Annotated in this window: 55 protein-coding genes (2 of these 55 cut by a window edge); 38 read left to right on the top strand and 17 right to left on the bottom strand. The window is 69.5% G+C overall.

What is annotated here, in order from left to right; genetic code table 11:
- The 17 genes from dnaE to lpxB form a co-directional block, all read left to right on the top strand.
- Window positions 1-920, top strand: partial view of a DNA polymerase III subunit alpha gene (dnaE, locus tag ABS78_RS08955; RefSeq protein ID WP_293377796.1) — the 3' portion only. The gene continues 2536 nt to the left of window position 1, outside the view; only the last 920 of its 3456 coding nucleotides appear in the window; its start codon lies beyond the left edge, outside the window; its stop codon occupies window positions 918-920.
- Between the two features lie 56 nt (window positions 921-976).
- A complete protein-coding gene (locus ABS78_RS08960; RefSeq protein ID WP_293377348.1) occupies window positions 977-1273 on the top strand; it encodes a hypothetical protein in 297 nt (98 codons plus the stop codon).
- Window positions 1274-1455: 182 nt separating this feature from the next.
- Complete coding sequence (gene rpsB, locus ABS78_RS08965) at window positions 1456-2331, top strand: 30S ribosomal protein S2 (protein WP_293377351.1); 876 nt, start codon at window positions 1456-1458, stop codon at window positions 2329-2331.
- Between the two features lie 104 nt (window positions 2332-2435).
- Window positions 2436-3380, top strand: a complete 945-nt coding sequence (tsf, locus tag ABS78_RS08970) for a translation elongation factor Ts (RefSeq protein ID WP_293377354.1) — start codon at window positions 2436-2438, stop codon at window positions 3378-3380.
- A 188-nt stretch (window positions 3381-3568) separates the two neighbouring features.
- Window positions 3569-4288, top strand: a complete 720-nt coding sequence (gene pyrH, locus ABS78_RS08975) for a UMP kinase (RefSeq protein ID WP_293377357.1) — start codon at window positions 3569-3571, stop codon at window positions 4286-4288.
- Window positions 4289-4331: 43 nt separating this feature from the next.
- On the top strand, window positions 4332-4898 hold the full coding sequence (gene frr, locus ABS78_RS08980; RefSeq protein ID WP_293377360.1) for a ribosome recycling factor: 567 nt from the start codon (window positions 4332-4334) through the stop codon (window positions 4896-4898).
- A 27-nt stretch (window positions 4899-4925) separates the two neighbouring features.
- Window positions 4926-5717 (top strand): polyprenyl diphosphate synthase, encoded by a 792-nt coding sequence (uppS, locus tag ABS78_RS08985; RefSeq protein WP_293377363.1) that lies wholly within the window; start codon window positions 4926-4928, stop codon window positions 5715-5717.
- On the top strand, window positions 5695-6522 hold the full coding sequence (locus ABS78_RS08990) for a phosphatidate cytidylyltransferase (RefSeq protein WP_293377366.1): 828 nt from the start codon (window positions 5695-5697) through the stop codon (window positions 6520-6522). The genes uppS and ABS78_RS08990 overlap by 23 nt, the downstream gene beginning before the upstream one ends.
- Window positions 6510-7706 carry a 1-deoxy-D-xylulose-5-phosphate reductoisomerase gene (gene dxr, locus ABS78_RS08995; protein ID WP_293377369.1) on the top strand — a complete coding sequence of 399 codons (1197 nt, stop codon included), beginning with the start codon at window positions 6510-6512 and terminating at the stop codon, window positions 7704-7706. Before ABS78_RS08990 ends, dxr begins: the two co-directional genes overlap by 13 nt.
- A gap of 16 nt (window positions 7707-7722) precedes the next feature.
- Window positions 7723-8940: an RIP metalloprotease RseP gene (gene rseP / locus ABS78_RS09000; RefSeq protein WP_293377372.1), complete on the top strand. Its 1218-nt coding sequence runs from the start codon at window positions 7723-7725 to the stop codon at window positions 8938-8940.
- Window positions 8941-8969: 29 nt separating this feature from the next.
- Window positions 8970-11423, top strand: a complete 2454-nt coding sequence (bamA, locus tag ABS78_RS09005; RefSeq protein WP_293377376.1) for an outer membrane protein assembly factor BamA — start codon at window positions 8970-8972, stop codon at window positions 11421-11423.
- Between the two features lie 7 nt (window positions 11424-11430).
- Window positions 11431-12069 (top strand): OmpH family outer membrane protein, encoded by a 639-nt coding sequence (locus tag ABS78_RS09010; protein ID WP_293377379.1) that lies wholly within the window; start codon window positions 11431-11433, stop codon window positions 12067-12069.
- 52 nt (window positions 12070-12121) lie between these two features.
- On the top strand, window positions 12122-13138 hold the full coding sequence (gene lpxD, locus ABS78_RS09015) for a UDP-3-O-(3-hydroxymyristoyl)glucosamine N-acyltransferase (RefSeq protein WP_293377382.1): 1017 nt from the start codon (window positions 12122-12124) through the stop codon (window positions 13136-13138).
- Window positions 13135-13605 (top strand): 3-hydroxyacyl-ACP dehydratase FabZ, encoded by a 471-nt coding sequence (gene fabZ, locus ABS78_RS09020; protein ID WP_293377385.1) that lies wholly within the window; start codon window positions 13135-13137, stop codon window positions 13603-13605. Before lpxD ends, fabZ begins: the two co-directional genes overlap by 4 nt.
- Window positions 13606-13609: 4 nt before the next feature.
- Entirely contained in the window at window positions 13610-14407 is a 798-nt protein-coding gene (gene lpxA, locus ABS78_RS09025; RefSeq protein WP_293377388.1) for an acyl-ACP--UDP-N-acetylglucosamine O-acyltransferase, read from the top strand.
- Complete coding sequence (gene lpxI / locus ABS78_RS09030) at window positions 14407-15264, top strand: UDP-2,3-diacylglucosamine diphosphatase LpxI (protein ID WP_293377391.1); 858 nt, start codon at window positions 14407-14409, stop codon at window positions 15262-15264. The genes lpxA and lpxI overlap by 1 nt, the downstream gene beginning before the upstream one ends.
- Window positions 15261-16430, top strand: coding sequence for a lipid-A-disaccharide synthase (gene lpxB / locus ABS78_RS09035; RefSeq protein ID WP_293377394.1), 1170 nt, complete (start codon window positions 15261-15263; stop codon window positions 16428-16430). Before lpxI ends, lpxB begins: the two co-directional genes overlap by 4 nt.
- Window positions 16431-16478: 48 nt before the next feature.
- Here the strand turns inward: lpxB and gltA are convergent, their stop codons facing one another.
- Both gltA and gltX read right to left on the bottom strand, forming a co-directional pair.
- Window positions 16479-17759 (bottom strand): citrate synthase, encoded by a 1281-nt coding sequence (gene gltA / locus ABS78_RS09040; RefSeq protein ID WP_293377397.1) that lies wholly within the window; start codon window positions 17757-17759, stop codon window positions 16479-16481.
- Between the two features lie 52 nt (window positions 17760-17811).
- Window positions 17812-19233, bottom strand: a complete 1422-nt coding sequence (gltX, locus tag ABS78_RS09045) for a glutamate--tRNA ligase (protein ID WP_293377400.1) — start codon at window positions 19231-19233, stop codon at window positions 17812-17814.
- A gap of 204 nt (window positions 19234-19437) precedes the next feature.
- Between gltX and ABS78_RS09050 the strand changes: the two genes are divergently transcribed.
- The gene (locus ABS78_RS09050; RefSeq protein ID WP_293377403.1) at window positions 19438-21597 is read left to right on the top strand and encodes a ComEC/Rec2 family competence protein; all 2160 of its coding nucleotides are present in this window, start codon (window positions 19438-19440) and stop codon (window positions 21595-21597) included.
- Complete coding sequence (locus ABS78_RS09055) at window positions 21594-21905, top strand: ASCH domain-containing protein (protein WP_293377406.1); 312 nt, start codon at window positions 21594-21596, stop codon at window positions 21903-21905. The genes ABS78_RS09050 and ABS78_RS09055 overlap by 4 nt, the downstream gene beginning before the upstream one ends.
- On the opposite strand, the gene lexA is transcribed toward ABS78_RS09055, so the two are convergent.
- The 7 genes from lexA to ABS78_RS09090 all read right to left on the bottom strand — a co-directional run bounded on the left by lexA (window position 21886) and on the right by ABS78_RS09090 (window position 29559).
- Window positions 21886-22575 (bottom strand): transcriptional repressor LexA, encoded by a 690-nt coding sequence (gene lexA / locus ABS78_RS09060; RefSeq protein WP_293377409.1) that lies wholly within the window; start codon window positions 22573-22575, stop codon window positions 21886-21888. The genes ABS78_RS09055 and lexA overlap by 20 nt on opposite strands.
- Before the next feature lie 120 nt (window positions 22576-22695).
- Window positions 22696-23472: an indole-3-glycerol phosphate synthase TrpC gene (trpC, locus tag ABS78_RS09065; protein WP_293377412.1), complete on the bottom strand. Its 777-nt coding sequence runs from the start codon at window positions 23470-23472 to the stop codon at window positions 22696-22698.
- Window positions 23469-24497, bottom strand: coding sequence for an anthranilate phosphoribosyltransferase (gene trpD, locus ABS78_RS09070; protein ID WP_293377416.1), 1029 nt, complete (start codon window positions 24495-24497; stop codon window positions 23469-23471). The genes trpC and trpD overlap by 4 nt, the downstream gene beginning before the upstream one ends.
- A gap of 27 nt (window positions 24498-24524) precedes the next feature.
- Window positions 24525-25115, bottom strand: a complete 591-nt coding sequence (locus ABS78_RS09075; protein ID WP_293377419.1) for an aminodeoxychorismate/anthranilate synthase component II — start codon at window positions 25113-25115, stop codon at window positions 24525-24527.
- A 261-nt stretch (window positions 25116-25376) separates the two neighbouring features.
- The gene (locus ABS78_RS09080; RefSeq protein WP_293377798.1) at window positions 25377-26084 is read right to left on the bottom strand and encodes an HAD family hydrolase; all 708 of its coding nucleotides are present in this window, start codon (window positions 26082-26084) and stop codon (window positions 25377-25379) included.
- Between the two features lie 5 nt (window positions 26085-26089).
- Window positions 26090-27622 carry an anthranilate synthase component I gene (trpE, locus tag ABS78_RS09085; RefSeq protein ID WP_293377422.1) on the bottom strand — a complete coding sequence of 511 codons (1533 nt, stop codon included), beginning with the start codon at window positions 27620-27622 and terminating at the stop codon, window positions 26090-26092.
- On the bottom strand, window positions 27619-29559 hold the full coding sequence (locus ABS78_RS09090) for a peptidylprolyl isomerase (protein WP_293377425.1): 1941 nt from the start codon (window positions 29557-29559) through the stop codon (window positions 27619-27621). The genes trpE and ABS78_RS09090 overlap by 4 nt, the downstream gene beginning before the upstream one ends.
- 196 nt (window positions 29560-29755) lie before the next feature.
- Here ABS78_RS09090 and tpiA point away from each other — a divergent pair, with 196 nt between their 5' ends.
- Complete coding sequence (gene tpiA, locus ABS78_RS09095) at window positions 29756-30499, top strand: triose-phosphate isomerase (protein ID WP_293377428.1); 744 nt, start codon at window positions 29756-29758, stop codon at window positions 30497-30499.
- On the opposite strand, the gene ABS78_RS09100 is transcribed toward tpiA, so the two are convergent.
- Entirely contained in the window at window positions 30496-30927 is a 432-nt protein-coding gene (locus tag ABS78_RS09100) for a VOC family protein (protein WP_293377431.1), read from the bottom strand. The genes tpiA and ABS78_RS09100 overlap by 4 nt on opposite strands.
- A gap of 180 nt (window positions 30928-31107) precedes the next feature.
- On the opposite strand from ABS78_RS09100, the gene secG reads away from it, so the two are divergent.
- Window positions 31108-31527: a preprotein translocase subunit SecG gene (gene secG / locus ABS78_RS09105; protein WP_293377434.1), complete on the top strand. Its 420-nt coding sequence runs from the start codon at window positions 31108-31110 to the stop codon at window positions 31525-31527.
- Between the two features lie 78 nt (window positions 31528-31605).
- A complete protein-coding gene (locus tag ABS78_RS09110; RefSeq protein ID WP_293377437.1) occupies window positions 31606-33246 on the top strand; it encodes a CTP synthase in 1641 nt (546 codons plus the stop codon).
- A gap of 20 nt (window positions 33247-33266) precedes the next feature.
- On the opposite strand, the gene ABS78_RS09115 is transcribed toward ABS78_RS09110, so the two are convergent.
- The gene (locus ABS78_RS09115; RefSeq protein WP_293377440.1) at window positions 33267-33674 is read right to left on the bottom strand and encodes an MAPEG family protein; all 408 of its coding nucleotides are present in this window, start codon (window positions 33672-33674) and stop codon (window positions 33267-33269) included.
- 138 nt (window positions 33675-33812) lie between these two features.
- Between ABS78_RS09115 and rpmF the strand changes: the two genes are divergently transcribed.
- Together rpmF and ABS78_RS09125 are read left to right on the top strand one after the other, a co-directional pair.
- Window positions 33813-33995, top strand: a complete 183-nt coding sequence (gene rpmF, locus ABS78_RS09120; RefSeq protein WP_293359783.1) for a 50S ribosomal protein L32 — start codon at window positions 33813-33815, stop codon at window positions 33993-33995.
- Between the two features lie 130 nt (window positions 33996-34125).
- Window positions 34126-35562: an alkaline phosphatase PhoX gene (locus ABS78_RS09125; RefSeq protein ID WP_293377443.1), complete on the top strand. Its 1437-nt coding sequence runs from the start codon at window positions 34126-34128 to the stop codon at window positions 35560-35562.
- 48 nt (window positions 35563-35610) lie between these two features.
- On the opposite strand, the gene ABS78_RS09130 is transcribed toward ABS78_RS09125, so the two are convergent.
- Complete coding sequence (locus ABS78_RS09130) at window positions 35611-36384, bottom strand: enoyl-CoA hydratase (protein WP_293377446.1); 774 nt, start codon at window positions 36382-36384, stop codon at window positions 35611-35613.
- 173 nt (window positions 36385-36557) lie between these two features.
- Here ABS78_RS09130 and eno point away from each other — a divergent pair, with 173 nt between their 5' ends.
- Window positions 36558-37838: a phosphopyruvate hydratase gene (gene eno, locus ABS78_RS09135; RefSeq protein WP_293377449.1), complete on the top strand. Its 1281-nt coding sequence runs from the start codon at window positions 36558-36560 to the stop codon at window positions 37836-37838.
- Here the strand turns inward: eno and ABS78_RS09140 are convergent.
- A complete protein-coding gene (locus ABS78_RS09140; protein WP_293377452.1) occupies window positions 37835-38647 on the bottom strand; it encodes a hypothetical protein in 813 nt (270 codons plus the stop codon). The two genes, eno and ABS78_RS09140, sit on opposite strands and share 4 nt — an antisense overlap.
- 223 nt (window positions 38648-38870) lie before the next feature.
- On the opposite strand from ABS78_RS09140, the gene ABS78_RS09145 reads away from it, so the two are divergent.
- Genes ABS78_RS09145 through lpdA form a run of 8 tightly spaced genes read left to right on the top strand, consistent with a single transcriptional unit; the run spans window position 38871 to window position 45771 of the window.
- Complete coding sequence (locus ABS78_RS09145) at window positions 38871-39167, top strand: septum formation initiator family protein (RefSeq protein ID WP_293377801.1); 297 nt, start codon at window positions 38871-38873, stop codon at window positions 39165-39167.
- A gap of 51 nt (window positions 39168-39218) precedes the next feature.
- Window positions 39219-40280: a pyruvate dehydrogenase (acetyl-transferring) E1 component subunit alpha gene (gene pdhA, locus ABS78_RS09150; protein ID WP_293377455.1), complete on the top strand. Its 1062-nt coding sequence runs from the start codon at window positions 39219-39221 to the stop codon at window positions 40278-40280.
- Window positions 40277-41698: a pyruvate dehydrogenase complex E1 component subunit beta gene (locus ABS78_RS09155; RefSeq protein ID WP_293377458.1), complete on the top strand. Its 1422-nt coding sequence runs from the start codon at window positions 40277-40279 to the stop codon at window positions 41696-41698. The genes pdhA and ABS78_RS09155 overlap by 4 nt, the downstream gene beginning before the upstream one ends.
- 47 nt (window positions 41699-41745) lie before the next feature.
- A complete protein-coding gene (locus tag ABS78_RS09160; protein WP_293377461.1) occupies window positions 41746-42141 on the top strand; it encodes a hypothetical protein in 396 nt (131 codons plus the stop codon).
- Window positions 42138-42545, top strand: coding sequence for a GFA family protein (locus tag ABS78_RS09165; RefSeq protein WP_293377464.1), 408 nt, complete (start codon window positions 42138-42140; stop codon window positions 42543-42545). The genes ABS78_RS09160 and ABS78_RS09165 overlap by 4 nt, the downstream gene beginning before the upstream one ends.
- Window positions 42542-43891, top strand: a complete 1350-nt coding sequence (locus ABS78_RS09170) for a pyruvate dehydrogenase complex dihydrolipoamide acetyltransferase (protein WP_293377467.1) — start codon at window positions 42542-42544, stop codon at window positions 43889-43891. The genes ABS78_RS09165 and ABS78_RS09170 overlap by 4 nt, the downstream gene beginning before the upstream one ends.
- 9 nt (window positions 43892-43900) lie before the next feature.
- Complete coding sequence (locus ABS78_RS09175; protein ID WP_293377471.1) at window positions 43901-44380, top strand: glutathione peroxidase; 480 nt, start codon at window positions 43901-43903, stop codon at window positions 44378-44380.
- The gene (gene lpdA, locus ABS78_RS09180) at window positions 44380-45771 is read left to right on the top strand and encodes a dihydrolipoyl dehydrogenase (RefSeq protein ID WP_293377474.1); all 1392 of its coding nucleotides are present in this window, start codon (window positions 44380-44382) and stop codon (window positions 45769-45771) included. Before ABS78_RS09175 ends, lpdA begins: the two co-directional genes overlap by 1 nt.
- A gap of 57 nt (window positions 45772-45828) precedes the next feature.
- Here lpdA and ABS78_RS09185 read toward each other — a convergent pair whose 3' ends face one another.
- Together ABS78_RS09185 and ABS78_RS09190 are read right to left on the bottom strand one after the other, a co-directional pair.
- Window positions 45829-46218 (bottom strand): DoxX family protein, encoded by a 390-nt coding sequence (locus ABS78_RS09185; RefSeq protein ID WP_293377476.1) that lies wholly within the window; start codon window positions 46216-46218, stop codon window positions 45829-45831.
- Window positions 46219-46232: 14 nt separating this feature from the next.
- Window positions 46233-47786 (bottom strand): AMP-binding protein, encoded by a 1554-nt coding sequence (locus tag ABS78_RS09190; protein ID WP_293377478.1) that lies wholly within the window; start codon window positions 47784-47786, stop codon window positions 46233-46235.
- A 151-nt stretch (window positions 47787-47937) separates the two neighbouring features.
- On the opposite strand from ABS78_RS09190, the gene lipA reads away from it, so the two are divergent.
- A complete protein-coding gene (gene lipA / locus ABS78_RS09195; protein ID WP_293377481.1) occupies window positions 47938-48900 on the top strand; it encodes a lipoyl synthase in 963 nt (320 codons plus the stop codon).
- Window positions 48901-48910: 10 nt separating this feature from the next.
- Window positions 48911-49417 (top strand): SRPBCC family protein, encoded by a 507-nt coding sequence (locus tag ABS78_RS09200; RefSeq protein WP_293377484.1) that lies wholly within the window; start codon window positions 48911-48913, stop codon window positions 49415-49417.
- Here the strand turns inward: ABS78_RS09200 and ABS78_RS09205 are convergent.
- The gene (locus tag ABS78_RS09205; protein WP_293377487.1) at window positions 49397-49888 is read right to left on the bottom strand and encodes a CinA family protein; all 492 of its coding nucleotides are present in this window, start codon (window positions 49886-49888) and stop codon (window positions 49397-49399) included. The genes ABS78_RS09200 and ABS78_RS09205 overlap by 21 nt on opposite strands.
- A gap of 72 nt (window positions 49889-49960) precedes the next feature.
- On the opposite strand from ABS78_RS09205, the gene ABS78_RS09210 reads away from it, so the two are divergent.
- Entirely contained in the window at window positions 49961-52249 is a 2289-nt protein-coding gene (locus ABS78_RS09210) for a fused MFS/spermidine synthase (protein WP_293377490.1), read from the top strand.
- Here ABS78_RS09210 and ABS78_RS09215 read toward each other — a convergent pair.
- The gene (locus tag ABS78_RS09215) at window positions 52246-53394 is read right to left on the bottom strand and encodes a bifunctional 2-C-methyl-D-erythritol 4-phosphate cytidylyltransferase/2-C-methyl-D-erythritol 2,4-cyclodiphosphate synthase (protein ID WP_293377493.1); all 1149 of its coding nucleotides are present in this window, start codon (window positions 53392-53394) and stop codon (window positions 52246-52248) included. The genes ABS78_RS09210 and ABS78_RS09215 overlap by 4 nt on opposite strands.
- A 100-nt stretch (window positions 53395-53494) precedes the next feature.
- Here ABS78_RS09215 and dusB point away from each other — a divergent pair, with 100 nt between their 5' ends.
- Window positions 53495-54502 carry a tRNA dihydrouridine synthase DusB gene (gene dusB / locus ABS78_RS09220; RefSeq protein WP_293377496.1) on the top strand — a complete coding sequence of 336 codons (1008 nt, stop codon included), beginning with the start codon at window positions 53495-53497 and terminating at the stop codon, window positions 54500-54502.
- Window positions 54499-55415 carry the 5' portion of an ATP-binding protein gene (locus ABS78_RS09225; protein WP_293377499.1) on the top strand. The gene runs 217 nt beyond the window's last position, so 917 of the gene's 1134 nt are visible here — the first part of the coding sequence; the start codon lies at window positions 54499-54501; its stop codon lies beyond the right edge, outside the window. The genes dusB and ABS78_RS09225 overlap by 4 nt, the downstream gene beginning before the upstream one ends.

Below are 55415 nucleotides of genomic sequence, written 5' to 3' on the forward strand. Positions count from 1 at the left end.
CGATGCAGCATGTGGCCGAGGTGCGGCGCGAGGGCGGGCCGTTCCGCGACATCTTCGACTTCGTCGAGCGGGTCGATCCCAAGCAGGTGAACAAGCGCACCTTCGAGACCCTGGCCCGGGCCGGCGCGTTCGACACGATCCATCCCAACCGCGCCGAGCTGCTGGCCTCGGCCGAAGCGCTGGTCGGTCACGGCCAGGCGCTGGCCTCGGATCGCGCCGAGGGCAAGGTGAGCCTGTTCGGCGAGGACCTCTCGGGGGGGCACCGGCCGCGGCTGACGCGGGCCGAGCCGTGGACGCCGACCGAACGCCTGGACGAGGAGCTGGCGGCGGTGGGCTTCTACCTCTCGGGCCACCCGCTGGACGACATGGTCGAGGCGCTGCGGCGCAAGCGGACCGACCTGCTCACGGACGCGGTCGCGCGCGCCGCGGCCGGGGCCGAGGCGCTCAGGATGGCCGGCGTCGTGCGCCGCAAGCAGGAGCGGCCGTCGCGCTCGGGCGAGAAGTTCGCCTTCGTGACGTTCTCGGACCCGACCGGGGAGTACGAGGTGCTGTTCCCGCCGGAATCCCTGCGCAAGTGCCGCGACCTGCTGGAGCCGGGCAAGGCCGTCGTGCTGAAGGTGCGCGCCAAGGCCAGCGAGGGCGAGGTGCGCTTCTTCGGCGACGACGTGGAGCCGGTGGAGAAGGCGGTGGAGAACGTGGTCGCGGGTCTCAGGGTCCACGTCTCGGCCAGCGCCGAGATCGAGGCGATCAAGAAGCGCCTGGGCGTCTCGAACGGGCGGGGCGGGGAGGTGGTGCTGACCGCCCAGCTCGGCGGCGGCCGCGAGGTGGAGATGCGGCTGCCCGGCCGGTTCCCGCTGGACGGCGCGGTGCGCGGGGCGCTGAAAACCGCGCCGGGGGTGGTGTTCGTCGAGGAACTGTAGTGGCGCGTTGACGCTTTGCGTGCTTTCCTTGGCGCAACAACTTTGGAGGGCGAGGGATGCGAACGACGCCGATACTGGCCACGCTGACGGTCGTGCTCACCGTGGCCATGGCCGCCCCGGCGTTCGCGCAGGCCGCCTACGGCGGACGCCAGTCCTGGGCGCCGGTGGCCAAGCCGGCCGCCTCCCCGACGCCTTCCGCGCGGACGGCGCCGGCCGCTTCGGCGTTCAAGCCCTACAAGGGCGTATCCACCTATGAGCGGCCCCAGGGTCGTTCGCCCTATCAGGCCACGCCAAAGCCCAAGGCGCCGACGACCAGCCTCTTCGGACCGGATTCCAAGCGCAAGACGTGGTAGCCGCCCGGACGGGCGTCGGCTCTTCGTCTTGATTTCCGGCGCATTTCCCACTACATGCGCCGCTCCAATCCACACGCGGGTGTGCGGTCCTGGTCGGGGAGACATCCCGTCCGGTCCGTTCCGGTCCTCTTCGGAGGGTTTGCCCGCGGCGGTCCAACCGGAAGAAAGAGACGATACAGACGATGGCTCTGCCTGATTTCTCCATGCGCCAGCTCCTGGAAGCCGGCGCCCACTTCGGCCACCAGACGCACCGCTGGAACCCGAAGATGGACAAGTACATCTTCGGCTCGCGGTCCAACATCCACATCATCGACCTGTCGCAGTCGATTCCGCTGCTGCACCAGGCCCTGGTGAAGGTGCGCGAAGTCGCCGCCGGCGGCGGCCGCATCCTGTTCGTGGGCACCAAGCGCCAGGCGTCCGAGCCGATCGCCACGGCCGCGAAGCGTTGCGCCCAGTACTACGTGAACCACCGCTGGCTGGGCGGCACGCTCACCAACTGGCGCACGGTGTCGGGCTCGATCACCCGCCTGCGCGAGCTGGACGGCGTGGTGGGCGGCGAAGGCCAGGGTCGCTCCAAGAAGGAGCTGCTGCAACTCACCCGCGAGCGTGACAAGCTGGAGCTGTCGCTGGGCGGCATCAAGGACATGGGCGGCATCCCCGACCTGATGTTCGTGATCGACACCAACAAGGAATCGATCGCGATCCAGGAAGCCCGGAAGCTGAACATTCCGGTGATCGCCATCCTGGACACGAACTGCAACCCGGACGGCATCACCTATCCGATCCCCGGCAACGACGACGCCGCCCGTGCGATCCAGCTCTACTGCGACCTGCTCGCCGATGCGGTGCTCGACGGCCTGGCCGCCGGCCAGTCGGCCGCGGGCGTGGACCTCGGCGCCTCGGAAGCGCCGATCGAGCCGACGCTGGCCCGTGAGCTGACGCCGGAACCGGCGGCCGAACCCGAGGTCACCGCGCCGGAAGCTGCGGCCCTCGAAGCCGAGATGACCGGCGCCGAAGCCCCCGCGGCCGATGCGGCGGGCGAAGAACAGGCCGGCTGAGGCGCCTCCGGGCGCCTGGTCGGAGCACTGGCTGTCACAAAACCCTGACGACGGACCCTCACACGGGGGTCTGTCGTGATTCAAAGACCTTGAAGGAGCTGACCATGGCGGAAATCACCGCTGCGCTGGTCAAGGACCTGCGCGAAAAATCCGGCGCCGGCATGATGGACTGCAAGAAGGCGCTGCAGGAAACGGGCGGCGACGTCGAAGCCGCGATGGACTGGCTGCGGACGAAGGGCCTGGCCAAGGCGGCCAAGAAGGCCGACCGCGCCGCGGCCGAAGGCCTGGTGGCCGGCAAGATCTCGGACGACGGCAAGACCGGCGTGCTGGTCGAGCTGAACGCCGAAACCGATTTCGTGGCCAAGAACGACACGTTCCAGTCGGCCGCCCGCGAATTCGCGACCGTGGCGCTGGGCGTCGACGGCGACGTCGAGGCGATCCGCGCGGCCAAGACCGCGAAGGGCGAAGTGGTCCAGGACGCGGTCACCAACCTCATCGCCACCATCGGCGAGAACATGCAGCTGCGTCGTGCGGCCCGCCTGTCGGTGACGCAAGGCGCCGTGTCGCTCTACCTGCACAACAAGCAGGGCGACGACGTGGCCAAGCTGGCCGTTCTGGTGGCCCTGGAAGGCGCCGGCGACCAGGCCGCCCTGGGCGAAGTCGCGCGCCGCATCGCGCTGCACGTGGCCGGCACGCCGACCCCGCCGCTGGCGCTGACGTCCAGCGAGCTGGATCCGGCTGTCGTCGCCAAGGAGCGCGAAATCCAGGTCCAGATGGCGATCGAGTCGGGAAAGCCGAAGGAAATCGCCGAGAAGATGGTCGAAGGCCGGATCCGCAAGTGGCAGGAAGAGGTCGTGCTTCTGGCGCAGCCCTTCGTCATGAACCCGGACCAGACCATCGAGCAGCTGGTCGCCGACACCGCCAAGGAAACCGGTTCGCCGGTCGTGCTGAAGGGCTTCGTGCGCTTCGCCCTGGGTGAAGGCGTCGACAAGGGACCGGAAGGCCCCGACTTCGCGGCCGAAGTGGCCTCGATGACCGGCGGCGCCTGAGCCGCATCGCCTGAAATCGCCGGGGCGCGGCGCGTTCGGCGCACCGCGCCCGGCCCCCGTCCCGCAGAGAGACGGGGGCAGCGGCCCGCTGCCCGTGGCGCTGCTTCCAGACGCCGTGATGGCAACCTCTTCGGCTGGAGGCGGCGGCGCTGTATGTTCCCATCGACACGCGCCCAGGATTCTCCCGAATGCCCGCCGACAAGCCGCGCTACAAACGCATCCTCCTGAAACTCTCGGGGGAGGCGGGCGTCGGCGGCGACAAGTTCGGCATCGATCCGGAGACCCTGGGCGCCGTGGCGGACGAGATCGCCCAGGTGACCCGCGCGGGCATCCAGGTGGCCGTGGTGGTCGGCGGCGGCAACATCTTCCGCGGCGCCGCCCTGGCCGAGGCGGGCATGGAGCGGGCCAGCGCCGACTACATGGGCATGCTGGCCACCGTGATGAACGCTCTGGCGCTGCAGGCGGCGCTGGAGAAGCTGGGCGTCTTCACCCGCGTGCAGTCGGCTATCCCGATGGACGCGGTCTGCGAGCCGTACATCCGCCGGCGCGCCCTGCGCCACCTCGAGAAGGGCCGGGTGGTGATCTTCGCCGCCGGCGTCGGGGCGCCGTTCTTCACCACCGATTCCGGCGCGGCCCTGCGCGCGGCCGAGATGGGCGCCGAGGCGCTGTTCAAGGGCACCAGCGTGGACGGGGTCTACACCGCCGACCCCAAGGCCGACGCCACGGCCACGCGCTACGAGACCTTGAGCTATACCGACGTGCTGGCCAGGAACCTCAAGGTGATGGACGCCTCGGCCGTCAGCCTGATGCGCGACAACCAGATCCCGATCGTGGTGTTCAACATCCGCGAACGCGGCAACCTTCTGAAGGTCCTGAAGGGCGAAGGGGTCTTCACGACCATCGCCTGACCCGAGTATTCCCGGACAACGACAAAGAGACGGAGACGCCGACATGGCTGCGACCGAAAAGCCGGTGCTGTCGAAGTACAAGGACCGCATGGACAAGGCGGTCGCCGCCCTTAAGGAGGAATTCGGCTCGCTTCGGACGGGGCGCGCCTCGGCCAGCCTGCTCGACCAGATCCACGTCGAGGCCTATGGCTCGAGCACGCCCCTGAACCAGGTGGGCGCGATCAGCGTGCCCGAACCCCGCATGATCACGGTCAGCGTCTGGGACCGCGGCCTGGTGGTCTCGGTGGAGAAGGCGATCCGGGCCTCGGACCTGGGGCTGAACCCGGTCGTGGACGGCACCACCCTGCGCCTGCCGATCCCGCCCCTGACCGAGGAGCGCCGCAAGGAGATCGCCAAGATCGCCGGCAAGTACGCCGAGCAGCAGCGCATCGCCATCCGCAACGTACGACGCGACGCCAACGACGACTGCCGCAAGGCCCAGAAGGACGGCGTCATCAGCCAGGACGAAGAGAAACGCATGGAGGCGGAGGTGCAGAAGTTCACCGACGAAGCCATCAAGCGCGTGGACGAAGCCTTGAAAACCAAGGAACAAGAGATCATGCAGGTCTGATCTCCCGGACAGGATCGCACGCGCCTCATGGCCTCCGCCAATACGCCGCCGTTCGGGGACACCCCCGGCCACCCGCCCGGGAGCGAAGGCGAGGGCGTTCGGCCGCTGCACGTCGCGGTCGTGATGGACGGGAACGGACGCTGGGCGAAGCAGCGGGGCCTGCCGCGCTCCCTGGGACATCGCGCCGGCGTCGAAGCGTTGCGCCGCACGGTGTCGGCGGCGCCGAAACTGGGGATCGGCTGGCTCACCGTCTTCGGCTTTTCGACCGAGAACTGGAGCCGGCCGGCGGCCGAGGTGGCCGAGCTGATGGCCCTGCCAAAGCGCTATTTCGAGACCGACCTCGCGCGGCTGGAGCGGGAAGGCGTGCGGGTGCGCGCGCTGGGGCGTCGGGAAGGCCTCTCGAAGGAGCTGATCCGGCTGCTCGACCAGGCCCAGTCCCGGACCGCGGGCAACGACTCGTTCCATCTGAACATCGCGTTCAACTATGGCGGCCAGGCCGATATCGTCGACGCCGCCCGACGGTTCGCCGAACAGGTGGCGGCGGGAACGGCCAGTCCGGCGGACCTGGACGAGGCGCGCTTCACCGGCCTGCTGTCGTCGTCCGGCGCGCCGCCGCCCGATCTCATCGTGCGGCCTTCGGGCGAGCAGCGGCTGTCGAACTTCCTGCTGTGGGAGGCGGCCTACGCCGAGTTCGTGTTCCAGGACGTACTCTGGCCCGACTATGGCGAAGAACACCTGAGGGCGGCTTTGGCCGAATTCGCAGCCCGGGACCGGCGCTATGGCGCAATCGTTGCCGATGACGTCCTCGCCGCCGGCTAAGCGGTTCGACTGGTCCAACCTCGGCCTGCGCGTGGCGTCGGCCGTGGTGTTGGTCCCGGCGGCGATCGCGGCGGCGTGGTTCGGCGGCTGGCCGTATCTCGTGCTGATCGCCGTGGGCGTGGCGCTGCTGGCCATCGAGTGGGGCGGCATGAGCGCGCCGGTCGCGCCGACGCGCGTCGCCGCCGCCGTCGCCGCGGCCGTTCTCATAGCTGTTTTCGTGGGTTACCGGGGTGACTTCATCTGGGCGTGGGGTGCGATCCTGGTCACGGCGGCCGGGGCGGCGGTAATCGCCCGTGGCGTGGCCGAGCGGCCGGCGGACGCCGCATACGGCGTGCTCTACATCGCGCCCGCGGCGCTGTGCCTGGTCTGGCTTCGCTCCACGAACCAGGGCCACTGGTGGACGCTGATGCTGTTCGCGGCCACCTGGGCGGCCGATATCGGCGCCTTCGCCGTGGGCAGCGCGCTCAAGGGCCCCAAGCTCTGGCCGCGGTTTTCACCCAACAAGACCTGGTCCGGCTTCGTCGGCGGCCTGGCGGCGGCGACGGGCGTCGGCGCGCTGATGGCCACGCAGTCGGCCTTCGAACTCAACGTCTGGGCGGCGGCGGGGATCGGGCTGGCGGTGGGCCTCGCCACCATGGCCGGAGACCTCTGGGAATCGGCGCTGAAGCGGCGGTTCGGGGTCAAGGATTCCGGGGACCTCATTCCCGGGCATGGCGGCCTGCTCGACCGGGTGGACGGCCTGATGTTCGCCGTGGTCGTGATGGCGGCGCTCCGGCTGGCGAACCATTGGGGATGGGGACATTGAGCCTGCCGCGGAAGGTCAGCGTCCTGGGTTCGACGGGCTCGATCGGCGTTTCGACCCTGGATCTCTTCGAACAGGCCCAGGTCGAGGTCGACGTCGTGGCCCTGACAGCCGGGCGCAACGTCGCCCGCCTGGCCGAACAGGCTTTACGCTGGCGTCCGGCGCTTGCGGTGCTGGAGGACGAAAGCGGCCTGCCCGAACTGCGCGAACGGCTGAAGGGCTCGGGCATCGAGACCGCGGCGGGCGCCCGCGCCGTCAGCGACGCCGCGGCGGCCGACGCCCAGTGGGTGATGTCGGCCATCGTGGGGTTCGCCGGGCTGGCGCCCACCCTGGCGGCGGCGCGCGCCGGGGCGGTGATCGCGCTGGCCAACAAGGAGAGCCTGGTCTGCGCCGGACCCTCGCTGCTGCGTACGGCGAAACTGGCGGGCGGCGCCGTGGTGCCGGTGGACTCCGAACACTCGGCCATCTTCCAGGTGCTGGACCCGGCGATCGCCGATTCGGTCTCGCGCCTGATTCTCACCTCGTCGGGCGGGCCGTTCCGCGACGCGACCCCGGACGAAATGGCCGCCGCCACGCCCGAACGCGCCCTGGCGCATCCCAACTTCTCGATGGGCGCCAAGATTTCGATCGATTCCGCGACGATGATGAACAAGGGCCTGGAGGTGATCGAGGCCGCCTACCTGTTCTCCATGCCGCCCGATCGGATCGAAGTCCTGGTCCATCCCCAGCAGATCATCCACAGCCTGGTCGAATACGCCGACGGCTCCACCCTGGCGCAGCTCGGACCGCCCGACATGCGTCCGCCGATCGCATGCGCCTTCGCCTGGCCCGACCGGCTGCCCTGGCCGGCGCCGAAGCTGGACCTGGTGACGGCCGGTCCGCTGACCTTCCAGAATCCGGATTCCAGCCGGTTTCCGGCCCTGGCCATCGCCAAACAGGCCCTGGTGACGGGCGGCGAAGCCCCCGCTGCGATGAATGCGGCCAACGAGCGCGCCGTCGCGGCGTTCCTTGACCGGCGTATCGGCTTCCTCGATATCCCACGGGTGGTGGCCGAGACGCTGGAGCGTATGGATCGTTCCTCGGAGCTTTCCAGCCGTGACGGGGACGCCGTCGAACGCGCCCGCGGCACCGACGCGGCGGCCCGGCGGGTCGCCGACGCGGTCGTGAGCGGCCTCTGCGCCGCCTGATGGAGTAGACGCGCCCATGCTCTCGTTCATCCAGACCGCTCTGCTCTACGTGGTCCCGTTCCTGCTGGTGCTGGGCGTGGTGGTGACGGTCCACGAACTCGGTCACTTCCTGGCGGCCAAGGCGCTGGGGACCAAGATCGACCGTTTCTCCATCGGCTTCGGCCGCGCCATCGCAGCCTGGACGGACAAGGACGGGGTGGAATGGCGGGTGGGCTGGCTGCCCCTCGGCGGCTACGTCCGTTTCGCCGGCGACGACAACGCCGCCAGCATCCCCGACGCCGAGGATCTGGCGGACATGCGCCGCGACCTGGTCGCGCAGGGTCGGGGCCCCGAGATTTCGCGCTACTTCCATTTCAAGCCGATCTGGCAGCGGGCGATCATCGTGGCGGCGGGGCCGTTCATCAATTTCGCCCTGGCCATCGCGATCTTCGCCGGAATCCTCATGTCTTTGGGCGACATGACGCTTCCGTTCCGGGTCCAGTCGGTGACGCCCGACAGTCCCGCGGCCGCGGCGGGCTTTCGGCCGGGCGACCGGGTCGTCGCCGTCAACGGTCGCGAGATGACCGCCTATCAGGAGATCGTCCAGATCATCGAGGTGCGGGGCGGGGTCCCGATCCGGTTCACCGTGGACCGCGGCGGCGCTCGGCTGGACCTCACGGCGACGCCCGAGTGGCAGATGAAGGAAGACCGCATCGCGGGAAAACGTCGCGCGGGGGCCATCGGCATAACGCCCGCCCAGTCGCGCGAAGACTTCGTTCATGTCGAGTATGGTCCCCTGGAAGCCTTGCAGGGTGGCGTCGTGCGGACGTGGAGCATCCTCACCACCACGATCGACTACCTCGGCCGGATGATTTCCGGGCAAGTGAGCACCGACCAGCTTCGGGGTCCGCTGGGGATCGCGGACATCACCGGCAAGGTCACCGCGGTCAGCACCGAAGGGGCCCCCGATGTCGGCGCGATGCTCGGCGGCGCCGCGTTCGCGCTGGTCCAGCTCATCGCCGTCATCTCGGTGAGCATCGGCTTCATGAACCTGCTGCCCGTGCCGGTGCTGGATGGCGGCCACCTGATGTTCTACGCCTACGAAGCGGTCGCCCGGCGCCCTCTTGCCGCCAAGGTTCAAGCGGCAGGGTACCGCGTAGGCCTTGCGCTCGTTCTCGGTTTGATGTTGTTCGCCACTTGGAACGATTTGCAGCGCCTGCGTGTGTTCAATCTGTTCGGCGGCCTATTCTCCTAGGCCCGCTCGTCCCTCAAACGGCTGATTCGATGCTCAGAACCCGCGCCTCCAGCGCCGCGCTCGCCTCCGGCCTTGCCCTGCTTTTCGGCACGACCGCGCTCGTCGCGCCCGGCGTCGCCGTGGCCCAGCAGGAGCAGGGTGGAGTCATCCAGCGCATCCTCGTCCAGGGCAACGAACGGATCGAGGCCACCACGGTCATTTCGTACCTGCCGGTGGCCCCCGGCGAGACGGTCGACGCCCAGCGGATCGACCTGGCGCTGAAGGCGCTGTTCCGCACGGACCTGTTCTCGGACGTCTCGATCGACTTCCAGAACGGCGACCTGGTGGTCACCGTGGTCGAGAACCCGATCATCAACCGCGTCATCTTCGAGGGGAACTCGGGCCTCAAGGAGGATAAGCTCCGCGACGAGGTCACGGTGCGGCCGCGCGGCATCTTCACCCGCGCCAAGGCGCAGGGCGACGTTCAGCGGATCGTGGAGCTGTATCGGCGTTCGGGCCGGATCTCGGCCACCGTCACGCCCCAGATCATCGAACTGCCGCAGAAGCGGGTGGATCTCATCTTCAAGATCGACGAAGGGCCCAAGAGCGGCATCCTCTCGGTCAACTTCCTGGGCAACCGGGCGTTCTCGGACAACGATCTGCGCGACGTGGTCGTGACCGAGGAGAGCCGCTGGTACAAGTTCTTCTCCTCGTCCCAGGCGAACTACGATCCCGATCGCATGGAGTACGACAAGGAGCAGCTCCGGAAGCACTACCGTAATCGGGGCTACTACGACTTCCGCGTCTCGTCGGCCGTGGCCGAGCTGTCGCCCGACCGCAACGGCTTCGTGGTGACCTACACCGTCGACGAAGGCCCCCGGTACCGGTTCGGCAAGGTCGAGGTGCAGACCGAGCTGCAGAAGCTGGACAAGCGGGTCCTGGAAGCCCTGATCCCGATCCGCTCGGGCCAGGGGTATCAGGACGAGGCGATCGAGCAGGCGACCGACGCGCTCACCTTCGCCGCCGGCGCCGCCGGCTTCGCCTTCGTGGACGTCCGGCCCCGCTATACGCCCGACCGCGAGAAGGGCGTCGTGGACGTGACCTTCCAGGTCGCGGAGGGACCGCGGGTCTACGTCGACCGCATCGACATCGTGGGCAACACCCAGACCCTGGACTATGTCATCCGCCGCGAGATGAGCGTGGTGGAAGGCGACGCCTACAACCGCGCCCTGGTCGACCGCTCGAAGCGGCAGATCCGCGCGCTGGGGTACTTCAAGGAAGTCGAGATCGAAGAGGTCCAGGGGTCGGCCCCGGACCGCACCGCGCTCCAGGTGCGGGTCGAGGAGCAGCCCACGGGCGAGCTGTCGTTCAGCGCGGGCTATTCCTCGGTCGACCAGCTCGTGCTGGACCTGGGCGTGACCCAGCGCAACTTCCGTGGCCGGGGCCAGGACGTCCGCGCGCGGATCTCGGTGGGCTCGCTGCGCCAGCAACTGGACTTCTCGTTCACCGAGCCGCGCTTCCTGGGCCGCGACGTGGCGGCGGGGATCGATCTCTACGGCTATCGCTACGACCTGTCGGAGTTCTCGGCCTACGAGACCACCACCTACGGCACCACCTTCCGGGCGAACTTCCCGCTGAGCATCGATAGCCGTGGCGCGGTCCGCTACACGCTGCGCCAGGACGAGATCAAGATCGACGACTTCTTCTGCACGGCCACCACGAACGAGGACGGTTCGGTCAATCCGCCGGTCTATTCGGCCGTGCTGTGCGATCAGGTCGGCACTTTCATCACCTCGCTGGTCGGCTACGGCGCGCGCCTGGATCGCCGGAACGACTTCCTGAATCCGACCCGTGGCTTCTACATCGACTTCAACCAGGACGTGGCGGGCCTGGGCGGCGACGTGAACTTCATCCGCACCGACATCGAGGCGGCGTGGTTCTACGGCTTCACGAAGGACTTCATCTTCTCGATCACCGGGTCGGCCGGCTATGTGACCGGGTGGGGCGGCGATCCGGTGCGGATCAACGACCGTTACTACAAGGGCGGTCTGACGTTCCGCGGCTTCGAGACCGCCGGTATCGGGCCCCGTGACGTCGGCCTGCAGCGCACCGACGCCCTGGGCGGCAAGGCCTACGCCATCAGCACCGTGGAACTCACCGTTCCGACCTTCCTGCCCGAGCAGTACGGAATCAAGGCCGCGCTGTTCTCGGACTTCGGCACGCTGGGCAAGCTGGACAAGCGCGACCTGCTGTTCCGCGCCGGCGACGCGGGCTGCACCGTCCTCGATCCGAACGACCCGACGCAGACGATCACGACGCCGGCCGTCGTGGGCACGCGCAATCCCTGCATCCGCGACGACATTTCGCTTCGCGCATCGGCCGGCGTGAGCATCTTCTGGCGCTCGCCGATGGGGCCGATCCGCTTCGATTTCAGCCGCGTTTTGGCCAAGGAAGACTACGACAAGACCGAAACGTTCCGGTTCTCCACTTCAACCAGATTCTAGGAAAAGCATGACCCTCAAGACCCTCGCCGCGGCCGGCTGCGCCGCAGCCGTCGCGCTCAGCGGCGCGGCTCCCGCCTTCGCCCAGGTCCCGCCGCCCGCCACCACCACGGCGCCCCAGGTGACCCACGGCGCCGTTCCGCCCGGCCTCTGCATCGTGTCGGTCGAGGCCGCCATCGGAGGATCGGCGGTGGGCAAGTTCGTCCAGACGCGCCTTCAGCAGCTGGTCGGCCAGGTCAATGCGGAGCTGAACGGCGAGCGCACGACCATCGAGAACGAGGGCAAGACCCTCGAGAGCCAGCGCGCGACGATGGATCAGAACACGCTCGAGCAGCGGGCGGCCGCGCTCCAGGTCAAGGCCAACGCGCTGCAACGCAAGGCCCAGCAGCGCGAGCGCGAACTGCAGGTGACCGAGCAGAAGGCGTTCGGCCGCGTCGGCGAGGAGATGGAGCCGCTCATCCGCCAGGCCTACCAGGCCAAGGGCTGCTCGGTGCTCGTGAACCGCAACTCGGTCATCCTGGCCAATCCGGCGGCGGACATCACGCCCCAGGTGGTCACCGCGCTGAACGCCAAGATCACCCAGTTCACGTTCGATCGTGAACGCCTCGATCAGCAGGGCAACCCGGCCGGCGGCGCCGCGCCGCGCTGACGGAGCGAGGTGCGGGGCGACGTGCGGGCCGAGTCCGCCTAGAAAACTGGTCATGCCCGATCCGCGCTTCTTCGAAGACCTGGGCCCGGTCGCGCTCGGCGAGCTGGCCGGGCTGACCGGCGCCGCTCCGTTGGCCCCGGAGGGGGCCGGGCGACGCGTGAGTCGCGTGGCCGTGCTGGCGCACGCCGGTCCCGACAGCATCACGTTCCTGGCCGATCGCAAGTATGCGTCCGCCCTGGCCAGCGTACGGGCGGCCGCGTGCTTCCTGCCGACGGGATCCGAGGCGCTGGCGCCCGAAGGGTGCGTGGTGCTCTCGGTGGCCAACCCGCACGCGGCGTACGCGCTGGCCGCCCAGCGGCTGCACCGCCCGCGCGAGGGCGGCGGGGAGCGCGTCGCCGCCGACGCCCGGCTCGAAGCCGGTGTGGTCCTGGGCTCGGGCGCCGTCGTGGGGCCGGGGGCGCAGATCGGTCGCAACACCCGCATCGGCGCCAACGCGGTGATCGGGGCCGGCGTCGCCATCGGCCGCGACTGCGACATCGGCCCAAACGTCACCATCGGATTCGCCCTGGTCGGCGATCGGGTCAGGATTCTCGCCGGAGCCCGGATCGGCGAGCCCGGATTCGGGGCGACGGTCGGGCCAAAGGGGCTGATCGACATCCCTCAGCTCGGTCGGGTGATCATTCAGGACGCGGTGTCGATCGGGGCCAATACGACGGTGGACCGGGGCGCCTACGACGACACCGTCATCGGCGAGAACACCAAGATCGACAACCTGGTGCAGATCGCCCACAACGTCCGGGTCGGGCGGAATTGCGTCATGGCGGCGCACACGGGCATCTCGGGCAGCGTCGTCATCGGAGACGGCGCCCAGTTCGGTGGCCGCGCCGGAGTCGCCGACCATGTGAACATCGGGGCGGGGGCCCGCGTCGGCGCCGCGGCCGGCGTCATGAAGGACATTCCGGCGGGGGAGACGTGGGGCGGCATGCCGGCCCGGCCGATCCGGAACTGGTTGAAGGAGACGGCGTGGCTCGCCCGCATGGCGAACCGCCGAGGGGGGCAGACCGCATGACACGCAAGGCGCCGACGGGGGTCAGCCCCACGGACATCGACATCACCGAGGTCCTGCAGCGGATTCCGCACCGCTTTCCGATGCTGCTGGTGGATCGGTGCGAGTCGTACAAGCCGTCGGAATCCATCGTCGGCATCAAATGCGTGACGGTGAACGAGCCGTTCTTCCAAGGCCATTTCCCGGACTATCCCGTGATGCCCGGTGTGCTCCTCATCGAGGCGATGGCGCAGACGGGCGCCGTCCTGATGTCGAAGTCGCTGGAGGTGGACACCGCCGGCAAGGCGATCTTCTTCATGAGCGCCGACAATTGCCGGTTCCGCGCGCCGGTTCGGCCGGGCGACGTCATCCGGATGCCGGTCCGGGTGGTTCGCCACCGCGGGGACGTGTTCAAGTTCGCGGGCCAGGCGCTGGTCGGCGACAAGGTGGCCGCCGAGTGCGAGTTCGCAGCCATGGTGGTGGAGACCTGATTCCTTGGCTGCAAACGTTCATCCCACCGCCATTGTCGAAGACGGCGCCGTGGTGGCCGACGGCGCCAGCATCGGGCCGTTCTGCGTCATCGGCCCGCGGGTCCGCATCGGCGCCGGCACGCGGCTCACCTCCCATGTCGTGGTCGAGGGGCGCACCACGATCGGGGCGGGAAACACCATCGGGGCCTTCTCGGTCCTGGGCGGGCCGCCGCAGCATACGGCGTATCGCGGCGAGGACACGGCGCTGGAGATCGGCGACGACAACGTCATCCGCGAGCACGCCACCATGAATCTCGGCACGCCGAACGGCGGCGGGGTCACGCGCGTGGGGTCGCACGGCTTCTACATGATCGAATCCCACGTCGGGCACGACTGCCAGGTCGGCGATCACGTGATCCTGACGAAGCAGGCGACCCTGGGCGGACATTGCCAGATCGGCGACTATGTCATCGTAGGCGGCCTGGCGGCCGTGCATCAGTTCAGTCGGGTGGGGCGTCACGCGATGATCGGCGGCCTCGCCGCCGTGGTGAAGGACGTCATCCCCTACGGCTCGGTCTGGGGCAATCACGCGCATCTCGAGGGCCTGAACCTCGTGGGCCTGAAGCGCCGGGGGTTCGACCGCGACACCATCAACACCCTGCGCGCCGCCTATCGCCTGCTGTTCGCCAACGAGGGCACGTTCCAGGAGCGTCTGGAAGATACGGCCGAGACCTACGCCGGTTCGCCGGAGGTGATGGAGATCATCGACTTCATCCGCGCCGACGCCAGCCGCCCGCTCTGCCTGCCCGAACGCGAAGTGTGATGGACCGGCTGGGCCTCATCGCCGGGGGCGGGGGGCTGCCGGTGGAGATCGCCGAACACTGCCGGCGCTCGGGTCGTCCGATCTTCGTCGTGCGCCTGAAGGGGTTCGCCGGCGAGGATCTCGCCGGCTATCCGGGCGCGGAGGTGGGCCTGGCCGAACTGGGCAAGTGCATCAAGGCGCTGAAGGCCGCCGACTGCCGCGCCGTCTGCCTGGCCGGCAACGTGGCGCGCCCGGACTTCGCCAGCCTGGTCCCCGACCTGCGCGGTCTGGCGGTGCTCCCCCGCGCCGTTGCGGCGGCCAGAGCGGGCGACGACGCGCTCCTGCGGCTGCTCGTGGGCGAGTTCGAACGCGAGGGATTCCGGGTCGAGGGCGCGCACGAGGTGATGGCGGACCTTTCGCTCCCCAGAGGCGCGCTGGGGCGGCATCGTCCGGCGGACGAGGCGACGACGGCGGATGTCCTGCGCGCCCTGGACACCGCTCGCGCCATCGGCCGGCTGGACATCGGGCAGGCCGCGGTCGTCGCGCGGGGTCTGGTGCTGGCGGTGGAGGCCCAGGAGGGCACGGACGCCATGCTGGCCCGCATCGAGGGCCTGCCGCCGCATCTGCGTGGCGAGCCGGGCGCCGGGGTCGGCGTCCTGGCCAAGGCGCCGAAACCCATCCAGGAGACGCGGGTCGACCTCCCCACCATCGGCGTCGCCACCGTGGAGGGTGTCGCGCGGGCGGGCCTCGCGGGCATCGCCGGGGAGGCCGGTCGCCTGTTGGTGCTGGAGCGGGATGCGGTGATCGCGCGGGCCGACGAACTGGGCGTCTTCGTCGTCGGAGTCGAACCTCCGGCCGGCCCGTCCGGCGACGCATGAGCGAGCGCCCGCTCACGGTGATGCTGGTGGCGGCCGAGGCCTCGGGCGACGATCGCGGCGCGCATCTGGCCCGGGCGCTGAAGCGGCGGCTGGGCGAAGGCGTGCGGCTGGTCGGCGTCGGCGGCGCGCGGATGCGGGCCGAGGGGGTCGAGAGTCCCTTCGACATCTCCGAGTTGTCGATCCTGGGGCTGCTGGAGGGCCTGATGGCCTGGCGCAAGGTGGTGCGGCGCGCCGACGAGGCGGCGGACCTGGCCGAGCGCGAGCGGCCCGACATCGCGGTCCTGATCGACTCGTGGGGCTTCACTCTGCGCGTGGCGCAGCGGCTTCGACGACGATTCCCGGGCATGCCGGTGGTGAAGTATGTGGCCCCGCAGGTCTGGGCCTCGCGGCCCGGTCGGGCCAGGACGACCGCCGAGACCTTCGATCTCCTGCTCACCATCCATGTCTTCGACGCGCCGGCGTTTCAGCGCGAGGGCCTGGAGACGGTGTTCGTCGGGGATTCGACCCTGGCCCTCGATTTCGGCGCGGCCGATCCGGCGCGGATGCGCGAACGCATCGGCGCCGGCCCCCAGGAGCCGATCCTGCTCGTGGCCCCCGGAAGCCGCCCGTCCGAGATCCAGCGTGTGCTGCCGGCCTTCGAGGACGCCGTGCGCATCCTCAAGGCCGAGCGGCCCGGACTGCATGTGGTCGTCCTCGCTGCGCCGACGGTCGCCGCGACGGTGAAGGCGCGCGTGGCCGGGTGGCCGCGGGGATGCCATGTGGTGGAGGGCGAGGCCGCCAAACGCGACGCGATGACGGCCGCGACGGTGGCCCTGGCCTGTTCGGGCACCGTGACCACCGAACTGGCGCTGGCCGGTTGCCCCGTGGTGGTCGGCTATCGCCTGGGACCCGTGACCCACGCGATCCTGAAGCGCCTGATCCGGACGAAATACGTGACGCTGTTCAACATCGCCGCCCAGGACTTCGTGGCGCCGGAGCTTATCCAGGACGACTGCAACGGCCCGGCGCTGGCGCGCGAGGCGGCCCTCAGGATGGACGATGCGGATTTGCGCCGCCGTCAGGTGGAACAGCAGTCGGCGGCGTTGCTGAAGATGGGGCGTGGCGGACCCGATCCGGGGGATGTGGCGGCGGACGCCGTCCTCGACCTCGCTCGGCGTAGACGGTGAGGGCGTCGTCCCGGCCGCGCGATGCGCAGCCGGGACGACGGATCAACCTCAGCGCTTGTCGATCGCCGTGTAGCCGCGCAGCGGCGCGCCCGTGTAGATCTGGCGAGGACGACCGATTTTCTGCGACGGGTCCTCGATCATCTCCTTCCACTGGGAGATCCAGCCCACCGTACGGGCGAGGGCGAACAGAACCGTGAACATCTCGGGCGGGAAGCCCAGGGCGCGCAGCGTGATGCCCGAGTAGAAGTCGACGTTCGGATAGAGCTTGCGCTGGATGAAGAACTCGTCGCTGAGGGCGATCTTCTCGAGTTCCATCGCCACCTTCAGCAGCGGGTCGTTCTGGTGGCCCACGGCCGCGAGCACCTCGTGGCAGGTGGTCTGCATGACCTTCGCGCGCGGGTCGTAGTTCTTGTAGACCCGATGGCCGAAGCCCATCAGCAGGCGCTGGCGGTTCTTCACGCCCTCGACGAACTCCGGGATGTTCTCGACCGTCCCGATCTCCTTCAGCATGTTGAGCGCTTCTTCGTTCGCGCCGCCGTGCTTGGGGCCCCACAGCGAGGCGATGCCCGCGGCGATGCAGGCGAACGGATTGGCGCCCGACGAGCCGGCGAGGCGGACCGTCGAGGTGGACGCGTTCTGCTCGTGGTCGGCATGCAGGATGAAGATGCGGTCCATGGCGCGGGTCAGGACGGGATTGGGCGTCCAGTCCTCGGCCGGCACCGAGAAGCACATGCGCAGGAAGTTCTCGGCGTAGGAGAGGTCGTTGCGCGGATAGACGAACGGCTGACCGCGCGAATATTTGAAGGCCCGCGCCGCGATCGTCGGCATCTTGGCGATCAGGCGGTGCGCGGAGATCATCCGCTGCTCCGGATCGTCGATGTCGGTGCTGTCGTGGTAGAAGGCCGACATCGCGCCGACGGCGCCGCACATGATCGCCATCGGGTGGGCGTCGCGACGGAAGCCCTGGAAGAAGCGGTCGAACTGCTCGTGCACCATCGTGTGGTACGTGATGTTCTTGTCGAACTCGGCGAACTGGGTCGCCGACGGCAGTTCGCCGTGCAGCAGGAGGTAGCAGACCTCCAGGAAGCTCGACTGCTCGGCCAGTTCGTCGATGGGGTAGCCGCGGTGCAGCAGCACGCCCTTGTCGCCGTCGATGAAGGTGATCTTGCTTTCGCACGAGGCGGTCGACGTGAAACCCGGATCGTAGGTGAAGACGTCCGCCTCGCCGTAGAGCTTGCGGATGTCGACGACGGGCGGGCCGTCCGTGCCCCTCAGAACCGGCAGGTCGACCGACTTCCCATCGATCTCGAACTTCGCCGTATCGCCCATGGGACCCCCTTCGCGGTTGCGAGATAAAACGATTGTTTGCGCTTATAGCGCTTTACGCAGCGAGAGAAAGCGCGTCGTCGATCCGGCCCAGACTCTGGTCGCGGCCCAGCGCCGTCATGGCCCCGGCCAGATCGGGCGCCGGAGCGCCGCCCGACAGCATAGCGCGCAGTTGCGGTCCGAACTTGCCCAGCCCCACCCCTTCGGCTTCGGCGAAAGCGCGCAGCGCGGCCTCCAGGGGCGGAACCGACCAGTCGTCCACCCCGGCCAGGACGGCGCGCAGGCGGGCCATGCGGCCGGCCAGTTCGGGATCGGCCAACTGCGCGCGTGTCTTCTCCGGAAGTTCGAGCGGGCGGGCCTTCAGCGCGAAGACCACCGCGTCGGCCAGTTCCAGCGTGGTCTTCGCCCCATCGCGCACGAAGGGGATGACGCGCGCGATCAGCGCCTCGTCGTCCGGACGGAGCGCCACGTCGCGGCTCTTCAGGACCGCGACCACGAGGCCGGCCAGACGCAGGGGGTCGGCCTGGCGAATGTAGTGGTTGTTGAGGTGGTTCAGCTTGTCCCAGTCCAGGCGGGCCGGGGCGCTGACCACGTCCTTGATGTCGAACCACGCGATGGCCTGGGCGTCCGAGAAGATCTCGTCGTCGCCGTGTCCCCACCCGAGCTTGGCCAGGTAGTTCCGCATGGCCTCGGGCAGATAGCCCATGTCGTCGAACTCGCTCACGGCCTGGGAGCCGTGCCGCTTCGACAGCTTCTTGCCGTCGGGGCCGTTGATCATGGGCAGGTGCGCCCAGGCGGGGACCTCCCATCCCAGGCCCTGGTAGATGAGGGTCTGGCGTGCGGCGTTGTTGAGGTGATCGTCGCCGCGGATGACGTGCGTGATCCCCATGTCGTGATCGTCGACCACGACGGCGAGGTTGTAGGTCGGCGTGCCGTCGGTGCGCAGCAGGATCAGGTCGTCCAGCGTGCGGTTCTCGAAACGGATGGGCCCCTTCACCTGGTCGTGGACGATCGTCTCGCCGTCCTGGGGCGCCTTCAGGCGTACGACGAAGGGCCGGTCGGGGGCGTCGTTCGGCGACAGGTCGCGCCAGGGCGAGCGGATCACGCGGCCTTCGGCGCGGGCGGCCTCGCGCTCGGCGTCCAGTTCCTCCGGCGTCATGTAGTCGCGGTAGGCGGCCCCGCGCGCCAGCATCTCGTCCACGACCGCGCGGTGGCGGTCGGCGCGGGCGAACTGGAAGACCGGCGGCTCGTCGGGCTCCAGCCCCAGCCAGTTCATGCCGTCGAAGATGACCTGCACGGCGGCGTCGGTCGATCGTTCGCGATCGGTGTCCTCGATGCGCAACAGGAACTGGCCGCCGGTGTGGCGGGCGTACAGCCAGTTGAAGAGGGCCACGCGCGCGGTGCCGATGTGCATCATGCCGGTGGGCGAGGGCGCGATCCGGGTGCGGACGGGGCGGGCTGCAAGAGAGGCGGACATGGCTCAAGTCTGGTCTTTGCGGGCGGGCGGGCCTCTTACCATGACGTCCCGAAAAGGAAACGGCGGGCGGCCGCCCCGGGCGTCTCCGGCGGGACTCGGAATGCGCGGGGCGAGGCTGGGTTCGCCGTGACGGGCTTGGCGGAGATGGGCTTGGCGGAGGTGGGGTCTTCGCGGCAAGGTCGCGATCGGGCTCGGGGGAACCTCTTGGACGCGCTTGGCATGGCGGTGGCGGATGGCGCCGGGCGGGAATCGGCCCTGGCGTCGGCGCGCGCGTGGCTGGAGGCGCAAGCCTGGGCCCAGGCCGATCGCTGGACGTTGTGGACGCCCGTCGCGTTCGGTGGCGGATGCGCGCTCTACTTCACGCTTCTACGAGAGCCCCAGCCCTGGGTGGCGTGGGCGCTGCTGCCGGTCGTCCTGGGACTGCTCGTGGCGACCCGATGGAGTTCCCGACGGCTGGCGACGATCGCGCTGGTGCTCGGGGCCTGCCTCGTGGGGGGCTTCTCGACAGCCAAGCTTCGGGCCGATGCCGTGAAGGCGCCCGTGGCCCAGGCCGGCGGCCAGCCGCAGTGGGTCGAGGCCTGGGTGGTCGATATCGCGTCGCCGGGGCAGGGCGGCCACCGGTTGCTGCTGGCGCCGATCCGGGTCGGTGACTGGCCCGCGCAAGCGACGCCCATCCGGATGCGGGTGACCCTGCGCCCGGACACCCCGCTGCCGCGGCCGGGCGAGGCGGTGCGCCTGCTGGCGATCCTGAACCCGCCCCCGCCGCCAGCAAGCCCGGGCGCCTACGACTTCGCCCGCGACGCCTATTTCGAGAGCGTCGGCGCCGTAGGGCTGGCCCTTCGTCCGCCGGGACCGGTCCAGGCCGAGGCTCCCCCGCCCTGGCGACTGGGCCTCACCATGCGGGTCAACGCGATCCGCTGGAGCTTGACCGACAAGATCGTCCAGGCCCTGGGACCGGAGACGGGCGGCCTGGCGGCGGCGATGACCACGGGGCATGAGGCCTTCATTCCCCGCCAGCAGATCGAGAACCTGCGCGATTCCGGCCTGGCCCACATCGTCTCGATCAGCGGGCTGCACATGGCCATCGTCGGCGGCTTCGTCTTCGCCGCCGTCCGGCTGCTGGTGGCCGCCTGGCCGTGGCTGGCGCTGAGGGTGTCGGGCAAGAAGGTGGCGGCGTGTGTCGGGCTGGCCGCCGTGGGCGGCTATCTGGTGCTGTCCGGCGCGCCGCCGCCGGCGGAGCGCGCCGCGATCACGGCCGCGGTGGCGTTTCTGGCCGTCCTGGCCGACCGGCAGGCGATCAGCCTGCACGCCCTCGCGCTGGCGGCGATGGCCGTCCTCCTGCTGCAACCCGAGGCCATCACCGGGCCGGGTTTCCAGATGTCGTTCGCGGCCACCGCCGCCCTGGTGGCGCTGGCCGAGATCTGGCCGAGACCGGTGCGCGAGATCGACGTGCCCTGGCCGATCCGCTGGGCGCAGACCGCGGCGACCTGGACGGCCGCGAGCCTGGCGGTGAGCTTCGTGGCCGGCCTGGCGACCGGGCCGTTCGCCATCCAGCATTTCAACCGGGTGGCCACCTGGGGCCTGTTCGCCAACCTGGCCGTGGCGCCGATCTCGTCCTTCCTGATGATGCCCGGCCTGGCGCTCGGGGCGACGCTCACCCCGTTCGGACTGGGCCAGGCGCCGCTGGAGGTCGCCGGGTGGTCCATCGCGCTGATGAACCGGGTGGCCGAGACGGCGGCCTCCGCCCCGTTCGCTCAGGCGGTGATCCCGAGCGCGCCGGGCTGGGTGCTGCCCGTGAGCTTCCTGGGATTGCTGTTCGTCTGTCTGTGGGCGGGTCCGTTGCGCTGGGCGGGCCTGCTGGCGGCCACGGCCATTCTGTGGGCGCCGCGCCCGCCGCCGCCCGACGTCTGGGTCGCCGCGGACGGCGCCGCGGTGGCGGTGCGAGAGGGACGCGCGGCGGTGCTGATGCGGCCGGATGTGAAGCTCTTCGGCGCCGAACTCTGGGCCCGGCGCCGTGGCCTGACGCCGCTGATCGGCGAGGCGGAACGCGACGCGCGCTTCGCTTGCGACCGGTGGAGTTGCGCAGCGGGCGCGGACGCGCCGGTAAGGGTGTCGGCGGCCTGGAACCTTCGTCGGCCGCTGAAGCCGGGGCGGTTGGAGGAACTCTGCGCCGGCGCCGATCTGGTGATTCTGCGGAACGACATGCGACCGGAGACCTGCGGCGCGCGCCTGGTCCTGAGCGAGCGCGACTTCCTGGCCGGCGGCTCGGTGGAACTGTGGCGGACAGGTCAGGGGTGGCGCGCCGGCTGGGCGCAGACCTACCGGGGCCGGCGGCCCTGGACCTGGGGATACGATCCGAGATGATGTTCGCGCGGCAGCTTCGCGCCAGGGTCCGCTCGGGCGAGATCACCAGCAGCATCCGCATCTGGCGGTCGCCCCGGGTGCGGGTGGGCGGACGCTATCCGCTGCTCGACGGATGCATCGAGGTGACGCGGCTGGAGGAGATCGACCTTTCCGATGTGACCGAGGCGATAGCCCGCGAGGGCGGCTTCGAGACCCTGGACGCTCTCATGGAAACCGCCCGCCACGGGCGTGGCGAGCGGGTCTTCCGGGTCGACTTCGTCTTCGCACCGGCCGCGCCGGACGACGCGATCAGTGATAGCGACGGATGAGGCCCACCAGCTTGCCCTGAACCGACACGCGGTCGGGACCGAAGATCCGGGTTTCGTAGGCCGGATTGGCGGCTTCGAGCGCGATGGACGCGCCCTTCTTCCGGAGGCGCTTCAGCGTGGCCTCTTCGCCGTCGACCAGGGCGACGACGATGTCGCCCGACACGGCGCTGTCGGTGCGGCGGATCACGACGAAGTCGCCGTCCAGGATGCCGGCGTTGATCATCGAGTCGCCCGAGATCTCGAGCACGAAGTGTTCGCCCGCGCCCAGGATCGTCTCCGGGACGGGGATGCGGTCGCGCTCCTGCTGGATCGCCTCGATGGGCGTCCCGGCGGCGATGCGGCCCAGGATCGGCAGCTCGCGGCTGTCGTTGGCGGCGGCCGGCATGGCCGCCCCGGCCTCGACGAGCTGGGGCTTGAAGGGCGCGCGGCCCTTGGGGGGCGCGGCGGCCGTGGCCTGTTGCGGAAGCTTCACCACCTCGAGCGCGCGGGCCCGGTGCGGCAGGCGGCGCAGGAAACCGCGCTCCTCCAGCGCCGTGATCAGGCGGTGGATGCCGGACTTCGAGGCGAGATCCAGCGCTTCCTTCATCTCGTCGAAGGACGGCGAGACCCCCGTCTCCTTGATCCGCTCATGGATGAACATGAGCAGTTCGTGTTGTTTGCGGGTGAGCATCTGTGAACCTCGAAGAACAAAGCGCAAACGTCTGCGGATGTTCTCCAAGCGTTCTGGGTTAATGTCAAGCGTTACTGATGGGCTTTGAAAACGTTCGACTTTTTGGAAGGCTAGGCCGACTCAGCCCAGCAGCTCGCGAGTCGCACCGACGACGTCGGCCTGGCGCATGAGGCTTTCGCCGACCAGCATGGCGCGGGCGCCGCTCGCTTCCAGCCGGGCGGCGTCGGCCGCCGTGAAGATGCCGCTCTCGGTCACGAGGAGGGCGTCCGGGGGGGCGAGGGCGGCCAGGCGCTCGGTCACGGCGAGATCGGTGACGAAGCTGCGCAGGTCGCGGTTGTTCACGCCCACCAGGGTCGCGCCCAGGCGGCCGGCGCGCGCCATCTCGGCCTCGTCGTGGACCTCCACCAGGGCGTCCATGCCGTGGATCTCAGCCTCGGCCATCAGTTCCGCCGCAACGCCGTCGTCCACCATCGCCAGGATCACCAGAATGGCGTCGGCCCCCAGGGCCCGGCTCTCGGCCACCTGCCAGGGATCGACCAGAAACTCCTTGCGCAGGCAGGGCAGGGCGGTCGCCTCGCGCGCGGCGGTCAGGAAGGAATCGGCGCCCTGGAAGCTGGGACCGTCGGTGAGGACCGAGAGGCAGGATGCGCCGCCCGCCTCGTAGGCCCGCGCCAGCACGGGCGGATCGAAGTCGGCGCGGATCAGCCCCTTGGAAGGAGAGGCCTTCTTGATCTCGGCGATCAGCGCCAGACGGCCCGGAGCGTGCCCTCGCTCCAGCGCAGTCTTGAACCCCCGTGGCGGCGAGACGCCCGCGGGCGACACCACGGGCCGGGCGGCGCGGCGTTCGGCCACTTCCGTGCGCTTGTAGGCGGCGATCTGCGCCAGGACGTCGCTCATGCCGGCTCCTGCGTCAGGGGGGCGATGGCCACCAGCCTATCCAGCGCGGCCTGGGCGCGGCCGTCGTCGATGACCCGGCCGGCGAATTCGACGCCTTCGCGCAGCGTCTCGACCTTCTCGCCGACAAGGAAGGCCGCGGCGGCGTTCAGGAGCACGATGTCGCGGTAGGCGCCGGGTTCGCCGGACAGCACCCGGCGCAGCGCCTGCGCATTCTCGGCCGGCGAGCCGCCCGTGAGGTCGGACAGCGACGCGCGCTCGAGGCCCACGGCCTCGGGTGTGACGGTGAAGAGGCGGACCTGTCCCTCGCGATACTCGGCCACGCTGGTCTCGCCCGTGGTGGTCATCTCGTCCAGGCCGCCGCCGTGGACCACCCAGGCCCGCTCCGAGCCGAGCGCGCCCAGCACCTGGGCCAGCGGGGCCACCCAGCGTTCGGCGAACACGCCCACCACCTGGCGCTGGGCGCCGGCCGGATTGGTCAGCGGACCCAGCAGGTTGAAGATGGTGCGGTAGCCCAGCTCGGCCCGGATCGGCGAGACGTGGCGCATGGCGCCGTGGTGGGCCGGGGCGAACAGGAAGCAGATGCCGGCCTCGTCCAGGGCCCTGAGCTGGCGTTCCGGCCCCGCATCGATGGCGACCCCGAGTTCCGACAGGACATCCGCCGCGCCCGAACGGGACGAGAGCGCCCGGTTGCCATGCTTGGCCACCTTCAGGCCGCCGCCCGCCGCCACGAATCCGACGGCGGTGGAGATGTTGAGCGTGTGCTGGCCGTCGCCGCCGGTGCCGCAGACGTCGATCGTAGGGAAGGGCGGTTCGATATGGACCGCCGCCCGGCGCATCGCCCGCGCGCAGGCGGTGATCTCGCCCAGGGTCTCGCCCCGCATCCGCATGGCCGTGAGCGCCGCGCCCACCTGGGCCGGCGTGGGTTCGCCGCGCAGGCAGGCGGCGAAGAACTCTCCCGCGTCGTCCTCGGACAGCGTGCCGCCGTCGGCGAGGCGCGACAGAAGAGGCTTGAAGGTGGCGGACATGGGCGCGTTCCGGAGCGACTCGGGCGGTCAGACCTGGGCCAGGCGCTTCACGCCGGCCTGGTCCAGGAAGTTGGCCAGCAGCTCGTGGCCGCCTTCGGTCGCGATGGACTCGGGATGGAACTGCACCCCGTGGATCGGACGGGTCCGATGCCGAAGGCCCATGATCTCGCCGTCCTCGGTGCGGGCGGTGATCTCGAGGGTCTGCGGCAGATCGTCTTCCTGCACCGAAAGGCTGTGGTAGCGGGTCGCCGTGAAAGGGTTCTTCAACCCGCGGAACACACCTGTGTCGGTGTGATGGATGAGGCTGGTCTTCCCATGCATGAGGGCGCGGGCGCGGACGACCGTGCCGCCGAACGCCTGGCCGATCGACTGATGGCCCAGGCAGACGCCGAGGATCGGCAGGGATTCCGGCGCTTCGCGGATGAGTTCGAGGCAGATGCCGGCTTCGTTCGGCGTGCACGGCCCGGGGCTCAGCAGCACCGCCTCGGGACGCAGGCCCACCGCCTCGGCGACGGTGATCGCGTCGTTGCGATGGACGAGCGTCTCGGCCCCCAGCTCGTTCAGGAAGTGGACGAGGTTGTAGGTGAAGCTGTCGTAGTTATCGATCACCAGGATCATGAGCGTTCCATAGGCTTTGCAGACGCGAGCGCCAAGCCGGATGCTGCAGATATGGCGCTGAGCGATTCTGCCCTCGACGGGAATGCGTTGGCCCGAGCAACAGCGCTGCTGGCGACGCCAACGCGGCGCGACCCGGCCTGGCCGGCCCTGCTGGCGGCCACGGTCCTCGCCTTGAGTTCGGTGGCGTTCGCGATGGCGATGGTGCTGGCTCCGCCCGCGACGAAGACGGAGGCTGGAGAGGCGGCGGACCCGGACCCGGGATCAGGCGTCGAGCAGTTCGGAGAGGCGCCGGATGATGCGATCGGGCCTGATCGGGCTTCCTGACGGGAGGCCCTGGCCACGGGGGTCGTGCCAGATGGCGAAGATCCCCAGTCGCTGCGGCGCCGCCACCTCCCATTCGAGATTGTCGCCCACCATCCAGGTCTGGTCGGCCCGGACGTCCAGCGCCTGCATGGCGTGGAGATAGGCCCGTTCCTCGGGCTTGCCGAAGCCGTTCTCCCCCTCGATCTGTATGTGGTCGAAGAGGCCGGCGAGGGTGAACCGCTCGATCTTGGCGCGCTGTGTCGTTCCATCGCCGTTGGTCACGAGCGCCATGCGCACGCCGCGGGCGCGGATGGCCTCCAGGGTCTCGCGGGCGCCCGGAAACATCTCGGTCATCCGCTCGCGGATTTCGCTGAAGCGGTCGGCGAAGACCATGGCGTCCCCGGCGCCGAGGCCCAGTTCGGTCGTGAAGACCTGGACGGCGACGCCGCGCCGGGCGGCCGCCAGGCCGAAGCGCGCCGCCTTGTGACGCTCGGGATCGGACCAGAAGTCCGTCATCGCCGATTCCATCCGGTCGGCGACATGGGTCGGCGCATGCGGCCCCAGCCGGTCGGCGAACTCGGAGGCCACCTCGAGCAGGACCGCCGGCCGCTCGCCCGCCGCGATGATGGTGTCGTCCAGGTCGAAGAGGATCGCGGGCGGAAGCATCGCGGTCACACGAACCGCCAGCTCTCCACCGCGGCGTCGCGCAGCGCGCGGGCCTTGTGCTGGGTCTCGTCGTACTCGGCGTCCGGGTCGCTGTCGGCCACCACGCCGCCGCCGGCCTGGACGTACATCATGCCGTCCTTGAACAGGGCGGTGCGCAGGATGATGCATGTGTCCACCGATCCGTCGGAGCCGAAGTAGCCGGCCGCGCCAGCATAGCCGATGCCGCGCTTCTCGATCTCCAGCTCGTCGATGATCTCCATGGCCCGCACCTTGGGCGCTCCCGACAGCGTGCCGGCGGGCAGGGCGGCCATGACGACGTCCACGGGATCGAGCCCCTCGGGCGCGTCGCCCTCGACGTTCGAAACCAGGTGCATCACGTGGCTGTAGCGCTCGACGAAGAAGCTGTCGGTGACGCGGACGCGCGGCGCGCGGGACGGCTGGGGGGGCTCGTTGGCCCCGGCCTGCTTCAGCATCGCCACCCGGCCCACGTCGTTGCGGCCGAGGTCCAGCAGCATCAGGTGCTCGGCCCGCTCCTTGGGATCGGCGATCAGCTCCTCCTCGAGGCGGCGGTCTTCCTCGGGCGTCGCGCCGCGGGGCCGGGTGCCGGCGATGGGGCGGATGGTGATCTTGCCGTCGCGCAGGCGGACCAGGATCTCGGGCGACGACCCCGCGAGCTGGAAGTCGCCGAAGTTCAGGTAGAACAGGAACGGCGAGGGATTGGTCCGGCGCAGCGAGCGATAGAGCGCGAACGGATCGTGCGCGAACGGGGCGCGGAACCGGTGGCTCGGCACCACCTGGAAGATGTCTCCGGCGCCGATGTAACCCTTGGCCTTCTCGACGATCTCCCGGTAGGCCTCGCGGCTCACGGGCGTGGTGAAGCGGTCGGGCTCGGGACGGGCGTCGCCCCGGAGCGGCGGCGCCGGTTTGCGGAAATCGTCGGTCACGGCCTGGAGGCGTGCGTGGGCGGCCTCATAGGCCGCGTCCGCGGAGCCCGCGCCGGGACGCACGGGCGTGACCAGCAGGATCTCCTGGGCGATGGCGTCGAAGATCGCGATCACCGACGGCCGTGTCAGCACGCCGTCTGGCAGGCCCAGGGGGTCGGGATTGACGTCGGGCAGGGTCTCGACCAGCCGGATGGTGTCGTAGCCCAGGGCGCCGAACACGCCGGCGGCCATGGGCGGCAGTCCGGGCGGAAGCTCGATCCGGGACATGGCCAGCACGTCGCGCAGGCTGTCCAGGGCGCCGCCCGCCTGGGGCGTGAAGCGGCCCGCGGCGATGTCGTCGCCCGTGGCGATCTCGGCCCGGTCGCCGTGACAGCGCCAGACGAGGTCGGGGTTCAGGGTGATGATCGAATAGCGCGCGCGGAACGCGCCGCCTTCCACCGACTCGAACAGGAAGGCGTAGGGTCGGCCGTGGCCGATCTTCAGATAGGCGGAGACCGGCGTCTCCAGGTCGTCGATGAGACGGGTCCAGACGACCTGGGGCGCGCCGCCGTCGTAAGTCGAGCGAAAGGCGTCGAACGGCGGCTCGGGCGTCATTTCTTCGTCTCCGCCTTCTTCCCGGCGGCCGCGTCGCCGGCCTTGGGCAGGGGCGGGAAGCCCAGGACCGTGCGGGCCTTGTCGCGGTTGACGCGGACCTTGAGCTTGTTGCGGGCGTAGACCTGGGCGGCTTCGGCCATCTCCCGGAACAGGACCTGGGTCAGCTCTCCGCGGCTGGCGTCGGCGAGGCGGGCGGTCGTGGGGCCGCTGTCGGCGCGAACGGCCTCGACCCGGCCCACGACGAGGCCCATGGGCGCGCCGGCGGACCAGGCCTCGCCGGCCTTGGCGGAAAACGCCTGCGACAGCACCTGACCGCCCAGGGCCTGCTGGTGCTGGCCGGCGTTCTGGCGCGTCAGGCCGGGCAGCCGCGACACGGACAGTCCGGACGACGCCGCGACCGCCTCGAGCGTCTCGCCCTTGGCCATGCGGTCGGTGAGCGACTTGGCCTTGGCCTCGAGCGCGCGCACCACTTCGCGCTGCATCCAGAACTGGGTGACCGGGCCACGGATATCGGCCAGGGGCGGGACCCGGGCCGGGACCACGCGTTCGACGCGCACGGCGAAGTACGAGCCATCGCCCAGGTCGGTCAGATCGCTCTCGCTTCCGGCGCCCAGGCCGAAGGCGGTCTCGAGGATCTTGGGCGGAAGGCCGGCGATCGGCTGGCCGTTCTCGTCCTGGCCCTGGGCCGTCACCGGACCGATCGTCATGACGGTCACGCCGGCCTTGCGGGCCGAGTCGGCGAGGTTGGCGCCGCCCTGGTGGGCTTCCTCGTAGGCTTCGGTCTGCGTGTGGACCTTCTCGGCCACCATGTCCTTGCGGATCTCGGCTTCGAGCATGGGCCGGGCGTCTTCCAGCGAAACCTCGCGGCCGGGCGTCACCGACAGGACCTTGACCACGGAAAGGCCCAGGTCGCCCTGAACCGCCGCCACCTGGCCGTCGGCCATCCGGAACGCGGCCTCGCCCACCTTGCGGTCGGACACCGCCGTCAGGGGGCGCTGGTCGAAGCGGACGGCCTCGACGCCGATCGACTTGGCCACCGCGGCGGGGTCCTCGCCGCGCGTCAGGCGGGCCGCCACCTGCTGGGCGGTCGCCTGATCCTTGACCGGCACCTGCACGATGGACCGCGTTTCGGGGGTCGACAGCGTGTCCTTGCGGAACTCGTAGCGCTTCTGAAGTTCGTCGGCGTCGATCGCGCCCAGGCCGGCCTGGGCGCCGGCCGTGGTGAACGGGGCCACGGTCAGCACGCGCATCTCGGGAATCGTCAGCCGCTGGGCGTTTTCCTTGATGAAGGCGTTCAACTGTTCGTCGGTCGGCGCAGCCGGACGCGGGACGCTGTTCGGGGTCAGCGTCACATAGGCCAGGTCGCGCGCCTCGGTCGCGAAGACGGCGGCCACGGCGCCGTAGGACCGCGGAACGGCGAGGCCGTTCTGGATCGCCACGATGAAATGCTGGGCGGCCATCTGGTCGCGCAGTTCGTCGTCGAAGGCTTCGGGGGTGCGGCCGTTTTCCCGGAGCCGCGTCTCGAAGGTCTGGCGGTCGAACCGCCCCGAGACGGGATCGAAGAAGACGGGGATCTGCTGGATCTGCTCCAGGATCTGCTTGTCGGACGGCTTGACGCCCATGCGCGACAGGAGTTCGGCGAACGCCACCCGGGTCGCGAGGCCGTTCAGCAGATTGGCGTCGAGGTTGTTCTCCTGGGCGATCTCGGGCGTCACCGGCTGGCCGGACTGCTCCTCGAGACGACGGCGGAAGTCGTCGTACTCGCGACGGAACTCCATCGAGTTGATCGAGCGCGAGCCGGCCTTGACGATCTGGTCGCCGTCCAGCGCCAGCAGGCCGCCCTGGTTCGCGCCCACCGTGACGAGGCCGAGCGCGAGAAGGATCAGCAGGATCCGGGCGGGCCAGGACTTCGCGAACTGGCGGGTGGCGGCGAGCATGCGGGTTCCTTCCCCGGCGACGACGTAGCGCGCCGGTATAGGGGAACGGGCTTCTGTCCCGCAAGCGCGCGACCGAGCCCGCGACACAGCGCGTGACGGGCCACCGGCTGCGGTCGGGCCGGGAAGGGAGTTGCGTGACAGGAGGAGCGGCATGCCTTAACCGCCCGGCTCGACTGCGACCATTGCCGGAGGACCGATGACTGCGCCGACGCCCCTGATCGCCGGAAACTGGAAGATGAACGGCCTCGCCGCCTCGCTGGACGAGGCGAAGGCGATCGCCGCCGGGCTGGCCGGCGCGCCGGCGCGCGTGGCGCTCTGTCCCCCGGCCGTACTGCTGCACCGCATGGCCGAGGCGCTCGCGGGAAGCCGGGTTCTCGTCGGCGGCCAGGACCATCGCGCGGAAGCGGCGGGCGCCTTCACGGGCGACATCTCGGCCGAAATGCTGGCCGACGCCGGGGCGACCCTGACGATCCTGGGGCATTCCGAACGGCGGGCGGGTCATGGCGAGACCGACGCGACCGTGGCGGCGAAGGTCGGGGCGGCGTTGCGTGCGGGTCTGGAGCCCATCGTCTGCGTCGGGGAGACCCTGGAAGAGCGTAAGGCCGGAGACGCCCTGGCGGTCGTCACCGGGCAGGTGAGGGGGTCTCTGCCCGCCGAACTGGCCGGCCGGCCGTTCTCGGTGGCCTATGAGCCCGTCTGGGCGATCGGCACCGGCCTGACGCCCACGACGCCCGAGATCGAAGAGGTCCACCGCGCCATCCGGGCGACGCTGGTCGGGCAGTTCGGCGAGGCCGGGCGGGCGGTTCCGATCCTCTACGGCGGCTCGGTGAAGCCGTCGAACGCCGCGGAGATCCTGCATGTCGACGAAGTGGGCGGCGCCCTGGTGGGCGGCGCCTCGCTGAAGGCCGACGACTTCCTGGGGATCGTGCGGGCGCTTTAGGCGGCCGGCCCCTTGAGTTCGACCATGTTGCCTTCGGGATCGAGGACGTACAGCGAGAAGCCGTCGCCCTCGGCCCCGTAGCGCAGGCCTTCCCCGACAACCTCGATTCCGTGCGCCGCGAGATGATCGCGGATGGCGGCTTCGTCGAACGGGCGCACCTGCAGGGCGAAATGGTCCAGGTTGCGGCCGCCGTCCGCCGGTTCCGAGCCGGCGTCGCAGACGACCAGGTCGATCATCTGGCCGCCCGCCCGGATATGGGTGAGGCCCAGTTCGGGCCGGTCGCGGTCGACCGACAGGCCCAGGACCCGCTGGTAGAAGTCGAGCATCCGCGCCTTGTCGCGGATGCGCAGGACGATGTGGTCGAAGCCGGTGACGGCGATGGGATGGCTCATGGCCTCCACATAGGCGCCCTGGTCAGGCAGGGCCATCGTCGCAGGGCGCACGCGCGGATGTCGGGGGGACGTCGGGCCGCGAGCGCATCCGGTTTGTGCTTCGGGGTGCGACGCACTAGCTATGGCCTTGCGGCGGTCGCGGTGATAGAGCGCCCGCTTCGTTTGCGTAGGATATTGCGGCGTCAACTCGCCCTGGCGCGCCGGAAAGATGCAACCATGCTGTTGAACCTGCTGCTGGTGATCGAGGTCATCGTCGCCTTCTTCCTCGTGGTCGTGGTGCTGCTCCAGCGCTCGGAGGGTGGCGGCCTGGTCAGCGGCGGCGGCGGTTCGATGATGTCGGTGCGCGGCGCGGGCGACCTTCTGACCCGCACGACGTGGATTCTGGGGACCATCTTCTTCGTCCTGGGCCTGACGCTGACGATCCTGGCGGGCCGCGAGCGCGGCGCGTCGTCCGTCGTCGACCGGCTGAAGGTCAATGCGATCAACCCGGCCGAGCTCACGCGCCAGCCGGCCGAGACGCCCGCCCAACCGCAGGGGCCGGCGCCCTTGCAGGCCCCGACGCCCACCATCAACAGCCCGTTCGGCGCTCTGCCCGCCGAATCCGCCCCTGCGCCGGCCCTGCCCGCGCAGAAATAGGCCGACGGCTCACAAGACTGGGGACAGCGGCGATTCGCGCCGCGAAACACGCGCGAATCGGAGCTAATCTGGACGCCCATGGCCCGGTACATTTTCATCACCGGCGGCGTGGTCTCCTCATTGGGTAAAGGTCTCGCGTCCGCCGCCCTTGGCGCGCTTCTTCAGGCGCGAGGATACAACGTCCGTCTCCGCAAGCTCGACCCGTATCTCAACGTCGATCCGGGCACGATGAGCCCGACCCAGCATGGGGAGGTGTTCGTCACCGACGACGGCGCCGAGACCGACCTCGACCTCGGCCACTACGAGCGCTTCACCGGCGTGAACGCCACCCGCGGCGACAACATCACCACGGGGCAGATCTACAAGAAGATCATCGAGAAGGAGCGCCGGGGCGACTACCTGGGCGCGACGGTCCAGGTGATCCCGCACGTGACCGGGGAGATCAAGGATTTCGTCCTGTCCGATCCGGGCGAGGGCGTCGACTTCGTGCTGGTCGAGGTGGGCGGCACGGTGGGCGACATCGAAGGCCTGCCGTTCTTCGAGGCGATCCGCCAACTCGGCCAGGAGCTGCCCCGTGGCCACGCCTGCTTCATCCACCTGACGCTGCTGCCCTACATCAAGACCGCCGGCGAGATGAAGACCAAGCCGACGCAGCACTCGGTGAAGGAGCTGCGCTCGATCGGCATTCAGCCCGACATCCTGCTGTGCCGGTGCGAGATCCCGATCCCGGAGAGCGAGCGCCGGAAACTGGCGCTGTTCTGCAACGTGAGACCCGGCGCGGTGATCCAGGCGATGGATTCCGCCAACATCTATGCGGTGCCGCTGGACTATCACGCCGAGGGTCTGGACACCGAAGTCCTGGACGTCTTCGGGCTCAAGGACACCGCGCCGGCGCCCGACCTGTCGCGCTGGCAGGACATCTCCCACCGGCTGAATCACCCTGATGGCGAGGTGAACATCGCCATCGTGGGCAAGTACACGGCGCTGACCGACGCCTACAAATCGCTGATCGAGGCGCTGGTCCACGGCGGGGTGGCGAACAACGTCCGGGTGAAGTTCGACTGGATCGAGGGCGAGGTCTTCGAGAAGGAAGAGGCCGTCATCGCCGAGCGGCTGAACAAGATGCACGGCGTGCTGGTGCCCGGGGCGTTCGGCGAGCGCGGCTCGGAGGGGATGATCCGCTCGGTCCAGTTCGCCCGCGAACACGAGGTGCCTTACTTCGGAATCTGCTTCGGCATGCAGATGGCCATGATCGAGGCCGCGCGGAATCTCGCGGGCATCCAGCAGGCGTCGTCCACGGAGTTCGGCCCCACCTCCGAGCCCATCGTCGGCCTGATGACCGAGTGGGTGCGGGGCAACGAGAAGGAGTCCCGCAGCGAGGGCGGCGAACTCGGGGGCACCATGCGCTGCGGCGCCTACGACGCCGTCCTGACCCCGGGCAGCCGCGTCGCCGGGATGTACGGCGGAACGACGATCTCGGAGCGGCATCGCCACCGCTACGAGGTCAACATCGCCTACCGCGAGGCCATCGAGAAGACGGGCCTGAAGTTCACCGGCCTGTCGCCCGACGGCGTCCTGCCCGAGGTGTGCGAACGTCAGGACCATCCCTGGTTCGTGGGGGTGCAGTACCATCCCGAACTCAAGAGCCGGCCGTTCGATCCTCACCCCCTGTTCGCCAGCTTCATCGGCGCGGCGAAGGAACGCAGCCGGCTGGTCTGATCCGCTCCCGGCCCCGGCGGCTACACGAAGAACAGCACCCAGAAGGCCATCAGCGCCACGTTCGAGAGGGCGAAGGCCGCCAGGCGATGGGTGACGTCGTTGTAGGTCAGGTGGATCACCGAGTGGATGAGCCGAAGCGCCACGTAGGTCCAGGCGAGCGTCAGCGCCGCCGGGTCCAGTCGCCCGGCCACGTGGTACATCAGCCCCGCCACGTAGAAGAGCGTCGGCAGCTCCAGCAGGTTCATGTAGTTCCGGTTGGGGATCGAGACGTCTCCGGGCACGGCGGGTGATTCGCCGAACCTGAAGTCCTCGGCCTTCACGCGGCCCGCGAACGCGGCCCTCAGCCGGCGGATCGGGATGAGACCCAGGACCGCGAAGGTCAGAAGCGCCATCGCCGCCATCGGGCCGAAGACGAGATCCTGCGACATGGGGGCGGCTCCGAGAGATAATGGCGGCAGGCTATCCCAGCCGGCTTGATCGGGTGCGGGGTTTCATGCATAAGCCCCCGCTCACGTGGCGGCCCGGGTTGGCCGCCGCTCTTGTTTTCACGCCGCAGAGATCCTCCGATGGCTGTTCCCAAAAGAAAAACTTCGCCGTCGCGGCGGAACATGCGTCGTTCGCACCACGCGCTCGGCCCCAACACCTTCCACGAAGACAAGGAAACGGGCGAGCTGAAGCGCCCGCACCACGTCGACCTCAAGACCGGCATGTACAAGGGCCGTCAGGTCCTGACGCCGAAGGAAGACTGACCGCTTCCTCTCCGGGGGCGGAATTCCGGACGCCGGCCGCAAGGCCGGCGTTTTGCGTTTCGCGCGCCGCGTTTTGTCATGCCCCCGAAACAGTCGCCGGGAATAAGGTGGCGCGTACGAGGGGATTTCCATGATGCTGTCTCGCCGCCACCTCCTGTCCGCCGCCACGGGCGTGGCCTTCGCCGGACTCTCCCGCATGGCCGCCGCCCAGCCGCAGGCGCCGGCGGGCGATTCCTACCTCAACGAGGTGACGGGCTACGGTCCCCTCAAGGAGGATCCGCAGCGCATCTTCGACCTTCCCGAAGGGTTCTCCTACACCGTCGTCTCGCGGGCGGGAGATCCGATGAGCGACGGTCTCGTCACGCCGTACAAGATGGACGGCATGGCGGCCTTTCCCCTGTCTCGCGGCCGGGTGGCGCTGGTGCGCAATCACGAGTTGCGTTTCACCGACTTCGACTATGGTCCCTTCGGCAAGGGCCAGACGCTGGCCGGCCAAGTGGATCGCGCCAGGGTCTTCGACGCCGCCGCGGACGGGCGGCTGATGACCGGCGGCACGACGACCCTGGTCTATGATCCGAAGTCGAAGCGACTGGAGTCGTCCTGGCTCAGCCTGGCGGGCACGAACTACAACTGCGCGGGCGGCGCCACGCCCTGGGGATCGTGGCTCACCTGCGAGGAAACGACCCGGGTCGGCGGCGCAGGTCCCGACAATCTCGACCTGGGCAAGTCGCATGGCTGGGTGTTCGAGGTGCCCGCCCGCCACAAGGGGCTCGTCGATCCGGTTCCGCTGACGGCGCTGGGCCGGTTCAAGCACGAGGCCGCCTGCATCGATCCGCGCACCGGGATCGTCTACCTGACCGAGGACGAGCCCGACGGCCGCTGCCTGTTCTATCGGGTCCTGCCCGTGGACCGCCGGCGTCTGGAGCGGGGCGGACGCATGCAGGTGCTGGGCTTCCGCGACCGCGCCGACAGCCGCAACTGGACCGAGGTCACCTGGACGCCGGGCGACTGGCGCGAGGTGGTCTGGATCGACCTGGAAGGCCCCGAGAACCCCCACACCGACCTGCGCGACCGCGGCCACGCCAAGGGCGCCGCGTGGTTCGCCCGCGGCGAGGGGATCCATTTCGGCGACGGCGAGATGTACTTCACCTGCACCAGCGGCGGCCCGAAGCGCCTGGGCCAGATCCTGCGCTACCGCCCCAGCCGCTTCGAGGGGGATGCGCGGGAAGCGGGCGAACCGGGGCGGATGCAGCTCTTCCTGGAGCCGTCCGACAACCGGGTGATGAACATGTGCGACAACCTCACGGTCGCGCCCTGGGGGCACCTGATCGTCTGCGAAGACAAGGTCGAGCCGAAGGGCGTGAACTTCCTCAAGGGCGTGACGCCGGACGGGCGGACCTATGCGCTCGGTCGGGTGGTTCGCTCCGAGACCGACGGCCCGCTCCTGCCCACGACCGAACTGGCCGGCGTCTGTTTCTCGCCGGACGGTTCGACGCTGTTCGTCAACTCTTACTGGCCGGGGGCGACCCTGGCCATCACCGGTCCCTGGAAGAGCTTCAAGGCCTGAAAACTCCCTCTCACGCCCTGGGAGAGGAAGGGGCCTGGAGGAGGCGGTCTACTGAGCGCGTCCCCGCGCCTGGACGTTCTCGCGGCGCGCGGCGATCATCTCGGGCGTGACCTCGCGATTGTGGACCACGGAGCGCTGGTGCTCGAGTTCCAGGCCATCGCCCAGGGTGGTCGCGTAGCCGTCGTCGATCATGGCCTTGTAGGTGACCAGCATGTCGAGATCGATGTCGGCCATCTGGCGCGCCAGCTCCAGAGCGGCGGGCATCAGGTCGGCCGGCGCGACCACGCGGTTCGCGAGCCCCCAGTCGTAGGCCTGCTGCGCGGAGAGGAAGTTACCGCTCAGCGACAGCTCCTTGGCGCGATAGGGGCCGATGCAGCGGCTGAGCTTCTGGGAAAGTCCCCAGCCCGGCGTGATGCCCACGCGGGCGTGGGTGTCGGCGAAGCGGGCGTTGGTCGAGCACAGCAGGACGTCGCAGGCCAGGGCCAGTTCGAAGCCGCCCGTGATCGCCACGCCGTTGATCGCCCCGATGATCGGCTTCGAGCACGACAACACCGCCTGGGCCGGATTCTGCGCGGGGTCGGTCGCGTTGGCCGCGCCCATGCCCAGCGGATCGGCCGACAGCTCCTTGAGGTCCAGGCCGGCGGTGAAGGCGCGCTCGCCGGCGCCGGTCAGGACGATCACCTTGACGCCCGGATCGGCGTCCAGTTCGGCGATGGCCGCCTGGAGGGCGGCGCGCAGGCTCTTGGACAGCGCGTTCATGGCCTCGGGCCGGTTCAGGGTGACGACGGCGACGCCTTCGGACGGCTTCTCGACCAGGATCATGGAACGCTCCCTTGCATCGGCCGACCGGATGGGCCGCTGACGCAGGGGGCGTCAAGGCGGAGGAAGCCCAGTCCGTCCCGACCGCATACGCTACGGTTCAGGCCGCCGTTGCCCCCGGCGGGCGGCTTGCGCTAAGGCTCGCCCCCACTTCAGAGGAGCCCGCAGCCGCCGCCATGACCGAGATCGTCGACATCACCGCCCGCGAGATCCTGGACAGCCGGGGCAATCCCACCGTCGAGGTGGACGTGATCCTCGAGGACGGGTCGATGGGCCGTGCGGCGGTGCCCTCGGGCGCCTCCACCGGCGCCCACGAGGCGGTCGAGAAGCGCGACGGCGAGAAGGGCCGCTACCTCGGCAAGGGCGTGCGCCAGGCCGTCGAGGCGGTGAACGGCGAGATCTACGACGCCCTCTCGGGCTCGGACGCCGAGGACCAGCGCCGCATCGACCGGCTGCTGATCGACCTCGACGGCACGAAGAACAAGAGCCGGCTGGGGGCCAACGCGATCCTGGGGGTCAGCCTGGCGACGGCCAAGGCGGCGGCCAGCTCGGCGGCGCTGCCGCTCTACAAATATGTGGGCGGTGTCTCGGCGCGGGTCCTGCCGGTTCCGATGATGAACATCATCAACGGCGGCGCGCACGCGGACAATCCGATCGACATCCAGGAGTTCATGATCCTGCCGACCGGCGCGGAAACCTTCGCCGAAGGCCTGCGCATGGGCGCCGAGATCTTCCACGCCCTGAAGGCCCAGCTCAAGGCCGCGGGCCACAACACCAACGTCGGCGACGAGGGCGGCTTCGCGCCCAACATCGGTTCGGCCGAGGCGGCGCTGGAGTTCATCGTCAAGGCCGGCGAGAGCGCGGGCTACAAGGCCGCCCAGGACTTCCACCTGGGGCTCGACGTCGCCTCCACCGAGTTCTTCAAGGGCGGCCAGTACGTGATGGACGGCGAGGGCAAGACCGTCGATCCGGCCGGCATGGTCGAGTACCTGGCGGCCCTCGTCGCGAAGTTCCCGATCGTGACCATCGAGGACGGCTGCGCCGAAGACGACTTCGAGGGCTGGAAGCTGCTGACCGACAAGCTGGGCGGCCACGTCCAGCTCGTCGGCGACGACCTGTTCGTGACCAATCCCGAGCGCCTCGGCATGGGCATCGGCAAGGGGCTGGCGAACTCGATCCTGGTGAAGGTCAACCAGATCGGCACGCTGAGCGAAACCCTCGACGCCGTCGATCTGGCGCATCGCAACAGCTACACGGCCGTGATGAGCCACCGCTCGGGCGAGACCGAGGATTCGACGATCGCCGACCTGGCGGTGGCCACCAACTGCGGACAGATCAAGACCGGCTCGCTGGCCCGCTCGGACCGCACCGCCAAGTACAACCAGCTCCTGCGCATCGAGGAGGAACTGGGCGACCAGGCCATCTACGCCGGCAAGGGCGCGCTGCGGAACCTCTAGGCGCCGCCGCGGAAGACCTCCGACCAGTCCAGGCCGGCGTCGCGGGCCAGCCGCTTCGCCGCCTCGGCCTCCAGCGCCGTAGGCCAGGACGCGCCGCTTTCGGCGGCGAGCGCACGGGCGCGGGGGAGGAATTCGGCCGCATACCGCCGGTTGGCCTCGAGGATCTCGCTCCATTCGGCGCGGGGAAGCGGAAGCGCCGCCAGCAGGGCCACATCCTCCGCCGGCAGGAGCCGCGATAGGGACAGGGCGCCCATGGGCGCAGGCGGAGCCTGAGCCTCGACGAGAAGATCCTGCAAAAGGCCCCGCAGGAGCGTCACGCCCGTCACCGCCAGCACGGGCTCGTCGCGACCGACGGCCACCGGAAGCAGTCCGACGACACGGAGAAACTCCTCGACCAGACCCGCGATCTTCCGGGGATCGGGTCGCCGGCGCGGATAGGCGCCCGGCAGCGCTTCCACCAGACCTTGTGGATCGTAGAGCGCCCGGACACGGTCGCGCGCGCCGGTCACATGCCCGGGTACGGTGACGGTGATGTCCAGCCGGAGCCAGCCGGGCAGCACGGCCATGAACAGGGGATGGGGCGGAAAGGTCTGTCGCCACAGGACGGGCGGCGCGATAGCCGACACCCAGGCCTGAAGATCGTTCACCACGGCGGCGTGGCGATCGGGCGCGGTCACCAGGATGGCGTCGACGTCGCTCCAGCGGTCGCCGCCGCCGGCGCCCAGGCTTCCGCCCAGCAGCAGGGCGATCACGTCGGGATCGCGCTCGGACGCCGCGTCAAGCGCCTGGATCAGGTCTTCGCGGGTCAAAGGCGTTCCTCCGCAGGTGGCGGGGGGCAACATGGCCCGGTGCGACGGCCGGCGCCAGCGGATCCAGCTCAGCCTTGGGGCGGCCGCCAACGGCGACGGCGGCCGTTGCGGGGCTGGCGCAGACGTTCGGTCCATCCGGAGACGCGCCACTCCATTTCCCCCGCAACGTTTCGTTAATCGTGGCGGCCGCTATGGTCGGGCGTCGGAAACCTTCGTGATTCCCGTGCTCGACAGCCTTCGCCCCTATCTCTCGACCGCGTTCCTGGCGCTCCTGATCGCCTATTTCGCCTATCACGCCTTCACGGGCGAAGGCGGCCTGTTGCAGTCGGACAGCCGCGATGCGGCCCTGGCGGCGAAACGCGCCGAACTGGCCGACCTGACCGCGCGGCGGCACGATCTGGAGGTTCGCGCCCGCCTCCTGCGCGACGAGAGCCTTTCCGCCGATCTCCTGGAGGAAAGGGCGCGCTCCCTGCTAGGCTTCGCCGACCCGAGGGACTATGTGATCCGCATGCAACCCTGAGGCTGGTTCGCCAGTCTCAAAGGGACGAACCACGGATCACGGGAGTAACGCATGGCGCGCGGGCAGACCGCTTCGGCCGGTCGGCGGAAAACCACCAGCGCACCCCGCCGGGCCGGCGGGAAAGGGCACAATTCCAGCCCCGACACCGGCAGGGACGAGCTGCTCGAGTACTACCGCCAGATGCTGCTCGTCCGCCGGTTCGAGGAACGCGCGGGCCAGCTCTACGGCATGGGGCTGATCGGCGGCTTCTGCCACCTGTACATCGGCCAGGAGGCCATCGCCGTCGGCTGCGAGGCGGCCAAGAACCCGGGCGACCAGTTCATCACCGGCTACCGCGACCACGGCCACATGCTGGTGGCCGGCATGGATCCGCGCGAGGTGATGGCCGAGCTGACCGGCCGCATCGGCGGCTCGTCCAAGGGCAAGGGCGGGTCGATGCACATGTTCTCGACCGAGGCGGCGTTCTACGGCGGCCACGGGATCGTGGGCGCGCAGGTGGCGCTGGGCACCGGCCTGGCGCTGGCCAACAGCTACCGAGAGGACGGCAAGGTCAGCTTCGCCTTCTTCGGCGACGGCGCCGCCAACCAGGGCCAGGTCTACGAGAGCTTCAACATGGCGGCCGTCTGGAAGCTGCCGGTGGTCTACGTGATCGAGAACAACCAGTACGCCATGGGCACGGCCATCGACCGGTCCACGTCCGAGGTCGAGCTCTACAAGCGCGGGATCTCGTTCAACATCCCGGGTGAGCAGGTGGATGGCATGGACGTGCTGGCCGTGAAGGCTGCGGCCCAGCGCGCCTGCGAGCACGCCCGGGGCGGCAACGGGCCGTACATTCTGGAGATGAAGACCTACCGCTATCGCGGCCACTCCATGAGCGACCCGGCCAAGTACCGCACGCGCGAGGAAGTGGACGAGGTCCGCAAGACCCGCGATCCCATCGAGCACGTCGAGCACCTTCTGGAGACCAACGGCTGGGCCGACGCCGACGCGCTCAAGGCCATCGACGCCGAGGTGAAGAAGATCGTCGCCGATGCGGCGGAGTTCGCCCGCACCTCGCCCGAGCCCGACCCGTCCGAACTCTACACCGACGTCTACACGGAGCTGCGCGCGTGACCGACATCCTGATGCCGGCGCTCTCGCCCACCATGGAGGAGGGCACGCTCGCCAAGTGGTTCGTGAAGGCGGGCGACACGGTGAAGTCCGGCGACGTGATCGCCGAGATCGAGACCGACAAGGCCACCATGGAGGTCGAGGCCGTCGACGAGGGCGTCGTCGCCGAGATCCTGGTGCCGGAAGGGACCGAGGAGGTGAAGGTCAACACCCCCATCGCGCGCCTGAACGGCGAGGGCGGGGCGGCCAAGCCGGCCCCTAAGGCCGAGGAAGCTCCCGCTGAGGCATCGCCCGGCAAGGGTGAGGGCAAGGCCTCGGCCGGCGATCCCGAGAAGAAGCCGCCGGAAGAGGCCGAGACCCGGCCGGAAGGCGAGGGGCCGGCCGCGGTCACCCCCAAGGAGCCGCTGAAAGACCCCGAACTGCCCGAGGGTGTGAACCTCGTGAAGACCACGGTCCGCGACGCCCTGCGCGACGCCATGGCCGAGGAGATGCGCCGCGACGGCGACGTCTTCCTGATGGGCGAGGAGGTGGCGCAGTACCAGGGGGCCTACAAGGTCAGCCGGGGCCTGCTGGACGAGTTCGGCCCCAAGCGCGTGATCGACACCCCGATCACCGAGCACGGCTTCGCCGGCCTGGGCGTGGGCGCGGCGATGGCGGGCCTGAAGCCGATCGTCGAGTTCATGACGTTCAACTTCGCCATGCAGGCGATCGACCACATCATCAATTCGGCCGCCAAGACGCTCTACATGTCGGGCGGCCAGATCAAGACGTCCATCGTCTTCCGTGGCCCGAACGGCGCGGCCGCCCGCGTGGCCGCCCAGCACAGCCAGGACTACGCCGCCTGGTACGGCCACGTGCCCGGCCTGAAGGTGATCGCACCCTACGACGCGGCCGACGCCAAGGGCCTGCTGAAAGCCGCCATCCGCGACCCGAACCCTGTGGTCTTCCTGGAGCACGAGATGCTCTACGGGCAGGAGTTCGACGTGCCCGAGGTGGAGGACTGGGTGGTCCCCATCGGCAAGGCCAAGGTCCGGCGCGAGGGGAACGGCGTCACCCTGGTGGCCTATTCCCGGATGGTGGGCTTCTGCCTGGCCGCCGCCGAGGAACTGGCCAAGGACGGCATCGAGGCCGAGGTGGTCGACCTGCGCACCATCCGGCCCATGGACATCGAGACCGTGGTCGAGAGCGTGAAGAAGACCAACCGGCTGGTGACGGTCGAGGAGGGCTGGGGCCCGATGGGCGTCGGCGCCGAGATCGCGGCCAAGGTGACGGAACTGGCGTTCGACTATCTCGACGCGCCGCCCGCTCGCGTGCACCAGGAAGACGTGCCGCTGCCCTACGCGGCGAACCTCGAGGCGCTGTCGATGCCGTCGATCGAGCGGATCGTGAAGGCGGCCAAGGCGGTGAGCTACAAGGATTGATCGTGGATCAGCGCACAGGAGCAGATTGGCGAGGGGCGCCTACCGAATTGGACGCGATCGAATCTCTTTCGATCGACATCGTGTCTGGTCCCGGGAATGGCAATCTCTTGGTCCTGGCCGCGGAGTCAGGGACCATCGAGGATCGACGCCGTCGGAAGCCGTTCTTCCTGATCGAGTTCTCGGAGGTCGAAGTTGCGACCGTCTGGTCGGATACAGCCTACTCGATCATTGGAGTTGGAGCGGGTTACGGGGAAACCTGGCTCTCTGAGAGCGACAATTCCGATCTCGTGTCGGAAGTCAGGTCTTTTCGTTCGAAGACGCGACATTTTGCGCTGGGAGGGCCGTGGAACCGCCTTGAAGTAGTCGCGTCTTCATTCGCCATCCAGCAGATGGAAAGCGAAGCGGAGGTGCGCCAGGCCGTTGCCGACGCCGTGCTAGCATGACCGACAGCCCCTTCACCTGGCGTGCAGGCGGATGCCATTGCGGCGGAGTGCGCTTCGAGGCCGCCCTGCCGGCCCGCGTCGAGGCGCAGAGCTGCAACTGTTCCATGTGCGCCAAGGCGGGCTTCGTGCACATCATCGTGCCGGAAAGCCGGTTCCGCATCACCCGGGGCATCGACAGGCTGGCCGAGTACACGTTCAACACCCGGGTGGCGAAGCACCTGTTCTGCTCGGAATGCGGGATCAAGAGCTTCTATCGGCCGCGCTCGAACCCCGACGGTTGGAGCGTCAACGCCCGCTGCCTGGACACGACCGACGGGTTGGACCTCGTCATCGAGGCCTTCGACGGCCAGAACTGGGAGGCCAACGGCGCTTCCCTCGCGCATCTCTCCAAGGAACCCGCATGACGGACATCCTCATGCCCGCGCTTTCTCCGACCATGGAGGAGGGCATTCTCGCCAAATGGTTCGTGAAGGCGGGCGACACGGTGAAGTCCGGCGACGTGATCGCCGAGATCGAGACCGACAAGGCGACCATGGAAGTCGAGGCCGTCGACGAGGGCGTGGTTTCCGAGATCCTGGTGCCTGAGGGAACCGAGGGGGTGAAGGTCAACACGCCCATCGCCCGCCTGGGAGGCGAGGGCGGGGCCAGCAACGGCGGCGCGGCCGAGACTCCGCCGAAGGCCGAGACGCCCAAGACCCCTCCGTCGGCGTCGCCGCCACCTCCCCCCGAGGGGGAGGAGAAGCCAGCGGCCCCGGTTGCATCGGTCTCTTCCGCCCCCTCGGCAGAAGGTGGCGCGCGGCGCGGGGCGGCGCGTGACGGCGGGGAACAGCGCATCTTCGCCTCGCCGCTGGCGCGCCGGCTGGCGGAACAGAAGGGCGTCGACCTGACGGCGGTGAAGGGCTCGGGTCCGCACGGACGGATCATCAAGGCCGACATCGAAGGCGCGAAGCCGGGCGAGGCCAAGGCGGCGCCCGCCGCCGCAGCCCCGGCCAGCGCGTCCAACGCCCAGGCCGCTCCGCAACGCCAGGCTCAGACCCTGGAGCAGATGGGCATCCCTGCGGGCAGCTACGAGCTGATCCCGCTGGACGGCATGCGCAAGACCGTCGCGCGCCGGATGACCGACAGCTTCCGCGACGTGCCGCATTTCCCGCTGACGGTGGATATCGAGCTCGACGAACTGCTGTCGGCGCGATCCAAGATCAACGCCATGCTGGAGAAGCAGGGCGTCAAGGTCAGCGTCAACGACATGGTGCTGAAGGCCGCCGCCGTCGCCCTGATGCGGGTGCCCGAGGCCAACGCCTCGTACACGCCCGAAGGGATCGCCATGCACAAGCATGCCGACATCGCCATGGCGGTCGCGGTGCCGGGCGGCCTGATCACCCCGATCATCCGCGCGTGCGAGACCAAGGGCCTCGCCCAGATCGCGACCGAAGCCAAGGATCTGGCCGAACGGGCGCGCAACAAGAAGCTGAAGCCCGAGGAGTTCCAGGGCGGCACCTTCTCGGTCTCCAATCTGGGCATGTTCGGAATCAAGACCTTCAGCTCGATCATCAACGAGCCGCAGGGCGCAATCCTCTCGGTGGGCGCCGGCGAGAAGCGGCCGGTCGTGCGCGGCGACAGGATCGAGATCGCCACGGTGATGTCCGTCACCCTGACCTGCGATCACCGCGTCGTGGACGGCGCCACCGGCGCCCGCTGGCTGGCCGCCTTCAAGCCGCTGCTCGAAGATCCGATCACCCTGATCGTCTGAGGCGGCGTCATGACCAGCCTCTATGACTTCACGGCCGAGACCATCGAGGGCCAGCCGGCGCCCCTGGCCGACCACCGCGGCAAGGTCGTGCTGATCGTGAACACCGCCAGCCAGTGCGGCTTCACCCGTCAATACGCCGGCCTGGAGGCGCTGCATCGCAAGTACGCCGGACGGGGCTTCGTCGTGCTGGGGTTTCCGTGCAACCAGTTCGGCGCGCAGGAGCCTGGCGACGACGCCGAGATCAAGTCGTTCTGCTCGCTGACCTACGACGTCGATTTTCCGCTGATGCGGAAGATCGACGTGAACGGCCCCAAGGCCCATCCGCTCTACGCCTGGCTGAAGTCCCGGAAGAAGGGCCTGCTCGGCACCGAGGGAATCAAATGGAACTTCACCAAGTTCCTGATCGACCGCGAAGGCCGCGTCGCCGGCCGGTTCGCCCCCACCGTTGAACCCAAGGCGCTCGAGGGCGCGATCGAAAGGCTCCTCTGATGGCCGACGCCTTCGACCTCATCGTGATTGGCTCCGGACCGGGCGGCTACGTCACCGCCATCCGGGCCAGTCAGCTCGGGTTCAAGACCGCCATCGTGGAGCGGGCCGAGCTGGGCGGGATCTGCCTGAACTGGGGCTGCATCCCCACCAAGGCGCTGCTCAAGTCTGGAGAGATGTACGAGCAACTCGATCACCTCAAGGACTATGGCCTGTCGGTGGAGAAGCGCGGCTTCGACTTCGATGCGGTCGTGAAGCGCTCGCGCAAGGTGGCGTCCCAGCTCAACCAGGGCGTCGCCTTCCTGATGAAAAAGCACAAGATCGAGGTGGTGCAGGGCGCCGCCAGGCTCGAAAAGGGCAAGGACGCTCCCACGGTGATCGTCGGGGACCGCAAGCTGACCGCCAAGCACGTGATCCTGGCCACCGGGGCCCGGGCGCGCACGATCCCCGCCATCGGCCTGGAGCCGGACGGCGACCGGGTCTGGACCTATCGCGAGGCCCTGGTTCCCAAGGCGGCGCCGAAGTCGCTGGTGGTGATCGGGTCGGGCGCCATCGGCATGGAATTCGCCAGCTTCTACAAGGCGCTGGGGTCGGATGTTACGGTGATCGAGATGATGCCCCGCATCCTGCCCGTGGAGGACGAGGAGGTGTCGAAGGCCGCGCACAAGGCCTTCGAGAAGCGCGGCATCAAATTCCGCGTCCCCGCCAACGTGAAGAAGCTGACGAAGGGCAAGTCCGGCGTGAGCCTGGAGATCGAGGCCGGCGGCAAGGCCGAGACCCTGAACGCCGACGTCGCCATCGTCGCCGTCGGCATCGTGGGCAACGTCGAGGACATGGGCCTGGAGGCCCTGGGCGTGAAGATCGAGAAGACCCACGTCGTCACCGACGCCCACGGCGCCACGGGCGTTCCGGGCCTCTACGCCATCGGCGACGTCGCCGGCCCGCCGTGGCTGGCGCACAAGGCCAGCCACGAGGGCGTCCACTGCATCGAACACATCGCGGGGGAGACGCCCGCGAACCTGACCGCGCCGATCCCGGGCTGCACCTACACTACCCCCCAGATCGCCTCGGTGGGGCTGACCGAGGCGCAGGCGAAGGAACAGGGCTTGGAGCCCAAGGTGGGCCGCTTCCCGTTCCGGGTGAACGGCAAGGCCATCGCGGCGGGCGAGACCGAGGGATTCGTGAAGACGATCTTCGACGGCAAGACGGGCGCGCTCATCGGCGCCCACATGATCGGCCACGAAGTCACCGAGATGATCCAGGGCTTCGCGCTGGCCATGACGCTCGAGGCCACCGAAGCCGAGTTGCACGCCACCGTCTTCCCGCACCCGACCATGAGCGAGGCGATGCACGAGGCCTCCCTCGACGCCTACGGGAAGGTGCTGCACATCTGATCGGCCGACGGCGGAGCCTTCGGTCGCTCGACCGCCTCGGGCGCCCAAGGGGCGGCGTCAGGTCTTCCGGCGTACGACCGCGTCCAGACTCCACGGCCCCGGGCCCGCGAAGGTCAGGTAGAGGAAGACGAAGCAGTACATGATCGCCAGTTCGCCGCCGTTCAGGGCCGGCCAGAAGCCCTGGCTGCCATGGGCCATGAAATAGGCGACGGCCATCTGGCCGGAACAGAGGAAGGCGGCGGCGCGGGTGAAGAGGCCCGCCGCGATCAGGCCTCCGCCGACCACCTCGATCCAGGCCGCGGCGAGCAGCAGCGCGGGCAGGGGATCGGGCGCGCCGGGCTGCGGCCCGGGGAACGCGAACAGCTTCATCAGCCCGTGCTGCATGAAGAGCAGGGCCGCGATGACCCGCAGGATGCTGAGCACCCGCGGAGACCAGGTCGCGAGCATATGCGTTTCCTCCCTCAGCCTCCCCGCTGCATCTCGGCGTCGACGATGCGCTGGAGCGCCACGTAGTCGGTCTTGCCGGTGCCCAGGACCGGGATCTCGGGCACCTTGATGATCTTGCGCGGCACCGCGATTTCGGGCGCGCCGATCTGCTGGGCGTGCGCCAGCAGCGCGGCCGCCTCGGCGTCGCGACGGTCGGTCACCAGCACGATCCGCTCGCCCTTCTTCGGGTCGGGCAGGGCGATCACGGCGTGGCGGCCATCGGGCCAGACGGCCACGGCCAGGTCCTCGGCCGCGGTCAGCGACACCATCTCGCCGCCCACCTTGGCGAAGCGCTTCACCCGGCCCAGGATCCTGATCCAGTCGTCGTCGCCCAGCGAGACGACGTCGCCCGTGTCGTGCCAGCCCCCCTCCGGGGGATCGATGCCGCCGTCGGCCCGCAGGTAGCCGGCCATGATGTTGGGTCCGCGGACCAGCAACTTGCCGCCGCCCGGGATGCCCTCCACCGGCTCCAGCCGCGCCTCGACGCCGGGCAGCAGCCCGCCCACGGTGCCGCGGCGGTTGTCGGTCGGGGTGTTGACGGCGATCACCGGCGAGGCTTCGGTGGCGCCGTAGCCCTCCAGCAGCGGGATCGGCCCGAACCGTTCGGTGATCAGGTTGTGGGTTTCGTCCCGCACCTTCTCGGCGCCGCAGACCACGAAGGTGAGGCCCGACAGCTCGTCGCGCTCGGCCGAGCGCGCATACTGGTTGATGAAGGTGTCGGTGGCGAAGAGCACGTTCGCCCTGGTGTCCTTCACCAGCGGCGGGATCTGCTTGATGTGGAGCGGCGAGGGGTACTGGAACGCCTTCATCCCCTCGAAGATCGGCAGCAACGCGCCGCCGGTCAGGCCGAAGCAGTGGAAGATCGGCAGCGGATTGAAGAACACCCAGGCCGGGTCCAGCGGGATGTGCTGGGCGATCTGCTTGCAGTTGGCGACGAGGTTCGAGTGGCTGAGGACCACGCCGCGCGGCGCGCCGAAACTGCCCGATGTGAAGAGAATCACGCCGGGGTCCGAGGGTTTGACCGCGGTCCGGAACGATTTCGGCAGAGCGCCGGCGGCGGCGGCGAACAGCTTATCCGACAGCCCCACGGTCTTTCGCACGTCCTCCAGGTAGACCACCGAGGTCATGGTCTCGAGGGCGTCGATCAGGTCGTGCAGCTTGCCCTGCTCGACGAAGCGATGGGACGTCAGCACCGTCTTCACGCCGGCCAGTTCGCAGGCGGCCTTGAGGTTCCGGATGCCGGCGGTGAAGTTCAGCATCGTCGGAATGCGGCCGAAGGCGTGCAGGGCGAAGAACGTCACCACGCCGCCCGAACTGGACGGCAGCATGACGCCCACGCGCTCGCCCCGGGCGGTGAACGCCGCGATCTTCCGGCCCAGCGCGAAGGCCGCGCGGATGAGGTCGAGGTAGGTGAGGGGGCTTCGTTCCTGGTCCTCCAGGATCGGCTTCTTGAGCCCGTGTTTCCGCGCTGACTGGATCAGGGCGTCGAAGATGGTGGACTGCGCCTTGGCGCTGTCGAACGCACGCAAGAGCGGCGCCTCCCTTTGTGTCTCGTTGGCGGAAGCGTATCGCCGGCCTCGGTCGCTGAAAAGATCGGTTACGGGACGTGAGAGGCTTTGCCGTGCGTGCATTGCGCAACGGCGGCTTGATCCGCGGCGCCGAAGGGACGATCTAGGGGGCATGGCCGTGGTCATCGACACCCTGGGCGGCAAACGCCCGCGGCATCCCGAGAAGCAGTCGCGTCCCGACTCGCCCATCCAGCGCAAGCCGGAGTGGTTGCGCGTGCGCGCGCCGGGCTCTCCCGGCTACAACGCCACCCGCGACATCGTGAAGGGCGCCGGGCTGGTCACGGTGTGCGAAGAGGCGGCCTGCCCGAACATCGGCGAGTGCTGGTCGAAGAGCCACGCCACCATGATGATCATGGGCGAGATCTGCACACGGGCCTGCGCCTTCTGCAACGTGGCCACCGGCAAGCCCGCCGCCCTCGATCCGACCGAGCCGGCGCGCGTGGCGGACGCCGTGGCGAAGATGGGCCTGCGCCACGTGGTGATCACCTCGGTGGACCGGGACGACCTGGCCGATGGCGGCGCGGCGCATTTCGCCGCCGTGGTCCGGGCGATCCGGGAGGCGTCTCCGGGCACGACGGTGGAGATTCTCACGCCCGACTTCCTGCGCAAGCCGCTGGAGGCCGTCCATGCGGTGATCGACGCCAGGCCCGACGTCTTCAACCACAACCTCGAGACCGTGCCCCGGCTCTACCTGTCGATCCGCCCGGGCGCGCGCTACTACCATTCGCTACGGCTGCTCGAACGGGTGAAGGAGCGCGACCCGGAACAGTTCACCAAGAGCGGCATCATGGTGGGCCTGGGCGAGGCCAAGGAAGAAGTCATGCAGGTCATGGACGACATGCGTTCGGCCGGCGTCGATTTCATCACCATCGGCCAGTACCTCCAGCCTACGCGCAAGCACGCGCCCATCGACCGCTTCGTCCACCCGGACGAATTCCGCGCCTACGAGGAGATCGCCCGCGCCAAGGGTTTCCTGGTGGTGTCGGCCAGTCCCCTGACCCGCTCCTCGCACCACGCCGACGAGGACTTCGCCCGCCTCCAGGCCGCGCGCCGGGCGAGGGAAGCGGCGGCTTAGGCTTCCGTCCTTGCACCATCACGTCTCACGCGTGCTGCCCTACACCCCAGACCAGCTCTTCGGCCTGGTGGGCGACGTGGCGCGCTATCCCGAGTTCGTGCCGTGGATCACGTCGATGCGGACGTGGAACGCGCGCGGGGCGGGCGAGGGCGTGGACAGCGTGGACGCCGAGGCCGGTGTCGGCTTCTCGTTCCTCAGGGAGCGGTTCGCCACCCGCGTACGGCGCGACGCCGGCGCGCGACAGATCGACGTGAACCTGCTGTCCGGGCCGTTCCGAAAACTGACCAACCGCTGGCGATTCCTGGAGGACCCGGAGGGAACCCGGATCGAGTTCGACATCGACTTCCAGTTCAAATCGCGGCTGCTGGAGGGGCTGCTGGCGTCGAATTTCCATCACGCCGTGGGCCGGCTGATGGGATGTTTCGAGGATCGGGCGCGGGCGCTCTATGGCCCCGGTGGGCCGGAGCTGTCGGGATTGGGCTCGCGCCGGGACGGATCAGGCGAGCCGGTCGCGTAGCATCTGAAGCGCCGCCTGCACGGCGGCGGCCTGCACGCCCTCGCGGGTGTCTTCCTCGAAGAAGAATTCCTCGTGGACCAGCCGCTGGTTCGTCCGCGCGGTGGCGATATGGACCGTGCCGACGGGCTTCATGGCGGTGCCGCCGCCGGGCCCCGCGACGCCCGTGATCGCGACCGAGAGGTGGGCGTTCGAGGCTTCCAGAGCGCCTTCGGCCATCATCCGGGCCACCGGCTCCGAGACCGCGCCCAGGTCGGCGATCAGGTCGCCGGGCACGCCCAGGAGTTCCTGCTTGGCGCGGTTGGAATAGGTCACGAAGCCCCGCTCGAAGACGTCGGAGGAGCCGGGAATCGAGCAGATGGCGCCCGCGACGAGGCCGCCCGTGCAGCTCTCGGCCGTGACGATCCGCAGCGACCGTTCCCGCGCCTCGTCGATGAGAAGCCGCGCCAGGGTCGTGATCTCCAGGTTGAACATCGGCTCGAAGGTCCCTCTACTCGCGCCGCTCACAGAGCATCGTGCGTCCGCTCCATCAAGGCGATTCGAGACATGACCAACGTGGCCGTCGCCGTACCGGCTCGCCAGGCGCCGCCGTCGCTGTTCGTCCTGACCGTGTTCACCAGCGCCGCGCTGGTGTTCATGGTCCAGCCGATGGTGGCCAAGCTGGTGCTGCCCCTGCTGGGGGGAAGCCCGTCGGTCTGGAACACCTCGATGGCGTTCTTTCAGATCGCGCTGCTGGCCGGCTATTTCTACGCCCACCTCCTGCAACGCATCCCGACGGTGCGGGGACAGGCGATCGCCCATGTCTCGGCGCTCATCGTCGCGGCGGTCGCCCTGCCGCTGCGGGTGAACGGCCTGGCCGGCCCCCCCTCGTCCGAACACCCCAACATGTGGCTTCTGGCGGTTCTGGCCCTGTCGATCGGCGCGCCCTTCGCCGTGCTCTCGGCCACCGCTCCGCTGGTGCAGGCCTGGCATGCGCGCACCATCGGCGCGGCGGAAGGCAAGGAGCCCTACGCCCTCTACGCCGCCAGCAACTTCGGCAGCCTGCTCGCGCTGCTGGCCTACCCGATGCTGGTGGAGCCGCTGTCGTCCCTGGCCGGCCAGCGTTACGGCTGGAGCGCCGGCTACGCCCTCTTCGTGCTGGTCATCGGGACGCTGGGCGTAGCCGTGTCGCGCGTTCGCGCCGCCGACGTGGTGAAGAGCCAGGCCACGACGCCGCCGCCGACCTGGCGTCAACGGGCGATCTGGGTGCTGCTGGCCGCGATCCCCTCCAGCCTGATGCTGGGGGTCTCGACCTACATCACGACCGACGTGGCTTCGGCGCCCTTCCTCTGGGTGCTGCCGCTGGCGCTCTATCTGACCACCTTCATCATCGCCTTTCAGGACCGGCCCCTGATCCCGCTCGGCGCCACCCTGGTCCTACAGGCTGCGGCCGTGGCGATCTGCGCGGCGTTCCTCCCGTTCCGGGCCAGCTTCTTCGGCGTCCAGCTCTTCATCCACCTCGCGGCCTTTTTCCTCACGGCCCTGATGTGCCATCAGCGGCTGGTGGCGCGGCGTCCGGACCCGGCGCACCTGACGGAGTTCTATCTCTGCCTGTCCCTCGGCGGGGTGGTCGGAGGCGCGTTCAACGCCTTCCTGGCGCCGATGATCTTCAACGACGTGTGGGAATACCCGATCGTCCTCGCCCTGGCCTGCCTGGCGCGGCCCTGGGGAGACCTGAGCCGGGTGCGGCACTGGACCTGGGCGATGCTGATCCTGGGCGTCGTGGCGGCCGTCGCCACACCGATCGCTGTCACCTTCGCCGGCGGCAGGATGACCTCCGAGTCCGTCGTCGGTTCGTTCGATCAGGCCGAGTTGTTCGACATGGCGGTCAAGAGCCTGCTGGGCCTCGCGGTGATCGCGGCGTTCATGGTGCGCCGCCAGGCCTTGTTCTTCTTCGCGATCATCGCGGTGATGTCCTATGCGGCCGAGACCGCCGCCGACCGCACCGATACGCGCCAGAGCTGGCGCAGCTTCTTCGGCGTGCTGAAGCTCTCGCAGACCTATGTGCCCAGTCTCGAGGGACGGGTGAAGATGCTGGCCCACGGCACGACCCTCCACGGAGCCCAGGCCCAGAACCCGGCGTACGCGTGTCAGCCGATGGTCTACTACACGCCCAGCACCCCCATCGGTCAGGTCTTCGTCGCGCAGCAGAAGCAGAAGCCCGGCCTGCGCATCGGAACCGTCGGCCTGGGGACGGGCTCCGTGGCCGGCTACGTCCGCGAGACGGACCATCTGACGTTCTTCGAGATCGACCCGCTCGTGGTGCGGGTCGCGACGGATGCGGCGCACTTCACCTACACCACGCTCTGCGCCAAGAGCCTGGTCGACTATGTCATCGGCGATGCGCGTCTCACCGTAGCCGAGCAGCCCGACGCCAGCTTCGACATCCTGCTCATCGACGCGTTCTCGTCGGACGCCGTTCCCGCGCACCTGCTGACCGTCGAGGCGGTGAAAGGCTACCTCAAGAAACTCAAGCCCGACGGCGTGCTGATCCTGCACCTCTCCAACCGAAACCTCGACCTGATGAATCCCGCCCAGGCCGTCGCCCGGGCCGCCGGCGGCTACGCCATGGCCCAGAACTACCGGCCCGGCGAGGACGACCCCAAGGGGACCTGGGAATCGTCGGAAGACGCCGTGATCGTCGCGCGGAACCGCGAAGCCCTGGCCGCCTTCGCCGCCGACGGACGCTGGCGCGACGCCGATCCGTTCAAGGCGCGCCCCTGGACCGACGACTACACCAACCTCGCCGGCTCGCTGTACGCGAACCTCAAGAGCCGGTGGACCTGGCTGCCCTAGAAAGGCGTCTCCACCGTGACGACGGCCTGGGCCATCAGGCCTTCGCCGCGTCCGGTGAATCCCATGCCCTCGGTCGTGGTGGCCTTCACGCTCACGCGGTCGATCGGCAGCCTGAGAATTTCGGCGACGCGGGCGCGCATGGCGTCGCGATGCGGGCCGATCTTCGGGCGCTCGCAGATCAGGGTGACGTCGGCGTTCAGGATGCGGCCGCCGCGCGCCGCCACACGCGCCGCGGCATGCGCCAGGAAACGATCCGACGATGCGCCTTTCCACTGCGGATCGGACGGCGGGAAGTGCTGACCAATGTCGCCGTCGGCGATGGCGCCCAGGACCGCATCGGTCAGGGCGTGCAGGCCGCAGTCGGCGTCGGAATGACCCACCAGGCCGCGATCGTGGGGGATGCGGACGCCGCAGAGCCAAACGGCGTCGCCCGGACCGAAGCGATGGGCGTCCACCCCCTGGCCGAGCCGCACCATGCGCTGTCCGGCGGCGATATGTTCAGCCAGCAGGAAATCCTCCGGATAGGTCAGCTTCATCAGGATCGGATCGCCGGCCGCCAGGGCGACACGCCCGCCCGCGCGCTCGACGACCGAGGCGTCGTCTGTCGGGTCCTCGCCGGCCGGCCACGCGGCGTAGGCGGCGGCCAGGCGATCCCGCCGGAAGGCCTGCGGCGTTTGGGCGCGCCACAGGCCCGTCCGCGGTACGGTCGCCTCGACCACCGCGTCCCCGCGCTTCAGCGTGTCGGCGACCGGTAGGGCGGGGACCGCGCCGTCGGCGTCGCGCAGCGCTTCGAGCAGGACTTCGATATGCTGGCGCGCCACGAACGGACGGGCCGCGTCATGGATGAGCACCGGCTCGTCGCCGTCGCCGCCACCGATCTCCGAAAGGCCGCAAAGAACGGACTCTGCTCGGGTTCTTCCACCTGCGACAGCTCGCCACCGGGTGAGCCCGGCCAGCGCATCGGCCAGCGAATCCAAACGGTCCGGCGCCACCACCACCGCGACCTGTCGCGCGCCCGCGGCCGTCATCGCCTCGACGGACCAACGCAGGACGGGGCGCCCGCCCAGAAGCCGCCAAGCCTTGGGCGCGCCCGGCCCGGCGCGCAGGCCTTCGCCCGCCGCCACGATCACGGCTGAGAACGTCATGTCCGCGCTAATAGGGAACTGCGGTTCGTTCCGCCACCTTTCCCGCTTTACGGCGCCGCATCATTCTGCCTAGAAATACAGCGTTGGGATTGATTACAAAATGAGCAACACGGTCGATATAGGCGGTGTTCGGGTCGCGGGCCGGGTCTGGATCGCGCCGATGACCGGGGTCTCGGACCTTCCGTTCCGACGCGCCGCCAGTCGTCTGGGCGCGGCTTACGTCTCGACGGAAATGGTCGCCTGCGCCGAGTTCGCGAAGGGCCGTCCAGACGTGGTTCGACGCGCCGCGGTGGGCGAGGGGCTGCCCCTCACGGTGATCCAGCTCGTCGGCCGCGAACCGGGGGCGATCGCCGAGGGCGCGCGCCTGGCCGAAGCCGCCGGGGCGGACATCATCGACCTCAATTTCGGCTGCCCCGCGCGGGAGGTCACCGGCGGCCATGGCGGATCGGCGCTGATGCGCGAGCCCGACCTCGCGGTCGATCTGATGGAGGCGGCCGTCGGGGCGGTGAGGGCGCCTGTCACCGTCAAGATGCGGCTGGGCTGGGACGACGCCGCGCGCAACGCTCCGGACCTCGCCCGGCGGGCCGAAGCCGTGGGCGTGAAGGCGGTGACGGTGCATGGCCGTACGCGCTGCCAGTTCTACAAGGGCGCGGCGGACTGGGCGGCCGTGCGCGACGTGCGGGCGGCGATATCGGTGCCGCTGATCGTCAACGGCGACATCGTGGACGGCGCGACGGCGACGCGCGCGCTTGCGGCCAGCGGCGCCGACGCCGTGATGGTTGGACGAGGAGTCTACGGCCGGCCTTGGATCGCCGCCCAGATCGAGACCGAGCTGGACGGGCGGACGTTCGCCGAACCGGACGCAGAGGCGCGCCTGGCCATCGCTATCGCCCATATGCACGACAGCCTGGAATTCTACGGCGAGCGCCTGGGCCTGCGGATCTTCCGCAAGCACCTGGCCGCCTACATCGAAAACGCCCCCTGGCCCGCCGATGCGCAGGCCCGGCGAGAAGCGCGCGCGGCCCTTTGCCGCCTGGAGGACGCCCGATCGGTCGAGCAGGGGCTCACCGCCCTCTGGACAACGCGGGATCACAGGCTGGCGGCATGACAGGAACGACCCGGTTACAGACGAAGGGCGCGCAACTCGACACCCTGAAGGCGCAGGCCTTCGAACTCAGCCCCGACCCGTCGCTGGTGGTCAGCGCGGATGGCGCTCTGGTCGCCGTGAACGAGGCGGCCGAAGCCCTCTTCGGACAGGGGTTGGGCCTGTTGGCCCGGGGCCGGTTCCGGGCGGCGCTTCCGCCGGGCTCGGCCCTGGTGTCGTTGCTCAACCGGGCCATCGAGGAGGATGCCCGGGTCCGCGAGCGCGGGGTCCACATCAGCCTCTTCGGCCTCCCGCCGTTCGAGGCCGACGGCGCCGCCGCCCCCCTGGGAGACGGATCGGTGCTTCTGACGCTCACGGTGCGCAACGGCCTGGGCGTGGAGCGCGGCGCCCACGAGGCGGCCGGCCTGCGCTCCCTGGTGGGCCTGGGTCGGATGCTGGCGCATGAAATCAAGAATCCCCTGGCCGGGATCCGGGGGGCGGCCCAGTTGCTGAAGAGCGGCGCCAAAGCCGAGGACGCGCCGCTGGCTCAACTCATCGTGGACGAGACCGACCGCGTGCGCCGGCTGGTCGATCGCATGGAGGCCTTCTCCGACGATGCGCTTCCGTCGCTCACCCCGCTCAACATCCACCAGATTCTGGATCGGGTGCGGGCGCTGGCCGCCAATGGCGTGGCGGACGGCCTGGGCCTCAAGGAGCACTACGATCCCTCCCTGCCGCCCGTCATGGGCGACGAGGATCAGCTCATCCAGATCTTTCTCAATCTCGTGAAGAACGCCGCCGAGGCCGCCCATGCGCGGGGGGACGGCCGCGGCGAGGTCTCGATACACACCGCCTACCGGCATGGCGTGCGGGTGCGGTCAGCCAAGGGGCAGGCCCTGCGCGGGGCGCCGCTGGAGGTGCGCATCCAGGACAACGG

This window comes from Phenylobacterium sp. SCN 70-31 (assembly GCF_001724605.1).
Lineage (GTDB): Bacteria > Pseudomonadota > Alphaproteobacteria > Caulobacterales > Caulobacteraceae > Phenylobacterium.

Excerpts from the sequence above, each read along its gene's own strand:
- pdhA (WP_293377455.1), top strand. The coding sequence starts at position 39,219 with ATGGCGCGCGGGCAGACCGCTTCGGCCGGTCGGCGGAAAACCACCAGC.
- ABS78_RS09175 (WP_293377471.1), top strand. The coding sequence starts at position 43,901 with ATGACCAGCCTCTATGACTTCACGGCCGAGACCATCGAGGGCCAGCCG.
- ABS78_RS09165 (WP_293377464.1), top strand. The coding sequence starts at position 42,138 with ATGACCGACAGCCCCTTCACCTGGCGTGCAGGCGGATGCCATTGCGGC.
- lipA (WP_293377481.1), top strand. The coding sequence starts at position 47,938 with ATGGCCGTGGTCATCGACACCCTGGGCGGCAAACGCCCGCGGCATCCC.
- lexA (WP_293377409.1), bottom strand. The coding sequence starts at position 22,575 with ATGCTCACCCGCAAACAACACGAACTGCTCATGTTCATCCATGAGCGG.
- fabZ (WP_293377385.1), top strand. The coding sequence starts at position 13,135 with ATGACACGCAAGGCGCCGACGGGGGTCAGCCCCACGGACATCGACATC.
- ABS78_RS09075 (WP_293377419.1), bottom strand. The coding sequence starts at position 25,115 with ATGATCCTGGTGATCGATAACTACGACAGCTTCACCTACAACCTCGTC.
- rseP (WP_293377372.1), top strand. The coding sequence starts at position 7,723 with ATGCTCTCGTTCATCCAGACCGCTCTGCTCTACGTGGTCCCGTTCCTG.
- ABS78_RS09125 (WP_293377443.1), top strand. The coding sequence starts at position 34,126 with ATGATGCTGTCTCGCCGCCACCTCCTGTCCGCCGCCACGGGCGTGGCC.
- secG (WP_293377434.1), top strand. The coding sequence starts at position 31,108 with ATGCTGTTGAACCTGCTGCTGGTGATCGAGGTCATCGTCGCCTTCTTC.
- trpD (WP_293377416.1), bottom strand. The coding sequence starts at position 24,497 with ATGTCCGCCACCTTCAAGCCTCTTCTGTCGCGCCTCGCCGACGGCGGC.
- ABS78_RS09090 (WP_293377425.1), bottom strand. The coding sequence starts at position 29,559 with ATGCTCGCCGCCACCCGCCAGTTCGCGAAGTCCTGGCCCGCCCGGATC.
- ABS78_RS09055 (WP_293377406.1), top strand. The coding sequence starts at position 21,594 with ATGATGTTCGCGCGGCAGCTTCGCGCCAGGGTCCGCTCGGGCGAGATC.
- eno (WP_293377449.1), top strand. The coding sequence starts at position 36,558 with ATGACCGAGATCGTCGACATCACCGCCCGCGAGATCCTGGACAGCCGG.
- frr (WP_293377360.1), top strand. The coding sequence starts at position 4,332 with ATGGCTGCGACCGAAAAGCCGGTGCTGTCGAAGTACAAGGACCGCATG.
- trpE (WP_293377422.1), bottom strand. The coding sequence starts at position 27,622 with ATGACGCCCGAGCCGCCGTTCGACGCCTTTCGCTCGACTTACGACGGC.
- ABS78_RS09205 (WP_293377487.1), bottom strand. The coding sequence starts at position 49,888 with ATGTTCAACCTGGAGATCACGACCCTGGCGCGGCTTCTCATCGACGAG.
- ABS78_RS09100 (WP_293377431.1), bottom strand. The coding sequence starts at position 30,927 with ATGGCCCTGCCTGACCAGGGCGCCTATGTGGAGGCCATGAGCCATCCC.
- ABS78_RS08960 (WP_293377348.1), top strand. The coding sequence starts at position 977 with ATGCGAACGACGCCGATACTGGCCACGCTGACGGTCGTGCTCACCGTG.
- pyrH (WP_293377357.1), top strand. The coding sequence starts at position 3,569 with ATGCCCGCCGACAAGCCGCGCTACAAACGCATCCTCCTGAAACTCTCG.
- tsf (WP_293377354.1), top strand. The coding sequence starts at position 2,436 with ATGGCGGAAATCACCGCTGCGCTGGTCAAGGACCTGCGCGAAAAATCC.
- ABS78_RS09110 (WP_293377437.1), top strand. The coding sequence starts at position 31,606 with ATGGCCCGGTACATTTTCATCACCGGCGGCGTGGTCTCCTCATTGGGT.
- uppS (WP_293377363.1), top strand. The coding sequence starts at position 4,926 with ATGGCCTCCGCCAATACGCCGCCGTTCGGGGACACCCCCGGCCACCCG.
- dxr (WP_293377369.1), top strand. The coding sequence starts at position 6,510 with ATGGGGACATTGAGCCTGCCGCGGAAGGTCAGCGTCCTGGGTTCGACG.
- dusB (WP_293377496.1), top strand. The coding sequence starts at position 53,495 with ATGAGCAACACGGTCGATATAGGCGGTGTTCGGGTCGCGGGCCGGGTC.
- rpmF (WP_293359783.1), top strand. The coding sequence starts at position 33,813 with ATGGCTGTTCCCAAAAGAAAAACTTCGCCGTCGCGGCGGAACATGCGT.
- lpxB (WP_293377394.1), top strand. The coding sequence starts at position 15,261 with ATGAGCGAGCGCCCGCTCACGGTGATGCTGGTGGCGGCCGAGGCCTCG.
- gltA (WP_293377397.1), bottom strand. The coding sequence starts at position 17,759 with ATGGGCGATACGGCGAAGTTCGAGATCGATGGGAAGTCGGTCGACCTG.
- ABS78_RS09210 (WP_293377490.1), top strand. The coding sequence starts at position 49,961 with ATGACCAACGTGGCCGTCGCCGTACCGGCTCGCCAGGCGCCGCCGTCG.
- trpC (WP_293377412.1), bottom strand. The coding sequence starts at position 23,472 with ATGAGCGACGTCCTGGCGCAGATCGCCGCCTACAAGCGCACGGAAGTG.
- ABS78_RS09185 (WP_293377476.1), bottom strand. The coding sequence starts at position 46,218 with ATGCTCGCGACCTGGTCTCCGCGGGTGCTCAGCATCCTGCGGGTCATC.
- gltX (WP_293377400.1), bottom strand. The coding sequence starts at position 19,233 with ATGTCCGCCTCTCTTGCAGCCCGCCCCGTCCGCACCCGGATCGCGCCC.
- lpxD (WP_293377382.1), top strand. The coding sequence starts at position 12,122 with ATGCCCGATCCGCGCTTCTTCGAAGACCTGGGCCCGGTCGCGCTCGGC.
- ABS78_RS09130 (WP_293377446.1), bottom strand. The coding sequence starts at position 36,384 with ATGATCCTGGTCGAGAAGCCGTCCGAAGGCGTCGCCGTCGTCACCCTG.
- lpxI (WP_293377391.1), top strand. The coding sequence starts at position 14,407 with ATGGACCGGCTGGGCCTCATCGCCGGGGGCGGGGGGCTGCCGGTGGAG.
- ABS78_RS09115 (WP_293377440.1), bottom strand. The coding sequence starts at position 33,674 with ATGTCGCAGGATCTCGTCTTCGGCCCGATGGCGGCGATGGCGCTTCTG.
- ABS78_RS08990 (WP_293377366.1), top strand. The coding sequence starts at position 5,695 with ATGACGTCCTCGCCGCCGGCTAAGCGGTTCGACTGGTCCAACCTCGGC.
- ABS78_RS09170 (WP_293377467.1), top strand. The coding sequence starts at position 42,542 with ATGACGGACATCCTCATGCCCGCGCTTTCTCCGACCATGGAGGAGGGC.
- ABS78_RS09080 (WP_293377798.1), bottom strand. The coding sequence starts at position 26,084 with ATGCTTCCGCCCGCGATCCTCTTCGACCTGGACGACACCATCATCGCG.
- tpiA (WP_293377428.1), top strand. The coding sequence starts at position 29,756 with ATGACTGCGCCGACGCCCCTGATCGCCGGAAACTGGAAGATGAACGGC.
- ABS78_RS09010 (WP_293377379.1), top strand. The coding sequence starts at position 11,431 with ATGACCCTCAAGACCCTCGCCGCGGCCGGCTGCGCCGCAGCCGTCGCG.
- lpdA (WP_293377474.1), top strand. The coding sequence starts at position 44,380 with ATGGCCGACGCCTTCGACCTCATCGTGATTGGCTCCGGACCGGGCGGC.
- bamA (WP_293377376.1), top strand. The coding sequence starts at position 8,970 with ATGCTCAGAACCCGCGCCTCCAGCGCCGCGCTCGCCTCCGGCCTTGCC.
- ABS78_RS09215 (WP_293377493.1), bottom strand. The coding sequence starts at position 53,394 with ATGACGTTCTCAGCCGTGATCGTGGCGGCGGGCGAAGGCCTGCGCGCC.
- rpsB (WP_293377351.1), top strand. The coding sequence starts at position 1,456 with ATGGCTCTGCCTGATTTCTCCATGCGCCAGCTCCTGGAAGCCGGCGCC.